Origin of the sequence: Paenibacillus chungangensis, from assembly GCF_042675905.1 — a bacterium.
Taxonomy (GTDB): Bacteria; Bacillota; Bacilli; order Paenibacillales; family Paenibacillaceae; genus Pristimantibacillus; species Pristimantibacillus chungangensis.
In genome coordinates this window covers 1-57,440 of record NZ_JBHTJZ010000070.1, presented here as the reverse complement: position 1 = coordinate 57,440, position 57,440 = coordinate 1, and the positions used below count along the sequence as shown (strand labels likewise).

Below are 57,440 nucleotides of genomic sequence, written 5' to 3'. Positions count from 1 at the left end.
CCGGAGACATGCGTCAAGATGCCGTGCCTCACCATCTCAATGACGTAACGCGACATTCCGTTCTTGATGACATGAGCGCCCATCGACCAAATGACCGGCTTCCCTATCGCTCTCGCTTCCACGATGCGATTAACCAATCCGTCGAAAGCCCGTCCCTCTTCCTCCTTCGTCGGCCAAGTGGGAATCTCATCCGCGTATGGCCGAGCCATATTAGCGATCGTCACCAAATTTCTACGGTTGAATACAGAATTCGTCTTCACCCCCTGGAACGAAAGCCTGGCGTGCGTCTTCATGAACGCCCCTCCTTCACTTCGATTTCCAGCCAGGAGCTTATAGCGCCGTGCGGCTCTAATTGCAATGCCTGACCGTTCGCCGCCGCTTCCGCCAGCGTAAGCTTCGGGAGCACGTTGAACATTTCCAGTCCGATATTGTATTCACATCTGAAGAAAGGCGCATCCCGGTCGGCGGCAAAGTTCTGCCAATACCATACGTAAGGCCATACTTCGTTATCCCAGCGCACTTCAAGCCCCAATCCGCTATCTTCCCCTTGATGAACGCTGTATCGCCCCTCCGGCGCTTTAATCGCAAGCAACTCCCGCTTCGTACCGGCAGGCGCCATAGATGACAGGTCAACGAATTCCCCGTCGCTCTCCGCCTTGGGCCATGGCCATCGGCTTCCTGTAACGGGATGGATTATCTCAGCTCCCGGCGGGAATGTAACTTCTGCGCCGGGCTGCAAGAAGGGAGCGCCGTAGGCGAGATGATACCCCCAGTTCGTCTCCATGGCGACAGGCGCTTCATTCGTTACAGTCTCGTCGATCCTGATCGTCGCTTCGCCGCTGCGGAGCACAAGCTCCTTCCGGATCTGCAGCGGAAGCGAGCGCAGCTGATGCGCAAGCGCAATTCGCACCTCCTCCTCATCATTCCGAATAACGCTCATCTCCCATGGCGCAATCGCAGCCTCGCCGCGATGAACGAGCGCGCCTCGATACTCATGCGTATAGCTGACCTCCGGGATCATCTCCTGCCAGCCACCGGGATAAGTCATCTGATAATCGGGATACAGCGCATGCGGGGGGGTGAAGCCAAGCCTCGTCTGCCAGATGAAGTCCGTATCGCTAGGCTTGTGCAGCCATCTTGCCGGCTCGCCTCCTCGGTCAAGCAGCAGCCATATTTGGAGCTTCTCATTCTCCAGCATTACTGTCCGATGTCGCTTATAGGTCATATCGGTGACGATGCGGCAGCCATAATTCCTCTCTCTCAACCGGTTCACCTCTCCCTCATTACAGCTCCAGCCTGTCCAGCCATTCCTCCATTTTTTGGAAATCACCTGCGATCCAATCCGCGCCGGCCGCTTGCAGCCGGACTAGCTTCATGGGATTGACGCCTTCCCGCATCCTCTCATCGCTAGCCAGTCCCAGCGCCAGCGCTCCCCGCTGTCGGGCAAGCCCGATCTCCACCTTGCCGTCGCCGATCACCGCCAGCTGCTGCGCAGACAGTCCGCTAGTATCCATCAGCTCCGCCAGCACCTTCTCCTTGGAGCACTCCGCCTTGCCTACCGGCGCCCCCGCGATCATACGGAAGAAACCCGCAACCCCTAACGCTTCGGCTTCCCTCAGCACATCGGGATGATCGGTGCCGCTAGCAATCAGCATCGTCACGCCCCTTTTTTGAAGCGCTTTCAGGAAGGGCAGCGCCCCTTTCATCAGATAATCCTCTCGTCGCGCCTCTCCCTTCTCCAACAGACCGATCCGTTCCTCCACCTGCACCAGCAGCCGTCGATTGTACTCCGCTTTATAGGACCACTCATCCAATACGTCCGCGTTCCATCCCCTACGCCGCACCGTCTCCGACAACCAGCGCATCTGATAGACTGTCTGAATACCGGCGGAATCATTGATATAATCCTCAATCTCACGATTAAGGGCTGCTTCTTCTTCCGGCTCCAGCTGCGTGTCTCCGCTAATGCACTCCTTCATGAAAGGGGCCATGACGTCCTCCCAACCAGACCGTAGCGTAGACAGCGTTCCGTCAAAGTCGAACAACACAGTCGCTATTTTTTTCATTTTCCCCTCCTTATTATCTTATTCATTAAGTTTAATTCAGTATAGCTGCAATAGTAGTTTTTGTAAAGCTCATATTAGCAGTACCGTAATCATCCAGAAAAGAGTTGACCTCCCTGCATCAGCGTCTTATAATCAAGGCACAACTTGGAGAAGCGTGCTCTCTCGCGGTGTTATTATCTTAATCATTATGTTTATTTTCTGTTATGTGGAGGAGGAATGATCATGATTGATATTCATTGCCACATTTTATGCGGATTGGATGACGGGCCTAGCGATATGAACGAATCATTAGCCATGGCCAGAATTGCGGTAGCAGATGGCATTCATCATATCATTGCTACGCCGCATTTCACATTAGATGAAGCGATTGACCGCAGACGCGTTGAACGCAGCACGAACCAGCTTCAAGACTTGTTGAATGAGCAAGAAATACCGCTTAAGGTATATCCCGGCAATGAAGTACGACTTGAAAGCAAAGATTTCATTCATCATCACTTTACACATGACCCTTACGCGTACTTAGATTCATCCCAGAAATACCTATTGCTTGAACAACCTTGGCGTCATTACGACCGTGACACGCCAGAGATTGTACACTGGTTTGCTGAGAGAGGTACACAAGCGATCTTGCCGCATCCGGAACGACATTCATTTTTCAGAGAACAGCCGGAGCTAATTGTGGAGCTCATCGAAGCAGGAATGTGGACACAGATCACCGTAGATAGTCTCATCGGGAAGAACGGGACAGAGGTACAGCAATTCGCAGAATGGCTAGTGCAGAACAATATGGTCCATACACTCGCAACAGATGCACATAATGTGAACAGAAGTCCGAACTTGTCCGACGGGTACGCAGCTGTGCGCAAGCTGAAAGGAGATCAGAAGGTCGAAGAAATTCAAGCACGTATACACCGTATTTTATTCCCAGAATAAAGGAGTTGAACGAGTTTATGTCTATTGCATTGGGCGGAATTGACATAGGCGGGACCAAATGCGCTGTTGTCATCGGAGAACTCTGTGACGAGACCATTCGAATCATCGGCAAAGTGCAGTACCCCACTCCGTCTACTCCCGAAGAAGCCATGCAATCCTTCGCTTCAAATCTCCAATTACTTATGCAGCAGCATCACATCGCCTCGTTAAGCGCTATAGGAATCAGCTGTGGTAGCCCGCTGGACAGCAAGCGTGGGCTCATCCTCTCTCCGCCTAACCTGCCCCATTGGAATCGAATTGATGTCTTTACTCCCTTGCAACAGACATTCGGAGTTCCTGTTTTTTTACAAAATGATGCCAACGCCTGTGCATTAGCGGAGTGGAAACAAGGCGCGGGGCGCGGTTCTGCTAATATGCTTTTTCTTACCTTCGGTACCGGTATGGGAGCAGGGCTTATACTGAATGGCCGGTTATATACGGGAACGAATGATATGGCTGGCGAAGTCGGACATATCCGGTTAGAACATGACGGTCCTATCGGTTACGGGAAGAACGGTTCCTTTGAGGGCTTCTGCAGCGGCGGAGGAATCGCGAGATTAGCACAATCCATGGCACAGCAACAATTGGAGGCAGGAACACCGCCACTATTCTGTCGGGATATGGATCAATTAGATCGAATTACAGCCAAAAGTGTGGCAGAGGCTGCTCAGCACGGTGACCCGCTCGCACAGGAAATTTATCGCATAGTAGGGACCAAGCTAGGGAGCGGCTTGGCTATACTGATCGACCTCTTAAACCCGGAGGTCATCGTCATCGGAAGCATCTATCCCCGACAGCGTTCTATACTGGAACCCCAAGTCATGGAACAATTAGCGAGGGAGGCGCTTCCGAATTCTCTGGCCGCGTGCCGTGTTGTGCCTGCTGCGTTGGGAGAGAGCGTCGGTGATTATGCAAGTTTATTCGTTGCATGGAACGGGCTGGAACTTCGCGGGGACAGGAAAGGAGAAGGTTAATCGAAATGGTAGAGAAACAGCTTCACTTCATGAAAAGATATATTCACTTCCCTATAGGCGAAGATCAACCCGTCATTCTAATGACGATGCGCAATGATCATATGTTTCGCCAGTTCGAAATCAAGCTGGCCGATGGACCCGCAGATTATTGGATGTCTGTCGATATCAGCTCCCTTCATAATGAACAGCTAACAATATCGATTGACAATGGGAGCGTGGAGCAGCTGAATGCTCTGGAGCAAGGTGATCATATAAAGGATTCAGAGATGCTGTACAAGGAGTCCGGTCGTCCGCAACTGCACTTCAGCGCCCGACGCGGCTGGCTGAACGATCCCAATGGTCTCGTCTATGCGGACGGCCTCTATCATCTCTTCTATCAGCATAACCCTTATGGCAGGGACTGGGGCAATATGCATTGGGGGCATGCGGTTAGCGATGACTTGCTGCATTGGACAGAGCAGGAGATTGCTTTATATCCCGATGAGATGGGCACCATGTTTTCCGGTTCTGCCGTCATAGATTGGCACAACACAAGCGGGCTGCAAGAAGGGAATGAACCGCCAATCATCTTAATCTATACAGCTGCCGGAGATTCTTCCCCATTATCGGAAGGCAAGCCCTATACGCAATGTCTAGCCTATCGCAATGCACAAGGAGAATGGATCAAGCATGAAGGTAACCCGGTCGTCCCACACATCGCCGGCAGTAACCGCGATCCGAAGGTCATATGGCATGAACCAACACGTCGATGGGTGATGGTCCTCTACATGGAGGGCAGCGATTACGCGATCCTCGTCTCACCCGACTTGATACAGTGGCGCATAACCTGCAGGCTGACCATGCCTGGTATGGATGAATGCCCCGATCTGTTCCAACTTCCGGTAGACGGCGATTCCACTCAAGCCAAATGGGTTTTCTGGGCATGCAAGAAAGGCGGCTATCAACTGGGCAGCTTCGATGGAGAAGTATTCATTCCTGAAGGCGAGCTGCTCTTCACTGTACCTGATGGAGCGAACAGTTACGCTGCTCAGACTTGGAGTGACATTCCAGCGTCGGACGGTCGGGTCATTCAGACGACTTGGGCCTACAAGACGTCATGGCCGGACATGCCGTTCACTGGCTATATGACGTTTCCTTGCGAACTTAGCCTTGTAACAGCCGAAGAAGGAATACGAATGGCATTGGCGCCAGTCAGGGAGATTGAGCTAATCAAGCGCGGCCAGTCCAGTTATGGTAGACGTCAGCTGGCAACTGGCGACGATCCTATTGCTCATGCCGCTGAGTTGATGGATGTCCAGCTCCACTGGAAGCCAGAACCAGGAAGCAAGCTTGCGATTGAAGCTAATGGAGCTGCTATAGTATATGACGCGGCAACAGAGCAGCTAAGCTGCGGGCCCATCATTGCTTCATTACGTGTCAAGCCGGACGGAACAGTGAAGCTCCGTACAATCATTGACCGCACTTCTCTGGAGACGTTCGGTAACGAAGGCATACTCTATATGCCCGTAAGCATCGCACCTAATCCCAATCATTCCGGACTGCGTGTCTATGTCAATGAAGGTGCTGGAGAGCTGCTATCGATGGAAGTTCATGAGTTGGAGAGCATTTGGAATCAGCAATAGAATGCCATCTGTACCATTGTCGTCTTGAAATAGACAAATGGCGACGCAGGAGGGTAATTCCCGCATCGCCATTGATCAAAAAAATAGACTACCAGCCGAACAAAGCGTCGATGAACGGCTTCGTATGACCGCCCGGATACATGATATAGAGCAGCGTGTAGACGGCCACTCCTGTAATCGCCGTAATAAACCATATGACAGAAGTGATACGACCCAGCTTGCGATGCTTGGCGAACTTCTTCCTGTAGCCCAGTGTTAGCGTCGTAATGCCGAACACCGCAGCCACGGTAGCCAGTGTAATATGAAAGAATAGAAAGACCAGATAATAAGGCTTCAAGCTGTCGGGACCGCCCCATGTCGTATTGCCGACAAAGATGGTACGCGATGAGTAAATAATAAAGAAGATAATCGCCGTCACCGCCGCATAAAACATCGTCTTCTGATGCTGCTCCAGCTTGCGCTGAACGGCCAGCCGCCAGCCAATGGCGACCAGTATCGCACTAAGCACGATGAAAAATGTGCTTATCGTCGGCATAAGCGTGTATGAATCCACTTCCTCCACTCCCCAATCCTAAGTTAGCAATATCTCTTCCCCATCGCCTTACACAGCACCCGGGTTAGGCAGATCATCTTCTTTATGCTCCCGCTTGAACCACTGCTTGAAGATGTATGCCAATATAATGCCGAACATCACTTCCTGCACCAGCTTCATGACGATGCCACCCATCTGCTGATCCTCTAACACGCCGAACGGATTAAAGAAGTCCGGTCCGCCAAATTCCTGAAGCAGGAAGCTGGTGTCGCCGGGAATACAATAGCCCATCGCTTCTGCCCACACTGCGGGGTCGTTATAAGTCGCATACAACGGGTTCGATGCGAAAATTATAAATGCACAGGCTGGCGTAAGCAATATACCATTAGCGAATACGTAAGCCATCCGCTTCACGTCCGTCAGTCTTGCCCATTCCGTAACCGGAGGAGCGACCTGCCACCACATCATAAATGCGGTAATGAACAATAGAATATAGTAGAGTCGATGGACAAGGAAGTTCGTCATGACATAATCATGCACAAGCGGCACATGATAGAGCGAGAATAGCATATTGAACAGAATAAGCGTCACGATAGGATGCATGAGAAAACGAAGCTTGCCCCAGAAGTCGGCTGAGAACATTCTCTTCCAGATGAACCCCGGTACAGCATACAGTACCATAAGCGGAACAATCAAATAAGAGATAGCCATATTCACCATATGGAAGGTAAACATGAGATGCCCTAATATGTTGACGGGACCGCCATGTGCAATATAGACAAGGAGAGCGGCGCCGATGAAGGACAGCTTCTGTAAGGCGCTAGCTCCCTTCTCGCCGGGATAATGCCTCTCTCTCCACGGACCGACCAGATAGAAATACAAGATGATCAGTCCGATCATCGCAAACAAGAACATGGGCGTCCATACTGCTCGAAAACTAAATAATTCTAAGCCAAACATGCCGGGTGGCTCCTTTCTCATTCATCCATTAGTACAAAAGAAGAGGGACCCGCTTCAAGGGACCCTCCTCTGTTCAATTCAAGCATTCCTGATTACCACCAAGCCCAATATTCCGCCATGATAACGGCCGTGAAGGCAATAATGACACCGAACAAGATGGCTATAATCGCGAAAGCGTGGCCGCGATCCTTCATGTGCATCCAGAAGGCCATCTGAACAAATACTTGTAAAACAGCCGTGCCGATCAGGATAATGTAGATAAAATCTTTGTTAATGCCGCCGCCCATCACCGTAGCGAAGGCAACAAGCGTCAACAGAATGGAGAAGATAAAAGCAACGATATGCTTTTTGGGTCCTTCTACCTTGTGACGTTTCGTCTGTTCAGGTGCTGCAGAATGATTGCTTGCCATCCTGTTAACCCACCTTTCCCATCAAATAAACGACTGTGAAAATGAATACCCAAACGACGTCGATAAAGTGCCAGTATAGGCCTGCTACATAAGCCTTAGGCGCTGTGACAACGGTAAGGCCCTGCTTCTTCAGCTGGATAATAATGAGCGTAATCCAACAAATGCCGAACAAGACGTGGGCACCGTGGAAGCCTACCAGCGTATAGAAGGATGAGCTGAACGCGCTTGTCGTAAAGCCATGCCCTAGATGCATGTAATGCCAGAACTCGTAAATCTCCAATCCGAGAAAGCCAAGACCCAATATCACGGTAACGATCAACCAATTGATCAAGCCTTTGACATTGTGCTGATGCAACGCTTGCGTCGCGAATACGCTCGTCAAGCTGGAGGTCAGCAAGATACCCGTTGCCAAGGCAACAAGACCCAGATCGAACAGTTGCTGCGGCGAAGGGCCGTCAAGCACTTGATGACGCAGCGCTAGAAATGCCGCGAACAGCGTTCCGAACAAGACGGTCTCGCCGCCGAGGAACAGCCAGAAGCCCAATACTTTATTGCGCCCCTCGAGGGTCGCCTTTTCCGGCTCATGAGGCAGCGCGCCTTCTACATGTGTATGTGCACTCATGCTTTGCCCCCCATATCTTTAAGTATTTCTTCTTCTTCAATGTGGAAGCCATGATCAGGGAGGATGGACCGCAACATCATACAGATGAAAGTGATAGCCAATCCTGCTGCTCCTACGATCAAGCCCAGCTTAATGCCGCCGACATAACCCCAATCTTTGGCGTACATGAAGCCAAATCCTGCAATGAACAAGCCTACACTCATAATGAACGGCAGAATGGAAGGATTCGGCATATGAATTGGACCAATTGGTTCAGCAGGTGTCATGCTGCTATGTCCATCTTCCTTCTCTTTCCAATAAGCGTCGTACCCGCGAACAAGCGGAGTTTGCGCGAAGTTATACTCCGGCGGCGGAGAAGATATCGTCCACTCCAGCGTACGTCCGTCTTCCCACGGATCGTTCGGTGCGTTCTTCGGCTTCATACCTGTGATCACTACGTTAAGCAGGAACACAATCGTGCCGACTCCCATCAAGAGAGCGCCAATCGTACTAATCAGATTCATCTCATTCAAGCCCATGCCGTCGAGATATTGCCATATACGACGCGGCATTCCGATCAGACCGAGGAAATGTTGCACGAAGAATGTCAGATGGAATCCGATAAAGAAAGTCCAGAACGTCAACTTGCCCAAGCCTTCGTTCAGCACGCGTCCGAACATCTTAGGCCACCAGAAGTGAAAGCCTGAGAAAAGGCCAAGCACCAATCCGCCTACGATGACATAGTGGAAGTGGGCAACGACAAAGTACGTGTCATGATATTGGAAGTCAGCAGGCGCTGCAGCCAGCATGACGCCGGTTACGCCGCCCATTACAAATGTAGGGATAAAACCTACTGCGAATAAATTCGCAGCCGTAAATGTAATGGAACCGCCCCACATTGTGAACAGCCAATTGAAAATCTTGATGCCTGTGGGCACCGCAATCAGCATCGTCGCAATAGAGAACAACGCATTCGCTACCGGTCCAAGGCCTGTTGTAAACATATGGTGAGCCCACACCATAAAGCCCAGGAAGCCGATCAAAATCGTAGCGAACACCATAGAGCTGTATCCGAACAAGCGCTTGCGCGAGAATGTGCTGACTACTTCGGAAATAATGCCGAATGCCGGCAGGATAAGAATATAAACCTCAGGATGCCCGAAAATCCAGAAAATATGCTCCCACAGAACGGCATTGCCGCCTGCCGACGGGTCGAAGAAATTCGCATCGAATATCCGGTCGAACATCAATGCAGCCAGACCTACCGTCAAGGCAGGGAAGGCGAACAGGATGAGAGCGGATGTAATGAACGCCGTCCAGGTAAACATCGGCATGCGCATGAACGTCATACCAGGGGCACGCATGTTGATAATCGTAACCAGGAAGTTAATGCCGCCTACAAGGGTACCGATACCCGCTATCTGCAAGCCAAGCACGTAATAATCCATGCCATGATGCTCGCTATAGGTCGTGCCAGCGAGTGGGGCATACGCTGTCCAGCCCGCATCTGGCACATGGCCAGTCAGCCAACTGATATTCAGCAGCAAGCCGCCGAACAGGAATGTCCAGAAGCCAAGTGCATTGACGAACGGGAACGCAACGTCACGCGCACCGATCTGAAGCGGTACAACCGCATTCATCAAGGCGAACAGCAGCGGCATCGCCGCAAGGAAAATCATCGTCGTTCCGTGCATCGTAATCAGTTCGTTGAACGTATCCGCACCAACGAAGTCGTTTTGCGGCTTCCAGAGTTGAATCCGGATCAGAATCGCTTCCAAACCGCCGATTAGGAAGAAGAATCCTCCCGCAATCAAATACAATATACCAATTTTCTTATGGTCAACCGTTGTCAGCCAGTCCATTAGGCCTGTATAACGTTTGACCGCATGCGCATTTGCATGAGCCAAGGTAGGTACCTCCTTCAATCACTGATGATGTTAGTTTTATTCGTAATCAAGCGTCATCTGGGAGAGATATTCCGCAATCCCTTCAAGTTCCTTCTCCGTCAAATCATAGGCATCGGACATCATGTTGCCCGGCTTGTGCTTTTCCGGATCTTTGATCCATTTGTAGAGATTGTTGTAAAGAGTATCCTCATGCTTGTACTTCTGGTCACCAGCTTCAACATTGATTAGAATGCCACCTACACTTTCGCGGCTCGCAATACCGGTCAAGTTCGGGTATACGTCCATTCCAGAATCGCCGATTGCATGGCAAGTCAGACACTTGCTCTGGAAAGCCTCAGCGACAGCAGGATCGCTTGGAAGCGCTACAGGCTCTTGGATGGCGGCAGTCCAACGATCGAATGACGACGGATTCACAGCTTTCACCTTAAAGTCCATCAGTCCGTGTGAAGGCCCGCATAGCTCAGCGCACTTCCCTTGATATACCCCTTCTTTTGGCGCAGAGAAGTACATACGGTTTGTGTTGCTGCCCGGATTGGAGTCGATCTTGCCCGCAAGAGCAGGAATCCAGAAGGAATGGATCACGTCTGCTGTCTTTGTCTCAATCATGATCGTCTTGCCAGTCGGAATGACCAGCTCCTGAGCGGTCTTGATGCCATAATCCGGGTATTCGAACTCCCACCAGTATTGGTGCGACGTTACGATAACCTGAACCGCATCGGGATCATTGCTGTAGTCTTTAGACAGATTAAATACGGATTGAACTGTAGGAACAGCAAGAATAACAAGCAGGATGATTGGAATGACGGTCCAAATAATCTCCAGTTTGTGGTTTCCTTCAACCTGTTCCGGAATGGTCTTATCGCCTTTGCGTCTCCGATAACGGATAATTATGTACAGAGACAGTGCAAAAACGACGATAACCACGAACGACATGATGATAATGGAAAGCTTCATCAAGTCGAACTGCTCTTGCGCCACCGGCCCCTGAGGGTTCAATGCCGACAGGTCTTCCCTTCCGCACGCCGATAGCACGAGCACCATAATGGCCATTAGCGGCGCAAGCCGTTTTACAAATTGCCACCGTTTCATCATTCATCAACCCCACTTTTGACGTTTTAGCAGCTGCCTGTGTCCGTGGCAGAGCGGCCCGCTGCATGTTTCACAGATGTTGTTTCAACCCCTGCAACTTAAATCACTTTATTAAATATAAAGTTGAACCCCCTTTTTGTCAATGTTCCACAGAGAGTTCACAAATTGTTCTCAAAGCTGTCAAAAAGCCGATTTTATGCGCTTTTCAAGCTTTTTGCCGCACTAGCTGTCATGCCTGATCAGGTAGGTCAGGCAAGCTCTGTACTCCCTACATTGTGCACCAAAACCATGGACAATTATGTATACTCGGTCAGCGTATATTTCATCTCGTTATACAGAAACTATCCTTATCCATTCTAAATGGAGGTTGATGCACGATGTTAAGACGCTGGACGACCGCATGGCTGGCTGCCGTCCTCTTGCTCTCCGTTCCTGCGGGCTGCAATTACGAGCAATTGGCTCAGCAAAGCGATACCGATTACGGAAGCAGGCAGCCGGGCGATCCAAAAATGATGGGAGCGAAAGCATATGGTCCGAATACAGGTAATCCGGATCAACATCACAACGGCTTCTTCGAATACAGCTCGATGTTGTCGCGTAGAGTGAATGCTTTAAACGGCATTGCTGGCTCGATCGTGATGCTAACGGACAAGAATGCCTACGTGGCCATCCTGTTGGATTGGACCGCTGTCGGTACGACGAATAAGCGAGGGACAGAAGAGCAGAACAATACTGGCACAACAGACGGCGTATACAATGCAGATAATGGCAGTCCCTTCGGCAATCCGCGGCGAGTCGTGTCGCCCTATAACTCTTATTTCACTGTCGAAGACCATAACAATCTGTCCCCTGAACTGAAGCAGACGATCGCTTCGCGCATCAGAGAATATGTGCCTTCCGTACAAGAAGTGCATATATCCGCCAATATGGAGCTAGTCAATTATTTCAATGAATTCGCCAAGGAAGCCTGGGCAGGTCGCTCCCTGCTACCATGGGTACAGCAATTCAATACTGTAGTGCAATTTCACTTCGACGGAGGAGCTGTTCGACCGGAAGCCATCTCCCAGCCTGCCGAGCCTAATCCGAGAAGGCCTGAGCATTTGAATTAGCGATACGTTCACACCGAATTATCGTATTTCTTCTATTATAAAAGAAGGAATTTTGCAAAAGGTTTATCAACACGAGAGAAGAGGTGCCTATTAGCCATTGTAATGGGCACCTTCTTTTTTTCTCGATTTATTTGTTCCCGGAAGTCGATGAGAGCTTGGCTATGCCGGATTGCAGTGTATCGATCGCGTGCTGATACAAGCGCCTGTCGCTCTCATTCCTTGAGAATTTCTCCAGTCTTCGTAATTCAGATTCCAGCTGACGAGTCAAGCTCTGAATGCGATCAGCTGGCTTCGTTCCGCTCTCGCTTGGCAGTATTCGTCCGTCATGCAGGTGGAATATCATGCTGTCATCCGCTTCAAGCTGCGCCACATAGACATCCTCTGGCTTTAATTTATAGCGTTTCAGTTGCCTTTTTAGCCAATCGTTATTTTTCCCGCTGTGCCGCACTGCTTCGTCCAGTATTTGTCCGTCCATAATAAGGGTCTGCGATTCCCGTTCATCGGGCACATTCCACCCTAACATGTCCGGCGTAAGGGGCTGATACTGCTTCTTCAGCATCACATTGATTTCACCGCTGGCTTCCATAACAGCGAACTCCACATCCGCTACCCGATATACATCCTTACCACGCAATTGAGACAGCAACTCATCCATGGACAATCGTTCTTTTTTCATCATGTCTTTCTGCAACTGTCCATCACGAATTAACACCGTACCCTTGCCCTCAATTATATTGCTCGCCTTCTTGCTCTTCACCGTCCACCATTCAATCCCGACAGCCACCCCGACCCATACGATCAGGGAGACAAGTCCCAAGTACCATAGATTATCGATATCCAGCGACACGTATCCTGCAATATTACCTATTGAAATGCCTGTTATATATTCGAACAAGGACAGCTCCGATATTTGACGCTTGCCCAATAGCTTAGTCATTACGAACAGTACAACGATTGCCGTCAATGTACGAAGCACAATTTCAAGCCAGTCCGGCATAGCTTTCCCTCCTCCCCCTTATCGTTTCCAATAAAGAGAAAGTCATTCACTATTGCGTCTCTTGTGAAGAAGTGATATGATTAGATTTATATGTATTTAATCCTCAGATATCCCCAGTGAAATTCGAATGACACCCTCTAGCTTTTTTTCTATGTTTCAACTATTGCGTACTAGCTGATTGATTCCCATTCACACTGGCGCGGTCTTCGGAGCCGCAAGGACGAAAGAGAGGTAGGGCTTTCGTTGTTTTGGAAGTTGTTAGATCTTAGTAGGGGATATTGCCGTTCTCCGTTGTATCTATTACGGCGATGTGATTAAATATATGGCCTCGGCATGAGGCGTCAATAAGGGCTGCCCATGACAACTGAAGTTGCCGTGGTGCAGCCCTGTCCAATTGCTAGCCATACTTACACGGCTTTATGCAATATCGTAGCCTTGCTCCTCGATTGCTTCCTTAATGGCCTTCAACGTTTGCTTGGAGCTGTCGTATTCGACCTTTACTTTTTTGCCCGCCAGATCAACATCTCCATTGACGCCAATGTCAGCCAATGCTTGCTGGATGGATTTAACGCAATGCCCACAGCTCATGCCTTCTACACGCAATACTTCTGTCGTCATATCCTTTCCTCCTCTCGTCAAGTTATGCAATATACCTCTAAGGGGTATTATTTCGCTTTTTCTCATCTTATCATACCCCCTTAGGGTATGTAAAGCGCTTTGTCCCCTCAAATATGTCTACCCATCTCTTTTTTATTATGATACGATCCAGTTAACTTTAATATAGCGCATACATATGGCTGTTATAATGTTACTTGACAATACGAATGGAGAGGAAGAATCACATGACTACAACAACGCCAATTATATTCGCACACCGCGGAGCCAGCGGGTATTGCCCGGAAAATACGATGGCGGCCTTCCGCCGGGCACTGGAGCTTGGAGCCACCGGCATCGAGACGGATGTACAACGAACAGCGGACGGGAAGCTTGTGCTTATTCATGATGAAAGCTTGAAGCGAACTGCGGGGCATGCAGCACTTGTAAAGGATATCACTTACGAAGAGATGAATAAGCTGGATGCGGGCAGCTGGTATGGAAAGGATGCCGAGTTCGCCGGAGAACGCATTCCATTGCTGGAAGACTTGCTGGCGTTGACGAAAAGCACGGATACGATGATTAATCTGGAGTTGAAAAACACCGTCATTCCTTATGAAGGAATGGAGCAGCAGGTCATAGATGCCGTCAGAAAGCATGGCATGAGCGACAGAATTGTGATCTCCAGCTTCAACCATTATTCCTTGGTGCTGTGCAAGGAGCTTGCTCCCGACATTCGAACCGGCGTTCTGTATATGGAAGGCATATATGAACCGTGGAAGTACGCCGCTGCGATCGGTGCGGACGCGCTGCACGCTTACCGCTATGCTGTTCTTCCAGAATGGGTGAATGAGGCGCGCGAGGACGGCGTACATTATCATCCCTTTACCGTGAATGATGAAGCAGAGATGGAGCGTATGCTTGCGTGTGGAGTATCCGGGATCATTACGGATTATCCCGACAAGCTGGTGAATTTGATTCAGGAGAGAGGAGCTCGCTAAGGTGAAAAAAACATGGCTGCTTGGTCTTGGTTTCTTCAGCATCAGTATTACGTGGGCGCTGTATAATGCCTTCGTACCGTTATTCCTGGACAACTTCGTTGCCCATGCCGCGACTATCGGATTCCTGATGACGATTGATAACTACTTCGCCATGTTCCTCCAGCCGATCATCGGCCGACGAAGCGACCGCATGCGCACACGTTTCGGTAAGCGCATGCCCTTCCTGCTTGTGGGCATGCCGCTGGCAGCCTTATTCGGCGCGCTTATCCCTTGGCATACAGGGCTGCTTACACTCATTACCTTTATGATTCTTATGAACTTGTCGATGAGCCTGTACCGTTCTCCCACCGTTGCGCTAATGCCGGACATGACGCGACCGGAGCGACGAACCGAAGCGAACGGCGTTATCAACTTCATGGGCGGCGTAGGCTCGATTCTGGCGTTTGCGGGAGGTTCATACCTGTATAAACAGCACAGCTCTATTCCGTTTCTCGCGTCTTCTATTATTACGATCATCTGCCTGATCATGCTGCTTTACTTTATTAAAGAGCGGCGTGACGCGCTTCCTCTTGTACAGCCAGACGATAGCGATGTCGAGAAGTCATCCTTTAAGGCGGAATGGACAGTGCCGACTATGCTGCTTTTGGGCGCTATTTTTTTCTGGTTTTTTTCCTACCAAGGAGTGGAAGCCTTATTCACGCTGTACGGGACGAAGAAGCTTGGGTTAACGGACGATCAAGCCGCATTCTCGCTTGCATTCTTCTCATTGGCCTTCGTCATCGGCGCGATTCCGAGCGGCCTGCTTGGAAAGCGATTAAGAAAGAAGCGCGTCATCATGGCTGGCGTCATCGGCCTGACGGTTATTTTCGCCTCCATCTCTATTGTCGATTCTCTGCTCGGCTTGCGCATAATGCTGCTCATCGGCGGCGTGTTCTGGGCTTGCATCAACATTAATTCCTATCCGTTCATTGTTGCACTCGGCAAGGACAGCAGCATCGGAACGAGAACAGGCATCTATTATATCGCTTCATCGTTAGCTGCGGTTGCCTCGCCTCCCTTAATGGGAGTCCTGATTGACTTTTTCGATTACGGCATACTCTTCTACGCCGCAGCAGCCGGGATGGCGCTTGCCCTGATCTGCTTGTTATTCGTGAAGGAACAGCAGCCGCTGGCGCATCCTCAGTGAATGCTCTTCTTACTGAAGTTGCCGCCCATCACATCGGATACATGCTCCACTGCGATGAAGGCGTCTGCATCAATGGATTGAACGATACCTTTGAGCTTCGCTAACTCCAGACGAGACACCACGCAATAGATCACTTGCGTCTCGTCGCCACTGTAGCCGCCGCGCGCCTGCAACAGGGTCGTGCCGCGGCCCAGCCGGTCCATGATCGTCTGGGAGATCTCTTCGAACTCTTTGGAGATGATCGTCACAGACTTAGACTCATCGAGGCCCTCCACGACAATATCAATAACCTTGATAACGATATAATAGGTGAACATGGAGTACATAGCCGTGGTCCAATCCGCGAATACGAATCCGGATATCATGTAGATGACTACGTTGAACACCATGATGATCTGACCTACGGCCACTCGAAGCTTCTTGGAGATCAGAATCGATACGATCTCGATGCCGTCGAGCGAACCGCCGTAGCGAATGACCAACCCCACGCCGACGCCCAGGATCAATCCACCGAACAGGACCGCAAGCAGCTTGTCTTCCGGGAATGCTGCCACATGGTGCAGCGCCGCAGTCGTTACCGACATGACGGCGATGCCGTACAGCGTCGAGATGGCGAACGTCTTCCCTAGCTGCTTGTAGCCGAGGATGAGGAAAGGCAAGTTGAGGATGAACAGATACACACTGAGCGGAAGAGGCGTCAAATAAGCCAGCATGATAGCGATGCCCGCTATGCCTCCGTCGATGATTTCGAACGGCACGAGGAACAGCTCCAGCGCGACGCCCATCAATATCGACCCGATAGTAATAAAAATAATCCGTTTCAAAACTTCTAGCTTGGACAGCTTTTTATGCTCTTTCTTCTCATTGACGTTCACATTGACATTTTCGGCCAAACGGGGCCACCTCCGAAACCTCAAAATTCTACTAAGTTATTCTATTATATGTAACCGCTGCCCTGCAAATCGATTCTCTTCAAAAAAAGGGGATTTCGCACGAAGCCCTGTATCCGCTCGCGCCAATCCCCTCTCCTTCTTATGCTGTCGAAGAAGCTGTCGCTTCTCCTCTCTGCAGCCGGTACATTTTATAGTAACGTCCCTTGTGTGCCATAAGTGTCTCGTGATTGCCTCTCTCCACAATTTCACCTTTATGCAAGACCAGTATATGATCCGCATCCCGAATCGTGGACAGCCGGTGAGCGATGACGAGTGTCGTTCTTCCTTCGCTGACGACTCCCAAGGCGCGCTGGATTAATCCTTCCGTCTCGCTGTCGATGCTTGCCGTCGCTTCATCCAATATAAGAATGGCCGGATCGAACGCAAGCGCCCTGGCGAAGGAGATGAGCTGGCGTTGTCCCGCCGACAATGTACTTCCCCGCTCTACGACAGGCTCCTTGTAGCCGCCTGGCAACTTCTCCACGAATGAAGAGGCGCCCACCTTCTGAAGCGTCTCCTTCACCCGATCCATCGTAATGGACTCATTATGGAGACGGACATTAAAGGCGATATCTCCAGCGAACAGGAAAGGATCTTGCAGCACGATTCCCATGGAGGAGCGCAACTCCTGCTCGGACATTACGGAAATATCTCTCCCGTCTACGCTGATCGTTCCGCTGTCCGGCTTGTAGAAACCCAGTAGAAGATTCATGATAGAGCTTTTCCCTGAACCGGTATGACCGACCAATGCAATCGTCTCGCCCCGTTGAACATCGAATGTAATACCCTTTAAGACGGGTTCCCCCTGCTTATAGGAGAAGGTCACGTCGCGGAAGCTGACATCGCCTCTCGGCCGCGTCCGCTTAGGCTCATCCTCTACTTCGACACCCGGCTCATCCAATATGCCGAATACTTTCTCTGCAGATACGTATGCCCGCTGCGCATTCGTGATCTGATCGAAGAACCCGATGATAGGTTGGAACAAGCGCCCTAGATAATCGATGAATGCATACAGTACCCCGAACTGGATGACCCCTTGCAGCGCCTCATTGCCGAAATACCAGAGCACGCCTGCCGTCACCAAAGCGCCGATCATGCCGACAATGTTGCGGGAGGACAAGGAGAATACGCGGAACTGCTTGACCTGATTCCTGTACCTGTCCTCATTCAGCTGCTCGAATTCCTCTTCGGTACGACGCTCCCGCCGGAAAGCCTGTATGATTGGCATGACGTTGATCGTCTCGTTGATCATCGCATTCATATCGCTTAATCGGGCGCGCATGATCGTAATATACCGCTTGGAGTACTTCAGATGCACCCTGATGATCAGGACGAACAACGGTGGAAGCAGCAGACAGAGCAACGCCAGCTTCATGTCCAGAATGAACAGCGCCACGTAGATGCCCACGATCTGAACGAAGCTTACGACGAACGTGGCCATAAAGCTCATGAACAGATCGCGGACCGCCTCCGTATCGTTCGCAATGCGGGAGACGATAGCGCCGATAGGCGTATTGTCGAAGAATCGTAACGGTATGCGCTGAATATGGCGCATCAGATCCATCCTCATATTCTTGATAATCTGCAGAGCGGTTGACTGCAGCATGTAAGCTTGCACATAATGCAGCACTCCGCCTATGAGCAGCAATCCCAAGTATAGGCCAAGAAGACGAAGTACCGGGGCTATTGCGGCACCGGGTTCCGTCAAGTAGTTGTCAATAATTGTCTTGACGATGAGAGGTCCGGACAGCTCGGCCCCCACCGCGCAGCACAGTATTGTCAAGGCGGTTACTAGTCTGTATTTGTATTGCAGCGCATAGCGCACCAACCGCCGCACTGTTCCATTCGATCCGCTATTCTCTTGCACGATGCCGCCTCCTATTCTTCCAGACTGGCCTCCATCTGCTGCCGATCCCACTGCTGCTTGTACCAGCCGCCTCGCTTCATTAGCACCTCGTGTGTTCCTTGTTCCACGATAGCTCCGTCATCCAGCACGATAATATGGTTCGCATGGCTTACCGCAGACAAGCGATGAGTCGTGATGAGCGTAGTCTTCCCCATGCGCTCACTGCGCATATGTCCCAGTATGCGCGTCTCCGTTCGCGCGTCTACCGCGGACAAGGAATCGTCAAGCAGCAATATCTCGGCATTCATCAGCAGCGCTCTGGCGATGGCCAATCGTTGCTTCTGGCCGCCGGACAGCATAACCCCGTTCTCGCCGATAACCGTATCCAGTCCATTAGGCATGGATGCTATATCCGTCGTGAAGGAGGCCATCTCTATCGCATGCTTCACTTCTTCTTCCGAGGCATCCGGCTTGCCCAGCGCTATATTATCGCGTATAGACTTCGACAGCAGCATATGTTCCTGAGGCACATATGTGATCCAGGAACGGAGCGCATCCAGCGACAGCTTCTCAATCGGGACGCCAGACACATATAGCGAGGAAGGCTCTGCTGGATATTGGCGTAGCAGTTGCTTCAGCAATGTGCTCTTGCCGCTGCCTGTCTTCCCCACGACTCCCAATGTCTCGCCCCGTTCCATGCGCAAGCTGACATTCCTCAAGCTGGGTGAGTCTGCACCGGGATATGTGAAGCTGTAGAATTGCAATTCGATAGACATCGGCAGTTCTATCTGAACCGGTTGATCCGGTTCCTTCACATCGGGCTGCTGCTGGAATGCGCCGTCCAGCCGGTCGGCCGAAGCACTGCCGCGCTGCAGCACGTTGATGAACTCGCCGAAGGAGATCATCGGCCAGATCAACATACCGAGATATATGTTGAACGTAATCAACTGTCCCAGCATAATCTCCCCATCCAGCACCATTGAGGATCCGTAACCGATGCTGATTGCATAACTCACGCCGACAATGACGGATATGAGCGGATGGAACATGGCATTGACCAGCGCCACCTGCTTATTCTTGTTCATGACCTCGCTTGTTACATCATCGAAGGCTCTCAGATCCTCCTTCTCCTGCACATAGGAGCGAATAACCCGAATACCGGATATAGACTCCAGCGCATGATCGTTCATTCGGCCGAACGCCGCTTGGGCCGCCATGAATCTGATCCGCATCTGCCGACCAAGCTTGCTGATCGCGAAGGCGAGCAGAGGCAGCGGAATTAATGCCGCGAGCATGAGCTTATAGCTCACGAACAAGATCATCATCGTTATAACGACGGAAGCGCCTACGATAGTATTAACGAGTGTCATAACGCCGTATCCCGCGGTTTGTCCGATTGCCGGCACGTCATTGGTAGCAAGCGCCATTAATTGCCCTGTACTATTGCGTTGGAAGAAGGTAGGTTTCATTCTGGTGAGATGGACCAATAGCCGCCCGCGCAGCAGCTTCTCGATGAGGACGGAATTGCCGAACAGTGTGGTAATCCATATGTAGATGAAAATATAGGATAGGAGCGCCAGCCCGATGAGCAGCAGCGCTGTCTCGGACAAGGCCTGGAACGTCAATTCTCCGTTATCGATCCGGTTGATCGTATTCCCGATAAGTCTGGGCGGCAAGGTTGACAGCAAGCTGACGGTGGCCATCAGGCTGATCGCTATCGTATAACTGAGCCACCTTTCCTTGAAAAACCATCGGAGACGAGTTACAAACGACATGGCTTTCCCTACTTTCCGGATAAGATGATTGTTTAATATTACCGCTATTGCCCTTATCCAGCAACTACATTTTGTTTATGAAGCCGTTGTCTTTCGCTCTGCCGTTTGCATCGTAAAAAGCCCCCGCGATGTGAGGCTTATTGGGCGGGGGCAAGCACGCTTTGCGAAGCTATGTGACCGTTTTGAGCGATAGCTCCTACTTGCTATAGTACTTAAGTAGTGACGACTATTCGTACGATCAGGTTGGTGATGGCATCTGGAGCAGTCTTATAATGTCGTCCTCAATTTTAGCAGGCTCGTCTGCTGGACCGAATCGCTTGACAATGTTGCCTTGCCGGTCTACCAGGAACTTGGTAAAGTTCCACTTGACCGATTTCGATCCCAGCACGCCCCTCGCTTCCTCCGTCAACAGCTGGAATAACGGATGCGCTTCCCTGCCCTTCACATTAACTTTAGAAAACAACGGAAAAGACACGCCGAAGTTAATCTCGCAAGCCTGTGCTATTTCGCTGTCTACGCTTTTCTCCTGATTGGCGAATTGCGAACATGGAAAACCAAGCACAGCAAACCCCTGCTCCCGATACGCGTCGTGCAGCTTCTGCAGTCCTTTAAACTGCGGTGCGAACCCGCATCCTGTCGCTGTATTAACGATCAGCATAACTTTGCCTTTATAGGGGGCCAGCGTACCTGACTCCCCTTGTATGGACTTCACTTCTATCTCGTAGATGGACTTCTGAGACATCCTTCATTACCTCCTCCAAAATAGATATGACCTAATTAAATTGTATACAATTTAATTAGGCGTGTCAAAGAAGACTCAAATCGTAAGATCAGGATAAACCACGTAAAAATCCCGCCGGCGTATGTTCCTGACCGGCGGGACTTCCTTGGAACTGGAATTGATGGTGACTAATGGATCTGCCCAGTATGCGACATGACAGTCCATTGAACAGCTCGCTATCGCGAGGAGATCGCCCCGACTGCGCCGATGACGGCGCCCAGCAGCGCGCCTGCGGCAACTTCTCTTGGCTGGTGGCCCAGCGATTCCTTCAACTTTTCGCTTCGACGCTTGTGATAGACGCCGGGATGATGGCCGGCAAGCTGCTCCACATCTGCATCCAGATCGTTCACCTGGATCGCGATCTCTCCCGCATGTCTGCGAATATTCATCGCATCGTACATGACGACGATTCCCAGCATGGATGCGATGGCGAACTCCGGCGTCCTGACGCCATGCTTCATCGCGGTGTAGACGGCTAGCGCTGTCACTCCGCTGGAATGCGAGCTTGGCATACCGCCGGAGCCGACGAGCTTGCTAGGCTTCCATTCTCCCGACTGCTTGTAATGACACGGTATCTTGAGCAATTGCGCAATGCCGACAGCGGCCAGCGCTGTGCCTAATCCTCGATTGGCCACACCGTCATCCCTCCTGCTAACGTATATGAGCGTTAGCGTTCCCCCATCGGTTATGTTCCATGCGACAGGCGATATACTTGAGCAACGGGCGCCGGTCCTTGCAACTGGGACTCCGGCAATCTGACGGCAATTCCCTTCTCTTCTCTCTTCCATTCCAACGTCACTGGAGTCTCACCCAGCAGCACAACTTCACCCACTTCTTCCTCATAAGGAAGTTCCACCCACTCCGTTAAGACGGCATCTTCAGAAGGATACAGATGGAAGCCGTACACATAAGAGCCTTTGCAAGTAAATGCCCATTCACCGGTATAATACGGGGCGCATATGCGCGTGCCGTAGATCGATTCGCCATATACCTTCAGCCAGGCTCCAAGCTCCTTCATCCTCCGGATGGCCCCTTCCGGCAGTCGTCCGTCTGGCTGAGGACCGACATTCAACGCCAGATTGCCTCCCTTGGCCACCACCTCTACCAGCATATGAACCAATTGACGCAGCGGCTTATATTCGTCCTCATACCGGAAGGAGAAAGAAGTTCCCATCGTTATGCAGCTCTCCCATGGAATGCTCATGGGATGCTTCGGTATCGTCTGCTCCGGCGTCACATAATTCTCGTACGGACCGCCTACCGTCCGGTCTGCCGAGAGCAGCCATGGCTGTCCCGATTGGCGGGCCCGCTCTACGGCCTCACCTAATCGGATATCCTGTCCCAAGCGTCCCGCCCTTACCCAGCCGGCATCCAGCCACAGAATGTCGATACGGCCATACTGCGTCAGTAATTCCTCGAGCTGCGCATGGGTGAATTGCACGAATCGCTCCCATAGCTCCGGATGCTGCTGCGGATCGTAGGATGGTCCCCGCCAGGTCGTCTTGCTTCGTTCCATCCCGGGAGCCCAGTAATGGGGCGTATGCCAGTCCGCCTTGGAGAAGTAGGCCGCGATCGGCAGCCCCTTTTCCCGGAAAGCGTCGAATAGATGTCTGCATATATCCGCCTTCGGATGGTGATGGAACGGCACCTTCTCATCAGTTATACGATAGTCCGTTGTCTTCGTATCCCACATGCAGAAGCCGTCATGATGCTTGGTCGTAAAGATCAGGTACTTGAACCCGTTGTCTGCGGCAAGCTCCGCCCATCGTTCCGGCTGGAAGCGAACGGGATTGAACGTCTCGTTCAAGCCGAAATATTGCCGCTTGAACTGTTCTCCGTCTACCTCCCAATCGATGCCATTACGCGACCATTCCGCATCCTCGTCGCTAAGCGCCCAAGACTCGACGATGCCCAGTTGGGAATAAGGTCCCCAATGCATCATCAGGGCAAGCTTCTGATCCTTGAACCATTCCAGCCGCTCCACTATCTGCTCGTTGTCAGGCTTGATCCACTCTTTCTCGCTGCTGAAGGAATGGACGCCTTCCTGAACGTCTTCTTGTTCTTGTTGCGCCTGCTGCGCTTCCGCCATTAGCTTTCCCTCCATCTGTGGATAACTGCGAACGACTGTCCATCGCCGGTGCGATCACTATGCATGCTATAAGAAGCTATTTCCCGGCATAATGGAATGATAGTGAAGAGATCGTAGGCTCTCTGTCAGCTTCCGTTACTTCCAATATGACGCCCCGCACCTTGACTGTCGGCAGCCGAATGATCGATTTATGTCCGATATTGCGTCCTTCGTACACCGTCTCCGCTCGATGCGACTTGCTCGTAATAATTGTAATCTTGAAGGAACGGATGCACTCGCCCTCTGTCAAATCTTCCTGCACCACTATGTGATCCAGCAGATGCGCCGTATCTGTGCGGTATATCCACTGATTCCCGCTGCGCTCGCATTGCTCCAGGGTGGCGAGGGGGTGACCGAAGCGCTGCTTAATCTCCTCGCCCAGCTCCTTCAGCCGCTCCACGTCGGGAGCCGGCAGTAGCCCTTCGCGGTCTGGCCCGATGTTGAGCAGCAGATTACAGCCGCGTCCCACCGACTGATAGTACAGTCCTACCAGCTCATCCTTGCTCTTGAGCGTGTGCTCGTCGCTATCGCTGTAGAACCAGTTCGAACGCATCTGCACATCGCATTCCGCAGGCAGCCATAATGGACCCTCAAGCTTCTCCTTCTCATCCGTCAGAATAGAGAAGTCCGTCGAATCCACCACATTCCAGCAAGGAACCGGCGCGATACCGTCTTCGTTCCCCACCCAGCGGAAGTCAGGATCGCCCATATTGAAGATAAGGATGTTCGGCTGCATGCGCCTGATCTCCCTTATAATTCTCGGCCAATCATACTGATGTCCTTCCGAGCCGCAGCCGTCGAACCACAGGATATCAATATCGCCATAGCCCGTCAGCAGTTCAGTAATCTGGTTGACGAAGTAATCGTCATAAGCCTTCGCGTCAGCGGCATAGAAGTCCGCTGAGCCGTCGAAGGGGGAATAATACAAGCCAGGCTTTACACCATGTTGGCGGCAAGCGGCCACGAATTCGCCCACGACATCCCCCTTGCCCTCCTTCCATGGCGATGCCGTAACGCTGAAGCTGCTGTATGCCGTCGGCCAGTTAGAGAAGCCGTCGTGATGCTTCGCCGTCAATACTGCGTATTGCATGCCCGCTTCCTTCGCCGTGCGAATCCACTGCTCGCAGTCCAACCCGTCCGGCCGGAACGCTTCGGGCGACATCGGCCGCTCATCGAAGTCCGCATAGCCTTCATAGAACGTTCTAAGACCGAAATGCACGAACAATCCAAATTCCCAGTCCTGAAAAGCCAGTTGTCTGGCCGTCGGTTTCACTACGCTGGTATTCAACATATGGACACCCTCTCCAGTTGCTTAGTTTGAACCCGACAGTCCTTTCTGATAAATTTCCTTGTATTTATCCACTTGAAGACCGTCGAAGCCCTTTACATAATTCGTCCATTCCTTCTCAATATCCTTGCTGCCGGTAATAAACTGCGCCATGTTAGACGTGGCATAATCCCGGATCGTGGTACGAAGCTGTGCCGCGATCTCCGCCTCCTCCAGTGGAATGAATACGCCGGTCGGATACATCTCCTCGGATTGATACGGCTCATACTTGGCAGATTCCCGCTTCAACCGCACCTCGTAGGCGCCTTCAGCCAGCGGGTCCTGCAGCGCTACCCAGGAATCGCGGTATTGATAGGTGCGCAGCGACGGCCCGATCTGCTCCCAGCCGTCGTTATGCGTCGGCTTTACTTCCTCTTGCGGAATGAGGTAATACTTGGCCTGATCCCCGTTCATATCCAGCTCGCCGGATTCCGCCTTGCGCCAATTGACGCCTTCCACGCCACGCTCCTGCTGGACGATCGCTTCTTCGGTGTACAAGTAGTCCGCCAGTCGGACAGCCGCAATCTGTTGCTCCTTCGTCGCTTTATTCGTAATGGCCATCTGCGAATTGCCGACGCCTCCGAAGTAGCTCGCCTGCTGAACGCCGCTTGGCCCCTTCAGCGGTGGAACCGTCACATAATCCCTATGACGCGGATGATCGTCGTCCGGGCTAATCGCATAACTGATCAGCGCCGTTGTAATCGCGCCCATGACATTATCCGGCTCCCGATTGCCCAGCTGGTTAATCGCATCGGCGTTCTGCGTGAACGATGCGGGATCGATCAGTCCCTCCTCGTACAGCTTGTTCAAGTAGAGCAGTCCTTGCTTCCACTCCTCCTTATCCGCAACCAGTTCCACTTCGCCATCAACGACGCGCAGCAGCGTGCCGCTTTCTTTCGCGGAATGATCGTCAATAATGAAGCTGTTCATCAGGAATGCAGCGATATTGCCCGCCCACATATCATCTGAGCCTGTTAATGGAATTTCATCGGCCTTTCCGTTGCCATTAGGGTCGCCTTCCTTGAACGCCTTCAGCACTTCATAGAATTCATCTGTCGTAGTCGGCATGTTCAGTCCCAGCTTGTCAAGCCAAGCCTGATTGATCCATAGCTTTTGGGCAAAATTGCAATGATAGCATTCATTGATCTGCGGAAGTGCATAGATGTTTCCGTCCGGCGCAGTGATGGAGCTCTTCAGATAAGGCAAGTCCTCCATCGCTTGCTTGAAGTTCGGCATATACTGATCGATTAGATCGTTAAGCGGGATGAAGACACCTTGCTTGCCGAATTTCATCTGCTCTTCTTTCGTCAGATTGCCGTGCAGGATCACCTCCGGATAGTCGCCGCTGGCAAGCATAAGCTGCTTCCGGTCGTTCAAGGAATTCTCGGGCACAAGCTCCCAATCGATATGGATGTTTGTTTTCTCTTCCAGCATTTTGGTGAACGTGTTCGTCTCCATATTTTCGATGCTGGCGAGCTGAGGCGCGAACATTTTAATGGTCATTTTCTCATTCACGATGGGATACTCGCCCACTGGAGTGAACAGTTCGTCCTTGGAAGTGTCAGACATATTGTCCGGTCCGCTCTGTACATTCTGGCCGTTTTGCTTGCCTGCACCGTTATTGTTATTGCTTGAACTGCATGCGCCGAGTACTAGAGCCATAATGAGCCATGCGGCCATCACGCTAGTCATGATCCGGTTCTTCTTTTTCATTTCGTCGAATCCTCCCTTTTTTTTCAATACCGACCTTGTATCTGACCATCCTTGAAGCAAATACGGAAACAACTCACCCCCTTCAAAGAATCAATCGGCTATGCCCCTCTCCTACCCCTTCAGACTGCCGATCATAACCCCTTTGACGAAGTGGCGCTGGACGAACGGATAGATCATTAAGACCGGTGCGCTCGCTACGACAATAAGCGAATACTTCAGCAAATCCTTGAGTCCTTGTTGCGCCAGCATCCGATCGGCATTCATCATCATCGTTGGGTCGATCGTGTTCAGAATAAGAATATTGCGAAGCACGATCTGAAGCGGGAACAGCTCCGCACTCTTCAGGAAGATGAGCGCATCGAAATAGGCGTTCCAATGACCGACGGCGTACATGAGCGTCATGACCGCGAGAATGGGCTTGGACAGCGGAAGCACAACGCTGAAAATGAAGCGGAGATCGCTGCATCCATCCAGCGAGGCGGCCTCGGACAGCTCATCGGGTATCGTCGTCTGGAAGAAGGTACGCGCTACGATAACCTGGAAGACAGCGAGCGCCCCCGGCAGAATCATTGCCCAGCGGGTATCTAGCAGATGCAGATTTTTCACCAGCAAGTAATAAGGAATGAGCCCCCCCTCGAACATCATCGTAATGACGAGGATAACCATGATGATGCCGCGTCCGTGGAACGTCCGGCGTGCCAGCGGATAAGCCAGCATGACGGTCATCACCACATTAATGAGCGTGCCGGATACCGTGTAGATGAGTGAGTTCATGTAGCCGACCATAATTTGCGGATTATTGAAGATCGCCGTGTAGCCCGCCAGCGTCACATCGACGGGGAACAGCCACACCTTGCCGGATATGACGGCTTGCGGCGAACTGAAGGACGAGCTGAGAATATAAAGAAGTGGAAATAGTACAACAACTAGTACAATTGCTAGAAAGGCATACACTCCCAATAGAAATAGACGGTCGCTACTGGATTCTCGAATTGCGTTACGTCGGAACATCTTACCATTCTCCTTCCCTTGACGATATGGTTTTTACCACAAGCTGGTATTGGACAATCGTCTGGCAATGTAATTGACCAGAATAAGCAGGATTAAATTAATGACAGAATTGAACAGTCCAATGGCGGTCGAGAAGCTGAAGCTGGAATTGAGCAGACCCACCTTGTACACATAAGTGGAGATGACCTCCGAGGTGCTCAGGTTCAACGGATTTTGCATCAAGTAGATTTTCTCAAAGCCCAGCCTCATCAAGTTGCCCAAATTCAAAATAAGCAAAATGACCGACACTGGAATGAGACTGGGAATATCGATACTCCAAATTTTCTGCAGACGGGACGCACCGTCTACCTTGGCGGACTCGTAGAGTTCCGGATTGACTCCGGCGAGCGCCGCAATATAGATGATCGCTCCGTAGCCGGTGAATTGCCAGACGTCCGACCATACATAAATGCTCTTGAACAGTCCCGGAATGCCCATAAAGTTGGTATTCTCCACGCCCAGCCAAGCGAAAAACTTACTGATGATGCCCACATTGGGCGACAACGTCACGATCAGGATGGAGACCATAATGACCGTAGAAATAAAATACGGCGCATAGGCGACCATTTGGACCGACTTTTTAAACAAGCCGTTGCCGACTTCGTTGAGCGCCAATGCCAGAATGATCGGGGCGGGAAAGCCCACCAGCAATCCGTACAAGCTAATGCCCAGCGTATTTTTAATGTAAAGCCAGAAATTGGGCGATTCGAAAAACTGATTGAAATACTTCATGCCTGCCCAAGGGCTGCCCCAAATGCCCTGGATGACGTTGTACTCTTTAAATGCAAGAACAATGCCCGCCATCGGAATGTACTTGAATATAATGAGATACGTCATCGGAAGGAGAACGACAAGATACAACTGCCAATGTCTTCTCATCTTCATGTAATGGTACTGCAACATCCCTTCCCCTCCATTTCGTCGCTTGTCTATTGCCATTCTATGTGCAGAGCAGCGCCCGAACAAGTAACAATAATCGTGAATGAAACCGTTTTCTTAAATGTGTGGCAGAGCAAACAAAAACAGCCCCGGACGAAGCCCGAAGCCGTTCACGTTGCGGTACAAACCGATTTCTCATGCCCAACTATTTTCAACTAATGCTCTTCCTGGCTTCCTGCTCGCGGAATTCGCTTGGCGTTAGCCCCTTCATCTTCTTGAACACCCTGCTGAACGAGATCGCGCTCGTATAGCCTACCCCTTCGGCTGCTTCCTGAACGGTCATATTCGTCTCCAGCAGCAGTTGCTCCGCTTCCTTCATCCGAATGTCAATGAGGAAATCCACGAACTTCTGACCTGTCTCCTCCTTGAACAACTTGCTCAAATATTTCGGACTGAGACCATACACTTCTCCCAGATGATCGAGCGACAAGAGCGGATTGCTGTATGCTTCCTTCAAGTAATGGCGAATGCTCCGAACCGTGTCCGCATGCTGATTGCCCGCTTGCAGATCGCCGAGCTTATCGGACAGCTGCTGCAGAATGACGCCCGATTGCCCGCCGATCTGAGTGACGGATTGCCCGTTCTCCATGCAATCGCCAAGCTGCGACAGTCCGTCACTTTCCCACAGCTCCTCCGCCGCCGGGCTAATGGAAGCCATCTCCCTGCCCAGGCTATATATCAGATAGCTCATCAGATGGCGGACTTCGTCCTTCGTCAACAGACCTTGCTTCAGCTCATGGAACAACTCATCATGCTTGCTCTTCCAGTCATCCAGCATACGGAACGACTGCACGATGGAACGGATCGCATGCAGATGCGCATATACTTCCACCTGCTCCTGATTGACGATCGATTCCCACGTTATGATCCGGTTTTCACCCAGCGCAATTTTATAGTTCAACGCTTCCTGCGCTTTCCGGAATGAACGGGGGATATCTTCTCTGCGCCGTGCCAGCTCTCCGACGCCAATCGTAATCGTGAACTTCAAGTGATGCATCGTCCACTGCCTGACGTTGTCCATCATCGAGAGGATATCCGTCTCGCCCTCCTGTCCCGCATCGACAATGATTACACCAAGGCAGGAAGGCGTCACCCATTCGCACCACATCTTCTTCCCTTCAGCGAGCGCGATCTCCTCCATAATGTGCCTCAGCGCAAACTTCAGCAAGCTCTGATCGCGCGGCGAGAAGCGCTCGCAGAACACAGCAATCTGATCCACTTCCGCAACAAGCAGCAACTGCGTCTCTGCCGGAGCGGGCAGCAGCATGTCTTCCGCTTCGCGCGCCCATCGCTCCATCGCTTTCGCATCACCTTCCGACACCAACTGCTGGAACAAGTAATTGCGGCGCAGCAGCAAGTCTTCCTTATGCTTCTGTTCGTAATGCTTGAATTCCCCGATGAGATGATCGAACGCCGACTCGATGACGGAGAATTCCTCAATACGTCCCTTCTCCTTCGCATTGAGGCTCTCGGACGGCTGCGTATAGCTGCGGATGCGGCTGACGATCTGTTCCAGCGGTCTGGAGTTGCGGCGGGTGACGAAGATGACCCCCAGCAGCGCCAAGCCGATCATCACAAGGCCGATAATAAACCATACGTTATATAACGAAGAGATCAACTGAACGAATTGTCCTTGCATAAGCCCGCTCTCATAGGCCCATCCCGTATAGCCGGACGTATAGCTGGAGAACGTTCTGGCGTTGATTGAATCGGCGGGAGCACCCTCCTTTAAGGCTACGCCGTTCCCATCCACGATCCTGATGAAGCTCGTCTCCGAATCGTAGAGCCCACTCGCTAGCGATGCGATCCCCTTCACATCGATATTGACGACAATCATGCCCTTCTCCCCGGACAGGAAGGGAACGCCCCGGACCAGGCTGATTACTTGCTTATCCCCAATTATCGGGAACTCCATGAACGCCCGGACGCCCGTCCACTGCCTGGAGGTAATATCCATATGGCGCTTGATGAAGTCGGCATCCGGATACGCATCCATTCCGCTAGTTGTGGAGTTGCTCAAGACGAATCGGTCGTTGAAGCGGACCAGATAGATGGAGTCAATTAACGTATAATAGTTCATCATTCTTTCCAACTGCTTATCCGCATGTATATTAACGTAGATGTCATCGTTCGGCTGCGCATTGAAGAAGGCGTTCAGTGCGGCATTGTTGATCGTCTCCATCATGATCATCTGATCGATCGCTTTCAGCTGTGTATCAACCAGTCTGATCGCCTGCTCCGACAGCATCTTGTTCGCCGCTATCGCTTCCTTCCGCTGCTGCTCGCTTAGCATCTGGAAGAAGACGAAGAACAAGAACGAGATGATGATAATGATGATCGGCATATAGGACAGTAACAAACGATAAAACCAGGTTTTCCTGAACATAGGTCGCCTGCCCTCCATTTCCATTGTTGCTGCATACACCTTTAATCAGCAAGCGCTTTCAACCTATTCGGCCCCGGATCCATAATTCCTGCTTTTGCACAAAAAAATGCGGGCTCCCTCCATAAGAGGGAGCCCGCTAATTATCGTTTATAAAATGACGCCATCCTTGAAAATGGCGATTTCCTTGAAGCCGTTGCGCTCGTTCAGCGTATGGACTTCACCGGAAGCAATGGCGATCAACTGCTCCCACAGCTCGTCGCTTAATTCGCCCATACTCTTCCCTTCCAATAATTGTCCCGCATTGAAATCAATCCAGTTCCGCTTGCGCTCGGCAAGCTCGCTGTTCGTAGCAAGCTTCACAGTAGGCACCGGCCCGCCGAACGGCGTTCCCCTTCCCGTCGTGAACAGCACCATATGTGCTCCGCCGGCGGATAGCGCCGTTACCGATACGAGATCGTTGCCTGGCGATTCCAGCAGCTGCAATCCGCTGTGACGCACTCGCTCGCCATAGGGCACGACGCCGGAGACGATAGCACGCCCCCCCTTCTGGGTGCAGCCAAGCGACTTCTCTTCCAGCGTCGTAATGCCGCCGGACTTATTGCCCGGCGAAGGGTTCTCGTAGATTTCCTGATTATGGCGGATAAAATATTGCTTGAAATCGTTAATCAGATTGACAATCTGATGGAACACCGCCTCGTCGGCCGCACGATTCATCAGTATCGTCTCCGCTCCGAACATCTCTGGCACTTCTGTTAATATGGCTGTGCCTCCCGCCCCAATCAGCCGATCCGACACCGCGCCGACAAGCGGGTTGGCCGTTATGCCGGAGAAGCCGTCCGAGCCGCCGCACTTCAATCCCAGCTTCAACCGTGATATCGGGACCGGCTGGCGAACGAACGTCTCGGCATAGCCGACCAGCTCTTCAATTCTCTCCAGCGCCTCTTCGATCTCATCGGCCGCTTCCTGGGACTTCATGAACTGAATACGTCTCTCATCATAATCGCCGATCGCAGAGCGGAATGATTCCACTTGGTTGTTCTCACAGCCGAGTCCCATGACCAGCACCCCTGCCGCATTGGGATGATGGGCAAGCGAAGCCAGCAGCTTCTGCGTATAGGTCAGATCGTCGCCAAGCTGGGAGCAACCGAACGGATGGGCATAGTGGTAGACGCCGTCCACCCTTCCCTGGAATGCCGCCGTGGCTTGCCTTGCAATGATTTCACATGTTTTGTTAATGCAGCCGACCGTATTGATAATCCAGATCTCATTGCGGATGCCGACTTCGCCGTTCTCGCGGACGAACCCCATGAATGTGCGATCCGCATCAGGGGAGCTTGACAATGCCTTCGTTCGATCAGCATCGACTTGCTCGCCGTCAGGCTCATATGCATAATCCAGCAGCCCCTTCAGTCCCGTACGCAAATTATGCGTATGCACCCAACTCCCTGGCTCAATCCGTTCCTTCGCTTTGCCAATGGAATAACCGAACTTCCGCACATCCATATCCCGCTCCACAAGCTTGGCCGCAATTTTGTGCCCTCTTGGCACATCATCCCCCAGCTCCAGCACGGTTGCGCCATCCTCCAGCAACAAGTGCTCGCCCGCTGCGAAGGAACGCAGTGTCACAACGACATGGTCATCGGGATGAAGCCTTAACCAATCAGACATGTTGCAGTCCCTCCCATGCTTCCATATGCTTGCATAAGTCTGCCGCTAGCCGGTTGCCAGGGGCGATTGCATTCAGATCGCATCCCCACAGCTCTTCGCAAGACAATAGCTGCGCTATCGTCTCCTGCAGCGGCTGCGCCTGCTGTGCCGCATCCGACCAAATTCCGGCGATCAGCCTCAGCAGCTCCTCATCGTCCCTTACGCTATAACGCGAGCCGTTCAGCGCTTCCCCGACGAAGCCTTCGTCACCTTCGCTTACCTTGTAGTAGCGCAGCAATCCAGCCATGCCAGCCACCAGACCGGCAGGCAGATCAGCATGACGCAGCGCGTGCTGCAGCGAAGGCAACAGCCGGATCTTGAACTTGCTTAGGCTGTTCATCGCGATATCCGACAGACGATGGCGAATGAACGGATTCAGGAATCGCCCGTACACATCCTGCGCATATTCGCGAAGCTCCGTCTCATCCATCTCAGGCAGAGCCGGAATAATCTCTTGTTCCACCGCCAACCTCACCAGCGGTCCTACTTCGGGATGCTCCATCGCCTCACGGACGGTCTCCAGCCCTAGTACGATGCCAAGCGGTGTCATAAGGGTATGAGAGCCGTTCAATATTCGCACCTTCCGCAGCTGGAACGGCTTCAGATCATTGACCCAATGTACATTCAGTCCGGCCTTGCGCAGCGGTAGCAGTCGCTCTAGCTCAAGCTCCCCTTCGATTGCCCAGAAGTGATAAGGCTCGGCGGTCGTCAGCAGGGGATCGCGATACCCCCACTCCCCGAACCACCGCTCCGCCAATTCCTCCTCTGGATAACCCGTCACGATTCGATCGACTAGCGAGTTCAGGAAACGGTTATGCTCCACTATCCATTGCTTGAACGGCTCCGGCAGCATCCAGTCTTCGCAATACTGCAGCACGCATTGCCGCAGCGTATCGCCATTCCTCTCCAGCAGCTCGCAAGGCAAGCAGACCACTCCGGCATCCGGCGAGCCGCTGAAGTGCAGGTATCTGCGATACAGCAGCATGGTCAGCTTGCCGGGATAGGAGTGTATCGGCTGCCCTTCCGTATACGGCTCCGGCCGATACGCCAGCCCCGCCTCTGTCGTGTTCGACACGACTAGCTGAAGCTCCGGCCGATCCGCAAGCGCCAGGAATCTGTCCCATTCGGAATAGGGATCGAACGCTTCGCTGATTGCGGAGATGACTTCCCTTCTTTCGATGGGACTGCCATTCTCCAGCCCGCGCAGGACAACAGTGTACAAGCCGCCTTGCGCGGCCAACGCATCAATCTTCGGCTTGCCGCCCGGTCTGGGCTGCGTCACGGCAATACTCCCATCATACAGTCCTTGCTTGCGGCACTGCTGAATCATCCAGTCGAAGAAGCCACGCAGGAAGTTACCTTCTCCGATCTGCAGTATCGTAACGGGTCCCACCTCGCCTTGCTCCCCTGTATGCCCTAATTTTCGGTTAATTGTCCTTGCATCCATCCGTCCTATACCCCCTCATCAATATTGGCATCTATTGCTATTATAGAAAACAAAATAAGCGATAGAAATAACCGATATTCGCATATTTGTACCTTATTATGATAATTGATACACTAGATTCAGTATAATTACATCTTGCTTAAGGAGGCGGGAGAAAAGATGGAGCTATACCATAAAAAATTTCAATACGATGCCGAATTTCCATTCGATTATTCATTCCGTGATACGAAAAGCGCACAAAACGAGCTGCCTGATCATATTCACGACTGGTATGAAATTGTCTATATTTATTCCGGCGGCGGCACCTTCTTCATTGATCAAGGCATCTATGAAGCAAGAGCGGGCGATGTGCTGCTCATTCCGGGCAATACGATCCACCGCTCCTTCCCTGTCGATGCTGATCCCAAGACGTCGACAGCTCTATTCTTCAGCCCTTCGCTGCTCCATCATCAACCGCTTGGCGACTCATTCTCCTATCTGCGGCTATTCGAGCTTGCCAGAAGGCACAGGTCCTACCTCTTAACGCTGGACACGCAACAGCAAGGGCGCATCGTAGAGCTGATCCAGCATATCCACCTCGAAATGTCTCACCGTACAGTCGGCTATCGGCAAGCTGCACTCCTGCATCTCCAGCATATTTTGTTGCTGCTGAGCCGCTGCCGCATGTACGACCAATCGGAACGCGGTGCAAGCGAAAGCAATCGCGTCTCCGTCCCTAGTTGGATGAACGGCATTCTGCGTTACATTGAAGACCATCTGGACGACCAGCTTGGGCTTGCGCAGCTGGCGGAACGCTCTTCTGTCACGCCATCCCACTTCTCCCGTGTGTTCAAAGGACTGACGGGGATGAACGTGACGGACTATGTGACGACGAAGCGAATCATTCGGGCCAAGGAGCTGCTGCTTGAGAGCGATCGCAATGACGATAACATTGCTGCTATCGCCGCAAGCTGCGGCTTCGACAGCCTGCCTCACTTTCACCGTCGCTTCAAGGCACTGACGGGCACCACCCCCGCCAAGTACCGTCGAGGGATGTAAGTATGTTGCAACGCCTCCACACAGCCACAACATACTGCAAGAGCCTCTCTATCCCATGCATATCGAAGGGGGTGTTTTGCCATTCTAAGACAGAAGGAGGCGAGCCATTATGACATCTTCCAAAAATCGACGCGAAAATGCGTGGAATCAGCGCAAGCAAAATCAGCGCCCGCCGCATGGCAAAGTGAAATCGTTGAAGGAATTAAGCGAGGAGTAGCACGGATTGTTATTAAGCAGGATAAAAACACCCCGCACGATTGCGAGTGCGGGGCATACCGTTCGTTTATATTGCTGCATCTGATCTTCTTATTTTTTCAGTCATTTAAACGACTTTCATTATAATCTCTTCATGCTTGTCATCGAAGGAAATGCGCAGCTCCTTATTGTCCAGATACCACAAGTTATCCTCTTCCATATAAAACGTTATTCCTTCCACACGCTGACTGAGACCGGGACGAAGGGGATCATCCTTCATAACGCCCAACGACAAGCCGGGATGCACGCTGCCGCAGCCGCCAAGTCTGACGAATATCCGCAGGTGGTCGCCGTCGCGAAGCTCCATTCCGTCCTTGTACCACTTCGCTGCCGCCTGTTCCACTGTCAATTTCATCGCTGTCAGCTCCTTTATTTCCATTATAACCGTTGCGCGCTTCCCCGACTATCCTTAATCAATGGCAGGACTTCGGCGTAGCAGTGCTGCCGCCCCATATAATGCCGCGACAATGACAGCAATCGTCACACCGACAGCAAGACCCCATTCCACAGACGCTAACCCCGCCCCAGATGCCAGAGCATAGGCGTAACCGCTAATCGCGCCGGGACTCCATTCCATATATTTGGGCAGCAGACCGGTCAGCATACTTAACAGCAAGGACACTCCCAAGGCTGCGAATGCAGCTCCGGCAGCGCTACGCAATACTGTGCTGAACAGAATCGTTAGCGTCATGACGAAGCTTAGCCATAGTCCGAACATTGCAAAGCTGGATAAGAACGATACGATCGGCACGACCTCAATAAGCAGCCATGTATAATACCATGCGGCCACATAACCCGCCAGCAATGAACCCCATGCAAGGAGTTGCATGGCCACCCACTTGGCGCTGATATAAGCGCTGAAGGAGATCGGCTTGACGAGCACAAGCGATGCCGCTCCGCTATTGCGCTCTCCGGATACAGTGCCCATAAATACGAGAACCAACACAAGCAGTCCCATCACGCCGAACTGAGAGAGCGTATCCGCCAGTACTTGACCGCCTTCCGGCATCGGAATTTCGATTACCGTTCCTTCCGGCATATTACCCGCTTTCTCCAGAATAAACGGCAGATAGTAAGTCGAGACCGGCTGCATGATGCCAAGCAGAATGAAGAGCAGCGGCACCCAGATCAGCTTGAAGCTGCGCTGAAGCTCCAACACTTCCTTCCCAAGCAGTACGAACCATCGTGACACCCCGCTCATTCCGCCACCACCTTCATGAACAGATCTTCCAGACTGGAATGGCCAATTTCCATCCGGTTCACCTTCACTCGTTCTTCGGCAAGTTCGTGCAGCAGCCATTCCCTCGCACTGTTAATATCGTCGACAATGACCTTAACAACCCCTCTTCGAGTCACTTCCACTTGCTTGAACAACGCATGTCCGTTCGCTAAGTCGCTCCCGGCGCTCACTTTACCCGCAAAATCTGACAGCCAGGACAGTGAACGCTCATCCTCCTCCAGTCTCAGCTCAATCACGGAATGCCGATGCCGGTTCCTCACGTCGTTAAGCGAGCCTTGAAGCGCAATCTCTCCGCTTCGAATGATGACAACATCATCACAAAGTTCCTCTGCGTCATGAAGCACATGCGTCGAGAACAGCACCGTCGTCTCCCGCTTCAGCTCCTCCAGCAGCTTCAGTACCTCCCGGCGGCCGATGGGGTCCAGCGCCGATACCGGCTCATCCATAATTAGCAGCTTAGGGCGATTCACCAGCGCTTGTGCAAGCCCAAGACGCTGCTTCATCCCACCGGAATAACCGCGAATGCGACGCTTGGCGACATCGCCTATGCCGACCCGCTCCATAAGCGCAAGAGCTCTCTTCTTCGCTTCCGATGCTCCCATTCCGCTCAGCTTTCCAATGTATGATACATACTCCAGCCCGGTCATCCAGCCGTAGAAGGTGGGGGATTGCGGCAGATAGCCCAGCAAGCTTTTTCGTTCCAGCTCCGTATCGGCTCCATGGAAATGGATTTGGCCTGCCGTCTGCTTCAGCAAGCCAGCCAGCATGCGGATCGTTGTCGTCTTACCTGCGCCGTTAGGGCCGAGCAACGCTACGCAACGACCTTCATGAACGTCGAAGCTGATTCCCTTCACCGCTCGCGCAGAGCCGAACGATTTGCTTAGTTCCTTCACCTGCAACAGTTCCATTACCCGTCCCTCCTCTTGCCGAACAGCAGGAATGCGATCGGGCCAATAAGATTAACGAGAATAATGATCAGTATCCACATGATTTTCGGTCCTCTCGTCTCCTCCGCTCTCACACATTGAATCAATGCAATAATCATCAAAATCAACTGAATGACAATAATCGGCGCAATAATCGCCAACAGCTTGGACAGCTCCAAATTTTCCGTCATTTCAATTCCTCCCTCTTAAATGCCATTAGCCCGGAATGCCTTACTCTTCACCTTCATCCAGAATTCCTCATATTCCCAATCATTATTGTCTTCGTTTCAGCCTAATCTAGCGTTTCCCATTCTCCCCATCGCTGTCCTTTTCGCTCTGTCTGCCGCCATTGCTTGAACCGTTTCTTTTTCCTCGCTTCAACAGCCCCCTTCTGACGATCAGCCAATAGCAGATCAGCGGCAGGGGACATTGAATGAGTCCCCAGATCCCCCAGAACCAGGGCATGCTGTTACGCTTGCGCGCATCCAGAAACAGCCAAGTGGATTGTATAATCAGCAGAAGCGCGATTGCCGCCCAGAAGAGAGGGGATTGCTTCAGCTGCTCTTCCATTCGCTGCTCCCCTTCCGTCTGCGATGCATAATCCCCAAGAACAAAATACCACCCCAGCCTGCGGCAATCTGCAGCGTAACAAACCATATGACATCTTGCTTCGACAGCCAACCCACACCACCCAGCAGCAGCAGCGCTGTCAACCAGAACAGTAATAGCTCCTTCCACTGCTTTCGGCGCAAGGAAGATTTATGCTCGCCAATGAACGACTCCAGCTCCATAATCGAGGGAGCTTCTGCTTCCGCTTCGAACGACTTGTCGAACCTCTGAAGCTCTCCCTTCACATGCCGCTGAAACCACAGTTGGTCATCTCTCTCCTCAGCGCCTTTCGCACCCTTATCGTTACTCATCGTCCGCAAGCTCCTTTCTTAACTGCTTCAATCCGGTGTGAAGCCTTGACTTAACCGTCCCCGTCGGCACTTCCAGCATATCGGCAATTTCCTCTTGCGAATAACCGTAATAATATTTGAGCAGCACCGGCATCCGAATCCGTTCCTCCAGCTGCCCCAGCGCCTGCAGCGCTTCCGGCCAGTCGCCCATGCGCTGCATCGACTCGTACCTCAGCTTGCGAAGCGCTTGCTGCTCCTCTTGCATCCACCTTCGCTCCCGCTCGATCCGCCTGGATCGGTCAATGACCAATCGAGATGCAATTGCAATTAGCCAGGTCGAGAATTTCGACTGCGCCTGGAAGCTGCCAATCCGTTCGATCGCCTTCAATAGCGTCTCCTGGGTCAAATCTTGTGCCCGCTCCTTATCCATCGTCAGCTTGAGCGCATAATGATAGAGAAAGGAATAATTACGCTGCACTAACTCTGCGAGCGATCGTTGCTGGCCGCGCTTGGCTTCTCGCACCAGAACGGCTTCTTCTTGCGCAAGCTTACATTCATCCTGAATGGGTGGCCCTCCTCCTTGCTAATGCTTCATCTGACAATCTGACAATATGACGCTCAACCTCGTCATTTCGTTCATCGGCTATAAAATTTTTCTGTTTCCACTGATTTTTCATTGCTATATCTTATTCAAGCGTAAACAACTAATCGCCGTCCGTTGACGACATTAGCTTACAGTCGGCTCTGCAACCATGGTCACATCGTTTACCGCTCTCCATATGCTCATTTTCTTAATTCCAACCGAGGTATCATGCCCTACAGTCTGTACAAAAAAAACTCTGGCAACTCGCTCGCGTAACTTGCGATTGTTGCCAGAGCCCAATGGTTATTTTATTCCTGCTCGTTGCCTGCTATACCAGCGCCAAACCGGCTCCACATCTTTCTGGTTCAAGCAAGCGACACTATACCCAAGCGAGCTGCCAAGCGCGTGCACGGACAAGGAAATGACGCCCTTGCGCCTTTGCCCCCTCGTTCGTTTCACTTTCATCACAACGATGCGCGGGCGCCGGATAAAAAAAGTGGTACGGTTAATGAATCGTCGACGCAACGTCAGCTGACCATCCTTCAGCAGCATGCCGGCTGCGCGATGACAGCATACTCTCCACCATGCGACCAGCGGCAAGAGCAACAACGACCAGACGGCGGGCCAGCCAAAATAAATGATACTCCCCGTACATGCTGCAACTGCGAGCAGCAGCGGAAATCGCATATAATAGATGAGCGATCCGCGCGGAGCAATTGTCATACCGTCCAACTCGGGAAGCGTCATTTCCGGTAAAAATTGCTTCAGAAGCTCTGCCACTTCCTTCTTCTTCATAAAAGGGTGTAGCATGAGCCGCTCCTCGTTGTTGGAGGAGACGATCTGCAGCTTGACCTCCGTGTAGCCGAACGGCTGGCGTACAAGCCCCTCGTCAAGGATAATCGCCTGCACCTTCTTCGGCTCAAATTGATACGTCTTCTTCTCCAGCAATCCGTAGGAAATCGATAGTCTTTCACCTGTTTTCTTCACCGTAAATCCGCTGTACTTGATGATGTAGAGCGCGAGCGACAGCAACCATGCGAAACCGATAATCATGATGGTAACCATTACTATCAACAGCGTACTCGGCATTAGCGATACGGTATCCTCCAGCGCATTCTCGAAGAAATGTTCGGGCAGCAGCAGCTCCAGAAAATCATCCGCGAATGAAAACAAGCCCCCGACAAACGCCGCTACCAGTCCAATATTAAAAGATGTCGCCGCCGCCCCCAGCAGCTGTCCCGCATCCAAGCGCAGCATCGCTTCCCTCGCAACAGGAAGATCACAATCAGCCGATTGACGGGAATGATCCGCAGGTAAGGCTCTGTCGAAAGCTGCGGCATCAGATGCTAAGGGCACGGCGCCCTCAGCTTGCTGCTCCTGAGTATTGGCGATAACAGCATGTCCGGCGTTATTCCTATCCTGAATGGGCTGACCTTCATGCGCGGCATCCACTTGTCCCCTCAGCAATTGCTGAATGCTTGCGGCATCTTGCTTGGACAACACATGGAGGATGCCATCCGAAGTTTTGCTGCCGCCTGGCGTTTCGATTTTCAGTTGGGCTACGCCGAGTAGTCGGTGGAATAGAGGCTGTTCGACGTTGACGGAATGAATGCGGCTGTAATAGATCGTCTTCTCGTCGCGGAACAGCATCCCGCTGCGAATAATGATGCGATCGCTCTCCAGCCAATAGCCGAACCTTCGCCAGTTCAAATAGCTAAGTACTAGAATAAGCGCAACAACTCCGGACACGCCCGCAATCCAATACCACCTCAGCAGCTCGGACCAGTCCGGTCCCCGCAGCAGTGCGATGACGATGACGGGCAGGAATCCGCGTAATACGCTCAATAACCCATGCAGCACATAAATGGGATGAAGCATTCTCCGCTGCTCATTCATCCTCGTCATCCACCTTCGCAAGCACGCCGATGCGTCGTTTCAACGCTTCCGCATCCTCTCGCTTCAAGCCGCTAATCTCATGAGTCGTCGCAGCCGTCACAACCTTTACGCTTGCCAGCCTGTATTTCCGCATTAACGGCCCGCTTCCGAGCTCTACGTGCTGAATCCGGACCATCGGCACAAGCACATTGCTGATGAATAGGATACCGGATTCGATTTCCAGCTCTTCTTCGAACAGTTCATATCTGAATCTCGCATACTTCACCTTCGGGACAATCCATGTGAATACGATTAGAGATACAGCCAGCAGCGGCAAGCATATCCATACCGGCATTAGCGTCCAATCTAACAGCAAAGCTGCGATCAGATAGCCGATAATAAGTAGAAAAAAGATGCCGTTGGAAATTAGTTCCGCGATCCGATACACCTTCATATAATCGTGGTGAAGCCTCTTCGTTAGTTCGCGATTCATCGCCTTTTTCTCCTCCCGTTCTATCCCCCCCTCTTATTACATCAATTATCCTATTCGTCGTCAACCTTCAGCGATTACTGCCCGTTCACGAGCCATCCTGCACGATTCGGTCGACGAGTTCTGCGGCACCTCGAATATGCCAGATGCGATCGTCAATGACCGCAAAACGTCTGGGATGTGCAATTCGTACGATCATCACAACCCCAGGCCGCTGCAGCGTCACTTCAAAATCGTATGCTTCATTGCGATAATGATAGGGGAAGCTCTCCTCCGCATTGACGATATCCAGCGCCACTACCTCCACCGGATGACGTAGCGGGGAGTGCGGCAACGGCACACCCTGTTCGTCCAGCGCTAAATTGTTCCGCAAATAAAGCGATGCGGAGGAGCGCGCTTCACTCTCATTGATGCGCAACACTCCTTCGGCAAGAGCCGTCCGGTCCAGCTGCTGCGCTGCGGCATGAGCCGCCCGGTTGACTGCCCGCTTGCTCTGGTACATCGTCTTCATCGCCAGTTCTTCCTCGACCTGCATCAATTGCGCAGTAAGCCATATCGTCATCATGCCCATCATTATAATCAGCTTGTACATCTTCCGCCCCTCCCGGCTCCGCCTGCCCCTTCCTTTCAAGGAACATATTCGCTCATCTTCATCCCGAATGCGCTCATTCGGGCATCAGCCGGTATCGGCGTCAAGCCGATCAGGGAATCGATCAGGAACATATTCTCGTAAGGATAACTAATTCGAAGAGATATACCGATTCCTCTCGGTACTGGCGCAGCAGCAATCGTCGGATCGACGCCGCTCGTCGTATTGTATTCGTAGCGCAGCTCCGTCCTTTGCAGTCCAAGCCCCTCAAGACGATCCATCGATTGCTGCTGCATCTCTCCGCTAATATAGCCATATGTGCCGCTTGCTCCCACCTCCAGCAAATAATCTACTTCCTGCTGTAGAACGGCTCCCCGAATAATCGCGACATGTCTGTAGATCGGTGAGAACATGATCCAGCACAGCATGCCTGCGAATAGAATGAATACCAATATTTGTCTCATGGATTAGTTCCCCTAATATACTCACCCATCGCATCTCCCGACTTGTGAAGCTGCCGCTTCATGCCTTCGTCGCCTTCCACAACAGCCGTGAACACGATGACAACCGTAATAATCAGCAGCAATGAGATCAATAATGAACGCATGCTAGCGGCATCTCCCTTCCCATTCCATTCGCTCTAGGGCAATAACTGGCTAATTCGCGTATTAGCGGAGTTGCCCTGCGACTGCACCTGCGCTCTGGTACCTGTCGAGTCCTCTGCAATAATCGTATTGAACAAGAGAATTACGACGACCAGCAACATGACTGTCATCAGAATATTGCGCATGCCTTCACCTCCTCTCGCCGAGAAGCTCCGATTCATCCTTATTCAAGAGATTGAAACAGCTTCTGCGACTCCATAATCCACGGATAAATAAATACTTGAAACGTATACAAGATAGGAACACCGGCTATGACGAAGAGCACATAGGATGTCGATTCCTTGCGGCTTTCCTTGGCCAGCTCCAGCTTATCCTTGTAATCGCCGATCCGCACCCGCAGCAACTGGTAGTATTGGCTGCTCTCGTGCTGCCTCAGCGCGTCCAACGTCTCCACGAAGCTCATGCCGTCATCCGTGCCGAGCCTGTGCTTGAATCGCTGCAGCGCCTCCGCGGGATCGTGATACCATTCCGCCAGCAGCCGTTCCATGTCTTCCTTCATTAGCTTCGTGAAGGGCAGGCAACGCACCAGCTTCGTATGCAGATGAAGGGAGGAATCCGAGAAGTAGAGCAGTTGATTGCTCACCGCATAGATCTCCTTCGTCATCTGCAAGGCTCGCAGCTTGCGGATGCTGCGGAGCCAAGGGATATCGGCAGCGAGCAGCACGGAAGCCAGCAATGGCAGGCCTATCATAAGCTGCGCTTGAAGCGACAGCGAGAGCCCCTGCCACAGCAAGCCAATAGCTGCCAAGCCGAGACATGCCAGCATCCCGATACGGCGCCCCAGCATGTACCAGCCGGCATCCGCCGTGAAGCCGCAGCCTGCGAGCAGCACCTCCCGCTCCTGGAAGGACGAGCTGCTTCTGTCTAGACGCAATCTTTCCAGCCATGCAATCGGCGGTGGATGGGCACGCCATTGCAAGAAGGCGATCCGCTTCCACCTTGCTTGGCGGACAGGAATGAGTCGAAGCAGTGTATACAAGCCGATTGTTGCGAACAAGAATTGTCCCGCCACAGCGGCGAATTCGGTCAATTGCTCTATCCAAGCATGCATATTAGCAACTCCTCTCCTCTCTACAACTTCTTACGCGAAAGCCACAAGCCCATTAGGAAGGAGCCGAAGATGAGCAGCAGCGCATTAAGCAGCATATCGCGCCCTCCGGGATCCATCAGATAATAGTAGTAGGCGTTCTCACGATTGAAGCGAATATTGATGCAGATGAACAGCGCCAGGAATAGCAGCGGAGTAAAATTGGCGATTCTGATCTCTAGCAGCCTGTGCCGCTCCTGCTCTCCCGCCCGTCGGGACTTGCGCATATCGTGAATGAGCTCTCTGAGGCTGTCTGATACGGGAACGCCCTCCACAAGTGCGATGCGCAATATATTAACGAAGTAGTCGGCCCACACGTGGCCGAGCGATGCAGCCATCAACTTCAAGCTGGCCTCATCATCGCCCCGCACAGACAGATTGCGATACAACTGCTCGAACACGGCCCCCATCGGTCCCAGCAGTCGTCTCTCTTCCACTGTACGCTGAAGCGCAATGCGAACTTGTCGCTCTCCTGTTACCAGATAACATTGGTAGAACAGCTCCACCGCTGGCAGGAAGTCCATCTGGGCGCCCATGCGGCGGTGGATAAGCAGCGCGCGCAGACTAACGTATGGCAACAGGCCGATCAGCAAGCCGAAGAGTAGTGTCCCCTTCACAGTCTGGAAGAACAGCCCGCCTCCCGCTACACCTGCCAGTAGCAGCAGAATGGATAGCCAGATGAACATGTCTGCGCCGAGCTTCAGGCGAAGCATCTCCAGCAGCTCCTCCATATGTCGCCGCAGCCGAATATACAGATTGAACCTGTCCTGCAGCAGCGCGCGCCAGCTGTATGGCGATATGTATGTCAAGCGGCTTCTGAGCTGCCGCTTATCCGTCCATAGATGGAACAGATGGTAGAACATGAAGTAAAGCAGCAAATAGAGCAGTGAGGCTCCCGCCACAATCGTCGTCTGGCTCATCGTTCACCTCCACATTCCGAAAGTCGCATGCCCGCTTGCGCACTGGGCTCCTCCGGGAAGGTCCAGCAATCTCGAGTCTCGTCATACAAGGCGAGATTGCGGACTGACACCGCTCCTTCACGCCATTCCAGCTCCCCGATCCGCTGAATGACACGACGGCCGTTATGGAAGCGCATCTCGATTCCGATCTCCGTCACGAATTCCGTGATCCGCTTCACCAATCGCTCCGGGTTCATGCCGCGCCCGTCCAGCATACACATATCTGTAATCGCCTCCGGCACGTCCTCCAATCGATTGGCATGCACGGTAGACATGCTGCCCGTATGACCGCGCGTGCACGCTCTCACGTATATATTGGCGTCATCGTCCCGTATCTCCGCATGAATGATTCGCTGCGGAGATTGTCTGAGCGCCAGCTTGAACGCCTGTTCGGGTCCGTGGCCGCCTCCCTCCTCTTCAATCTCATATTCGATGATGTTCCGGTCCGGGAAGTCACGGCCCAGCATCATCTCGAATCTGCCTTCGATCGTCACGATCCTCTCCTCCGCCGGCAGCTCCGCAATTAGCGCCTTCATCAGATTCGTCTTGCCGGAATTCGTTGCACCGATGATGATCAAGTTGAATCTCGCTCGCAGCACCGCCAGCAGCAGCGATGACATACGTTCGTCGAGCGTGCGGTAAGCTGGCTTGCAGAGCGCCTGAAGGCTGAAGGTGCGGACGGTATAGAAGCGAATCGTAAGCGTAGGCTTGGATGTGAACCCGAAGCCTGTCATCGTGACGCGCGATCCGTCGCGCAGCATCACTTCCGCCCATCGCTTGCGCGAATTGATCCGGTCATTGTTGTACAGCACCAGATTCTGTTGAATCCGTTCCACGTCACGCATGCTGTCGAATGCATAGGCGGACAATACCGTCCTGCCGTGACGTACCTCGTAGATCCGCTCTCCGACGACTTGAATCTCCTCCAGCCCTTCCCGCTCCGCCAGTACCAGCTCCAGCACATTCAGTCCGACCACCTCCGCGAACAACGCTTCCGCAAGAGTGGCGAACGGATGCCGCCAGCCGCCATTCCCGTGAATCCGCAGCCTGATCAACCGGTCTTCGATAACCGCGAGCACCTGCTGCCTCTCTTGCGGGAAGCCCAGCACCGCCCGGTTCAGAAGCTCGCTGTACTTGCGTCGTTCCTCATCTGTCAAGCCGCGCGGCGCGCTCAAGTACGCCCTTATGTCATCCGCCAGCTTCTCGAAGTCGTCACCGCCAGAGGCGTAATCTGTATCCCCAGACTTCCGTGCGAAGGCATCCTCTTGAACCGGAGCCGAATTCATCCGCGCGGCGAATTCCGAAGGAGAGAACCGGCTAACTCCGCCCTTCATAAGAGCTCATCCCCCTTCTTAGGACCGGAAGCCCGCGATACCATGGCTGTCGCAGAATGTCCGCTTCGTGCTGCTCCAGGGCATAACGTTCGATAAGCGTCCTCGCTACCCCCGTCATCGCCTTCTTCCCAATGGTGTCAGTCGCAAGCCATCTGTCATAGGAGCCCTCGTCCAGACTGGCGTAGAGGGATTCAGCCAACTGGAAGCGAGCCAGTGGCGCAATGCCAAGCTCTTGGCTGATATGGCGAATCCCGTATGCGCTCTTCCTCCGGTGTGGCTGTACGACTACGCATTCATAATGGTCTCGCGGTACATGGAACATTGGCGATACTTGCCCGATCCATCTTCTCCCGTCCTCCTGAAAGTGTGACAACGCAGGTGTCGTTACCAGGATGCGGGAGGTCGCGCTTCGCATGGCGCATACAGTAGCGGCATTATCCCAATAAGCGCCGACATCGAGCACGACAAAGGAGAAGGCTTGCTCAGCAGCCTGCAACAGCTGCTCGATCTCCTCCACCGTGAAAAATTCTGCTTGCTCACGGTTCAGGCTTCCGAAGAGAATGTGCAAGTTCGGCCTCTGCCTCAGCGCGCAGCTCGCGCCCATCAACATGCCGGGCGTCAGTGCGGCGGATCGCAGCTCCGGCTGAAGCTGATCCAATGTCGCGTGCGGCTCGTCGATTCCCAGATAACGGTGCAGCTTAGCGCTCTTCAGATGGAGGCACAAGTAACCGACTGTTCCCGAGCATCTCTCCGCCACTCGATAAGCCGTGGCAAATGCAGCGACGGTCGTCCCGATATTGGGAGTTGTTCCGATAAAAGCCGTGACGGCTGATCCATTTCTACCACGTGTGCTCATTGCTCGCCATCGCTCCTCTCGTCGATAGCATGGAAGCGATTGAACGATTCAGGACTGTAAGCGACCACCAGCTTGGTCGCACCTCCCGTGCACAGTTCGTCTATCGTTAACCACTGCTGCTCGGTCAGATTCAGATTCAAGTACTCAATCATCGCGTTCGCCTCCCTTCTCGCCGCATACATGCCGTCCATATTACCCTCCGCCATTGACAGCAGATGGGACTTCTCCGGGCTGTCCACTTCCATATTGCCTGAGCTCTTCACCGAAGCGACGACGACCGTCTCCCGGAACACTCTGCCCGATACCCCTTCCTCGCCGGATGCATATATAGCGACCCGATCCCCGGCCCGAATTCCATTGGATATCGATCGGATATATTCTCTTGGAATCTGGAATGTAGATTCGCTAAGCCGGGGCTGCAAATTGTGATAATTAAGCTTCCAGTCCAGCATAGGTTCGCCTAGACCAAGCGGCATCACTGTCTCCATGCCAAGCGCTTCCACGGCCTCCGTCACCATCTCCGGGGTATACGCGCTATAAGGCAGCTGCACAGTCCCCAGATCCTCTTCCTTAATCACTTCTCCCGCAGCAATGAACCGGCCCGGCACGATCACCGTTACAGTATCTTGCCTCTGCATTTGCAGCCTTTGCAGCTGATATAACCCGTACACAAGCGTTGCCGACAATACGGCTGCCGTCAGGCTGATCCACATATTCCGCTTATTGCCCATTCTCTCCACCCTCATTTCTCTCAGAATATAAAAAAAGAACGCAAACGGCTGCCTATAGCAGACCTGTTTGCGTTCTTCGCATCACATGCCAAAAATGATATATGTTGTAGTTGGACTTATCATAACAAATGTCAATGAATGATGTCCATCCCTTTTCCTGCAAAAAATGATAATTCACTTCCCTTTGCGATATTGAAGCGGCGTCTGACCCGTTTTCTTCCTGAATAGCTCGTGAAAAAACTTCGTATCTTGATAGCCGACAAGCCGGGCAACCTCCGCCACCGAATACCGGCTCCCCTCCAGCAGCTCGCGACTTCGCTCAATCCGCCGATTCTGTACATATTCGATAAAGCTTTGGCCCGTCTCCCCTTTAAACAACCGCTGTAGATGACTGACGCTGACAGGGATCAGGGATGCGGCATCCCTCAATGTAATGCGTTCCGCATAGCGATCCTCCACATACTGCAGCACCTTGGAGACGTCCGCGCTTACATGCCCGGGACCTTCTTCTCCCTCCGATAGCTCAAGACGGTACAGCACTAGCAGCAATTGCGTCAAATAAGCCAGCATCATCCCCTCTACACCCGCTTGGCCAAGCGCATACTCCCGGTAGGAAGCCGTCATTAGCCTGCGAACATCTCCCGCACAATCCCTATACCGTCGATATGCCGAATTCGTCAATCCCAATGCGTCTGACAGATTGAGAGGAAGCGGATACAAGCGCAGATAGTCCTCTAACGTATCCTTCCCGATCAGAAAGTTGTAGACGACAAGGTCGTCTTTCGCTTCCTTGGAATTCGGCCGGTATACGTGGCTGGCGCCAACCGGCAGCACGAAGATGTCTCCCTGTCTAACGTCCAGCCGGGCATCCCCGATATAATGATGCCCGTTCCCCTCCGCGACATAGTTGATCTCCACGAAATCATGTCTGTGCAGCGGAAGCTCGAACCATTCATGCTCCCTGGTTACGACAAGCTGAAGCTCGCCCCGCCAAAATATTCGCCCTTCCAACAATCGGGGATAACCTTCCATTCCCATCCGCCCCCAACCTACGATGATGCGATTCACCTATAAATATATCATATCCCCCCCTTCTTCGGCTCATCTCTACCCACTATACTGAGACCAAAAGGAGGATGAGCTTATATGTTCAACGTCATTAATCCGCTTGTGAACGGACTGGCTAATCCGCTCGCTATAGATACTTCCGCCCCTCGCTTCACTTGGCAGCTGACGAGCGAACGAAGAGGGGAGACTCCCGGCGCTTGCCGAGTGAAGGTCGCAGATTCTCTACGCTCGCTGCAAGAAGGAAAGCTGCTGTGGGACAGCGGCAGAAGAGATGGCGGCCAGCTTCACATGCGCTATGAAGGCCCGCCGCTTGCGAGCAACAGCAGATACTATTGGCAAGCCTGTGTCTGGAACGAAGAGGAGCAATATGCGGAGATGGCGCCAGACTGGTGGGAGAGCGGCTTGGCAGAGAAGGATTGGCAGGCCCAGTGGATATGGCGAGAGAGCGAAGTAGCCTGCAACGACTTCGCCTACTTCCGTCGTGTCTTCCGAATGGAGCGTCCCGTGACGCGCGCCAAGCTGTATATCTCCGCCCATCATGTCTTCCAGCTTCATGTGAACGGCGAACGCATCGGCGGATACGGCTCTCCGGCGCCCACAAGCATCCCGCACAGCAAGTATTATCTGGCTTACGATGTGAGCGAATCGCTGCGCACCGGCGACAATTGCATCGGCGTCATCGCCCACTACTTGGGAGGCAGCGGGCAGAACTATGTGAACGGCAAGCCGGGCTTGCTGCTGGAACTGCATATCCGCTGCGAGGACGGGTATGAAGAGGTTGTTCGTTCGGATGTCGAATGGCTAACGCTTCGCAGCAGCAGCATGCCCCACACTGCCGGAACGCCTTATCAGCAGAACCGGAGATTGTCGGCTATTGAGCATTACGACGCATCGCGGCTGGAAGAGAACTGGCTGCTCCCAGAGTTCCCCGAGAGCCTGTGCGCACCTGCCATTCTGGCTGATGAAAGTCTGCAGCATTGGAAGCTGCGCTGGCAGCAGCTGCCGGAAGGACGGGAGCATGAACGGATTGTCCCCACGCCGACAGGAGAAGCCCTTCATTCCGCGGATGAAGGGCTTATACAAGTATTCGATACGGGCAAAATCATCTCTGGCTGGCCCGAGATCGCGCTGCCCGGCATAGCCGGAACGACGGTCACGCTACGCTACGCGGAACAACTGGACGACAATGGCCGGGTGCAGCATCGGGTCTGCAACGAGACTTCCTCCCATTACTTCGACCGCTACAAGATGCATGGACGGGGCGGTACGGAAGTATGGGCGCCCGATCTTAGCTACAAGGCTTTCCGGTATATTGAAGTAACAGGCTATCCCCGCTCGCTGCAGGATGGGGAGCTGACCGTATGCTCCGTTCACACCGGTATTGCGGCGACGGGCAGCTTCGCAAGCTCGTCCGCCCATCTGAACAAGCTCTATGAGGCTTGTATCCAGACACAGCGCAACAATATCGTCGGACAAGTCGTCGATTGCCCTCACCGGGAACAAGCGCAATACTTGACGGATACAGACTTGCAGGCGGAGACATTGCTGTACAACTTCGACGCCTATCACATGCTGGACAAGACGCTGCGCGACTTCGCCGACGGTCAGTTAGAGGACGGCTCCTTCCCATTCGTCTATCCGTCCAATTACGAGCATCCCGACTTCTATCTGCAAATACCGGAGTGGGATCTGCACTTCGCCACCCTGCTGTGGAAGCTTTATCAATTCAGCGGCGATCGCGATCTATTGGAGCGCTATTACGAGCCGATGAAGAAGATGCTTGACGCCTACATGACCACCCGTTCTCATGAGACTGGCCTTATCCCCGTCAGCGCAGGATGGCATATAAGCGACTGGCCTTATCCCACTGTGGAGCACGAAGGCGATTATTTGACCGTACAGCAGTTGAAAGCCTGGCAAGCGCTTATCATTACAGCAGATACAGCCCGCATACTGGGGCTTGAAGCGGAGAGCGCAGCTTATACCGAACAGGCGAAGCAATTGCGGGACAGCATACTGGCGAACTTGTACAACGCCGACACGAAGCGGTTGCGCGACAGCTCAGGCTCCGCACAAGCTCATCAAGGTGTCAATGCGCTCGCTCTACACGCTGGCATCCTCCCGTCCGAGGACGAAGCTGATGTGCTCGCTTACATAGCTGGCCGCCCGTGGGAAAGCAAAACTGTTCTGTCCCTGCCGCTGCTGCGTGTTCTATTCGATAATGGAATGCGGGAGTATGCTTACCGCCTCATGACCAAGCCGGAATACCCCGGCTGGGGGTATATGATTGCACAGGGCGCAACGACGATGTGGGAGGGCTGGGACGATATCGAGTCCCATTGCCACGCCTGGAATAGCTATCCCTCCCGCATGCTGCAGGAGTATGTATGCGGGATAAGAAGCAGCTCCACGGGATTCTCATCTGCCGTCTTAGAGCCATATTTCGCAGAAGCGCTTTCGTTCGCCGAGGCGAAGACAAGCACACCAAGAGGCGATATTACGATCAGATGGGATCGTCATGAAGACAATACCTTCACGATCCTGTTGTCATTGCCTTGTTCGATGAATGGCACTCTGCTGCTCGGCGATCTTCCCGGCGCAGGCATGCCGAAGTGGATCGCCGAAGGGAGTGTTCCTCTATCGGTCGATGGCTCCAATTCCTTTTTGCCGTCTGGCATCCTATCCTGCAGCCTGAATAAGGGTGAACTGAGCCTTGTACTGCAGTCGGGCAATTACCGCTTCACGCTGCGCTATTAAGAGAGACCCGGTATGCCCTTGTTGAAAGCGCATTACAAATAAGCGTCAAGAAAACAGCCGCGGAGCGACACATTTCTTGACGCTTATTGCCTTTATATTGCTCTAGAAATCAATTAAGCCGACACTAATTAACAAAGCATCGTCTACTTTACGCATCGTCTCGTCATCAAGATGGGTAATCTTGTCCGTCAGACGCTGCTTATCAATAGTGCGAATCTGTTCCAATAGCACAACGGAATCACGGTCGAAGCCGTGCGCCTCCGCCTCCATCTCCACATGGGTAGGCAGCTTCGCCTTCTGAATTTGCGCTGTAATGGCAGCCACAATGACAGTCGGACTGAATCGGTTGCCTATATCGTTCTGTATGACAAGTACAGGCCTGACACCGCCCTGCTCAGAGCCAACAACCGGTGACAGATCGGCAAAAAACACATCCCCGCGTTTTACGATCAAGCTCTACACCCCGCTTACGAGACGGCCTAATGTATGGTCCGCTTCTTCCTCCGCTTGAAAAGCTTCCGAGGCCATGTTCAGGTTGATTTTTGCCATCTCCATGTACCCGCGCTGCATCGATTCACGAATTTGACGCTTTTTGCGTTCCACCAAATACAGCTTCATGGCTTGTCGAATAAATTCGCTGCGGTTGGAATTTTCCTTGGCCACAATACCGTCGACCTCTTCCAACAGCTGATCGGGCAAGCTAATCATGATCCTTTTCGTGTTATGCATATTGGCCACCGAACTCGCACCTCCAAAACTTTTCCAACACCGTAGTACTCATTATGACGTAAATATGCCTTCTCTATACTTCCTCATATCTATGTCAGACGTATATCAATTATGCTATCATCCCATGAAGACTGTCGGCACACACAGTTATCCTACTCCATTGATTCGTGATGAAGAGAGAATTTCCTTTATTATTCTACAAATTTTCAGCTAGAAAAATATCCCTCATGCGCATATGCATTCACACCAGCGCATTCCGCACGGAAACCTGACTGCCGCCTTCGATATACACGCGCGGCACACGCGCCGCTATCATGCAGATCACTTCATAATTAATCGTTCCGAGCTGATCCGCCAACTCTTCGACTGTAATCATCTCATCACCTTGCCGTCCGATAATGACGACCTCTTCCTCCGTCTTCACAGGATTGTCTGCGCGATTCACGGCATCCAGCGCAATCATGCATTGATCCATGCAGATCGTTCCCAGCACAGGAAGCCGCTTGCCTCGCAGCAGCACATTCGCCTTCCCCGTAAGCATCCGACTGAAGCCGTCAGCATAACCAATGGGCAAAGTACCAATCCACTCCTCGCCGACTGTGACGTAGCGGGTGCCGTAGCTGATGCCCCAGCCGGAAGGCGTCTGCTTCACATGTACCAGCTGCGACTTCAAGGACAATACCGGCTGAAGAGATACGCGTTGCCGATTGACTTCCACAGATGGATAGAGCCCGTACATGCTGATGCCCAGTCGTACCATACCTCCAGCCCACTCCGGCGTATCGATGCCGGCGGCGCTGTTCGCCGCATGCATAATCTGGAGTGGCCAGCCGCGCTGCTTCACCGCTTCCGCCACATCGCGGAACCGTTCATATTGCTGTTGTGTGTAGCTTTTATCCCCTTCATCGGCCTTGGCATAATGCGTGAACATGCCCTCCACACGAAGGTTAGGAGTCCCTATCGATCGCTCGATGAATGCCATTGCCTCCTTGAAGCCGACCACGCCAAGCCGGCCCATCCCGGAATCCAGCTTAATGTGCGCTTTCAGCTTCTTCCCCTCGTGCGGCAGCATCTCTGCGGCTTGTCGGATATCCTCACGGAATAAGCTTATCGTAATATCGTGCTCTCTAGCTGCATTCAGCCCTTCCGCCGGGACGAATCCAAGCACGAGAATAGGCGACTGAATGCCGGCTTCGCGCAGTTTCAGCGCCTCGTCGAGGAAGGCGACGCCGAGATAGTCTACGCCGAAGCGCTCAGCCGCCCCCGCAATTTCAACTAGTCCATGTCCATAGGCATTGGCCTTCACGGAGGCCATTAACTTGCAGCCATTTGGCAATGTCTGACGAACGGCTTGCAGATTATGTCTCAAAGCATCTAGCGAGATCTCTGCCCATGTCGGGCGATAAAACGATTCCAACACCTTCACCTTCTTCTTATATGTTAAACCGTTGGCAGTCCGAGCAGCAATTCGTTATCTTATTCATGTTATACGCTGCTGCCAGGACTGTCAATGAAGAGGCGCTCACAATCGTTCGGTTAGTATTGGCAGATCAGGAAAGTGCTACTTCCCCACTTCTGCCTGAACGGATTCCGCAATTTTCTCCATCTCGCTCTGAGGCAGATTAGCGCTGGTTATTCGGAATTGGCTGCCGTGATAAGTCCACGTTAGCGTCTGCAGTCCGTCGCCGCCTGTCAGCTCACCCAGTGTAAAGCCCAGGTCAACAATCATGCCTTGCATGAACGAAGCGGATTGCTCCTGAGCTTGGGTCTGAATGAGGGTATAACTGTATATACCATCGTATCGCGTCATCTGGCCTGGCTGTTCATTGAATACAATATCCGTCTCATCCAGCACCACAACGCCCTGCGGCGTATAGGAAGGACCCATCACCACGAATTTCTCCACCTTATTCTCAGCGGCTGTATCAGCATTCTCTTCTTCATTATTGGCGTCCGTATCCGCATCTTCATCCTGATCCGCCTCTTCCGCATTCGATTCGGAATCGCTGTCGACAGGACTGTCTTCGCTATTCGTCGTACCGACGCCTTCATCGCCAGGCGCCTTGATGCCGTCCTGATCTTTTTCGTCCGGCACTGTCGTAGTCGGCTCATCGGATTGTTCCGCCGCACTCTCGCTTCTCAGATTCTCATCCGTGTTGAAGAAGCCTTCGTCGAATCGTTGATCGAATTTGAACGTATCGAACTTCACATCCACTTGCACTCTTGCATTCGTATCGCTCACTTCTACTTGCAGCGGGCTTAAATCCGACTTATTCAGCCATATTTTTTGTCTTGCCAGCGACCCGCTATTGTAATTGGCCATCACATCGAATACATAGGCGTCGTCATTCGCAGCGAATTGGCGTGAGCTGTCCGTAATGATGCTTTGCGCCAACGTTTGATACAAGTAGACTTGCCCTTGATTTTGCGGCCATTCGCTTTGGAAGCGGAATACTTTATTCAACTTGGGAGTCAGTACGAATACGCCGTCATCGTTTTTGAGCACAATCTGGGTAATATCCTTCTCCTTGTTCGTTAGCTTGATGCGATAATAGTGCGGTTGTTGGAACGATACATCCACTTCGTACGCTTGCGGCTGCTGCCCATTGTGGAGCGTCATCGTTCCGCTTCCCTGATAGCTCTCCATGCTGTTAACAGATTTGTCCAGATCCTTCACCACGGACTCGGCGTCCTTCGTACCGCAAGCAGACAGTATTAGTGCTACTACTAAAATCATTGCCGCGGTCCATGTCATGCGACGCATGTCATCATCCCCTCTACTTCAATTGTTATTCACTGGCTGATACATATGTATGTGAGAACTTGGACAAATATGCGGACAGGAATGACAAGCTTGCTGCGAAAATTCCGAGTGGAGACATGCAGTCTATGCAGCCATTATCTCCAGCTCAACAGTTTGCAAATTATACAATAAATTAATGGAAAATGTTACAAAAGAACTATTGCGAAATTATAATAAAAGGATATACTTTTGGTAAAATACTATGTACATCTATTGAGGTGGAGAGACATTGAAAAAAAAGACATTTACTGCTGTCATTAGTATGACGATTCTCGCGAGTATGGGAACGGGAGCATATGCGGCAACTAAGCTGCAGGAAATAAAAGCATATCTCAATCCCGACATTAAAGTTCAGGTTGACGGTACCTATGCTGACCTGCGTGATGTGAACGGCAATGCAGTTGCGCCTATCCTGTATCAAGGCGCCAACTACTTTCCAATTCGCGCAATATCCAATTCGCTCGATGTGGCAGTTGATTATGATGAAGTTACAAAAACAATTATACTAGGCGAGAAAGTGGACGGCGTGTCTATTGCAGAAGGCTTCAGAGATATGTATCACACAAAGGATACAGCACAAACAACCTATAAAGGCAAAGACTATAAAGAAGCTTGGTTCGATAATGCATCAGGCAATCGTTCGAGCAGCTTCATGCTTTACCCGAATAAAGAATATCAAACGTTATACCTGCAAATCGCTGCTGTTGGCGGCGATATTACAGATTTGACCATTAAGGACTCTGATCACAATATTATTTTGAAGAGCGTTGAGCGTATTAAACCTGAAGACGGCTTAGTGACTGTTCAAGTCGGAATTGGTGGCGTTAATTCCCTTTACATTAATGGCAGCGTAAAAAGTGGCACCTCCGTGTTCGTTCCATTGACCACTTCCTACTATAAATAAGTTTTACCTATATACGGAGGCTCAACTAGTAGAGGACCTCTCCTGTAAAGGAGAGGTCCTCTTGTTCTGCATGTTCCCATTGCTATTCGCCTCGCTGTCATATATGCACAAAAAGGAGCCATACATTTGTAACTAAATCAGGATCATGATAATCTACTGAAGCATACATGAACGGAATGGACGGCAAGAATTCAGGAAGGAGAGACTGCTATGAACGACGCTTGGCAGAGCATGCTAGTGCTTAATCGAATAAACGACTTCACCTCTACCGATCCGTTGTACGCATTCGCACTGGATGAACTTTTGTGCCGAAGTGCAGGGAAAGGCGGCCCCGCCGTCTGCCATATATGGCGGCATCCAGGAGCATTCATTATGGGGCTTCGCGACAGTCGCATGCCCCATGTGCAGGAGGCTAGGCAATGGCTGGAATCTAGCGGCTGGGCGACCGCTGTGCGTAATTCCGGAGGTGCGGCTGTACCACTGGATGCCGGTGTCGTCAATCTCTCTCTGATTGCACCTAAGACCCACGTACTGGATTACCATTTCCATAACGATTTCGAGGGCATGTTCGCCCTAATCCGAGAAGCGCTCAAGGGAACTGGCCGACAAGTGGACAAAGGGGAGATCACCGGAGCCTATTGCCCTGGCGATTTCGATCTTAGTATTGACGGCTTCAAATTTTGCGGCATTGCGCAGCGCCGGCAGACGCATGCGACCATCGTACAGGCATTCGTCGTAACGGAAGGCTCAGGTAGTGCCCGCGCCGCCTTCGTGCGCCAATTCTACGATATCGCGTCTGGAGGAGACGATACGCTCGGACACCCGCTCGTCTCGGCGGACAGCACTGCCAGTCTGGAGGAGCTCGCGGGGCTCGTACCGCACGGTTCGCATGCATTCGCTCAAGCTGTGCAGCAAGCGCTCGGCGTTGCCCCGCCAACTCCTCATGCTGCCGATGCCGTTCAGCCCTCTGAGCTACAACTGCCTGAGCCCGCGGAAGTGGAGGCCATGGTCGCCACGCTCCGTTCACGTTATACGATTGGACAATAGCGCGATTCTAATAGATGGTGCACCGCCAATCGTTCAACCCGCTCTGATTTCGCACGAATAGTCAGTTTGGGTCGGGAGTATTGGCTGGGCCCCGCCCTCCGTCGCAGCTCCCCCCGACCAAAGACCAGTCCACGCAACCGACCTTCGTCTGTTCCTGGATCACCCTGCAGCTTGTTACAATGGGTTTATCAAAGAGCTGGACGAAAGGACGACTAAACGATGAGAAAACTATTTCGATCAAAAACAGACAGCAAAATTACTGGACTGTGCGGAGGCATCGCGGAATACTTCAACATAGACGCTACAATTATACGGCTGATCGTCGCCATCTCCGCCCTATTCAGCTTCGGAACCACTGTACTCGTCTATTTTATCGCAACGCTGTTCATCCCGAAAGCCGCTTATCCGGAACAACCTCCTTATATGGGACATCATCCTTACTAAGAGGAAATCGGGTAGGAGGCTACCCATTATTTGAGTAGCCGACCTCCCACACCACCGTACGTACCGTTCGGTATACGGCGGTTCCTAAGTTTACGTCAATACAGTCTTAT

Annotated in this window: 59 protein-coding genes (1 of these 59 running past the window's edge); 12 read left to right on the top strand and 47 right to left on the bottom strand. The window is 52.2% G+C overall.

Features of this window, described 5'->3' with window-relative positions:
* The 3 genes in view from ACFQ2I_RS22135 to ACFQ2I_RS22125 are tightly spaced (at most 19 nt apart) and all read right to left on the bottom strand, a layout consistent with a single transcriptional unit that may run on beyond the window.
* Nucleotides 1-293 carry the beginning of a hypothetical protein gene (locus ACFQ2I_RS22135; protein WP_377568175.1) on the bottom strand. 1,675 nt of this gene lie to the left of the window's left edge, so the window shows 293 of its 1,968 coding nt (coding positions 1-293); the start codon lies at nt 291-293; its stop codon lies off the left edge, out of view.
* Entirely contained in the window at nt 290-1,264 is a 975-nt protein-coding gene (locus tag ACFQ2I_RS22130) for a DUF4432 family protein (protein WP_377568173.1), read from the bottom strand. The genes ACFQ2I_RS22135 and ACFQ2I_RS22130 overlap by 4 nt, the downstream gene beginning before the upstream one ends.
* Nucleotides 1,265-1,283: 19 nt before the next feature.
* Nucleotides 1,284-2,066, bottom strand: a complete 783-nt coding sequence (locus ACFQ2I_RS22125) for an HAD family hydrolase (RefSeq protein WP_377568171.1) — start codon at nt 2,064-2,066, stop codon at nt 1,284-1,286.
* Between the two features lie 222 nt (nt 2,067-2,288).
* On the opposite strand from ACFQ2I_RS22125, the gene ACFQ2I_RS22120 reads away from it, so the two are divergent.
* The 3 genes from ACFQ2I_RS22120 to ACFQ2I_RS22110 are packed head-to-tail and all read left to right on the top strand — an operon-like array spanning nt 2,289 to nt 5,634.
* Complete coding sequence (locus tag ACFQ2I_RS22120; protein WP_377568169.1) at nt 2,289-2,999, top strand: tyrosine-protein phosphatase; 711 nt, start codon at nt 2,289-2,291, stop codon at nt 2,997-2,999.
* 17 nt (nt 3,000-3,016) lie between these two features.
* Complete coding sequence (locus tag ACFQ2I_RS22115) at nt 3,017-4,012, top strand: ROK family protein (protein ID WP_377568167.1); 996 nt, start codon at nt 3,017-3,019, stop codon at nt 4,010-4,012.
* Nucleotides 4,013-4,017: 5 nt separating this feature from the next.
* Nucleotides 4,018-5,634, top strand: coding sequence for a GH32 C-terminal domain-containing protein (locus tag ACFQ2I_RS22110; RefSeq protein WP_377568165.1), 1,617 nt, complete (start codon nt 4,018-4,020; stop codon nt 5,632-5,634).
* Between the two features lie 88 nt (nt 5,635-5,722).
* Here ACFQ2I_RS22110 and ACFQ2I_RS22105 read toward each other — a convergent pair whose 3' ends face one another.
* The 6 genes from ACFQ2I_RS22105 to coxB form a co-directional block, all read right to left on the bottom strand.
* On the bottom strand, nt 5,723-6,187 hold the full coding sequence (locus ACFQ2I_RS22105; protein WP_377568163.1) for a DUF420 domain-containing protein: 465 nt from the start codon (nt 6,185-6,187) through the stop codon (nt 5,723-5,725).
* Between the two features lie 48 nt (nt 6,188-6,235).
* Nucleotides 6,236-7,126, bottom strand: coding sequence for a cytochrome c oxidase assembly factor CtaG (ctaG, locus tag ACFQ2I_RS22100; RefSeq protein WP_377568161.1), 891 nt, complete (start codon nt 7,124-7,126; stop codon nt 6,236-6,238).
* A 92-nt stretch (nt 7,127-7,218) separates the two neighbouring features.
* A complete protein-coding gene (locus ACFQ2I_RS22095) occupies nt 7,219-7,536 on the bottom strand; it encodes a cytochrome C oxidase subunit IV family protein (protein WP_377568159.1) in 318 nt (105 codons plus the stop codon).
* A gap of 4 nt (nt 7,537-7,540) precedes the next feature.
* Nucleotides 7,541-8,158, bottom strand: a complete 618-nt coding sequence (locus tag ACFQ2I_RS22090; protein WP_377568157.1) for a cytochrome (ubi)quinol oxidase subunit III — start codon at nt 8,156-8,158, stop codon at nt 7,541-7,543.
* Nucleotides 8,155-9,999 carry a cytochrome c oxidase subunit I gene (ctaD, locus tag ACFQ2I_RS22085; protein ID WP_377568211.1) on the bottom strand — a complete coding sequence of 615 codons (1,845 nt, stop codon included), beginning with the start codon at nt 9,997-9,999 and terminating at the stop codon, nt 8,155-8,157. The genes ACFQ2I_RS22090 and ctaD overlap by 4 nt, the downstream gene beginning before the upstream one ends.
* An 81-nt stretch (nt 10,000-10,080) precedes the next feature.
* A complete protein-coding gene (coxB, locus tag ACFQ2I_RS22080) occupies nt 10,081-11,136 on the bottom strand; it encodes a cytochrome c oxidase subunit II (RefSeq protein WP_377568155.1) in 1,056 nt (351 codons plus the stop codon).
* Nucleotides 11,137-11,510: 374 nt separating this feature from the next.
* Here coxB and ACFQ2I_RS22075 point away from each other — a divergent pair, with 374 nt between their 5' ends.
* The gene (locus tag ACFQ2I_RS22075; protein WP_377568153.1) at nt 11,511-12,242 is read left to right on the top strand and encodes a hypothetical protein; all 732 of its coding nucleotides are present in this window, start codon (nt 11,511-11,513) and stop codon (nt 12,240-12,242) included.
* A gap of 127 nt (nt 12,243-12,369) precedes the next feature.
* On the opposite strand, the gene ACFQ2I_RS22070 is transcribed toward ACFQ2I_RS22075, so the two are convergent.
* Nucleotides 12,370-13,239 (bottom strand): DUF421 domain-containing protein, encoded by an 870-nt coding sequence (locus ACFQ2I_RS22070; protein WP_377568151.1) that lies wholly within the window; start codon nt 13,237-13,239, stop codon nt 12,370-12,372.
* 417 nt (nt 13,240-13,656) lie between these two features.
* A complete protein-coding gene (locus tag ACFQ2I_RS22065) occupies nt 13,657-13,857 on the bottom strand; it encodes a cation transporter (protein WP_377568149.1) in 201 nt (66 codons plus the stop codon).
* A gap of 224 nt (nt 13,858-14,081) precedes the next feature.
* Between ACFQ2I_RS22065 and ACFQ2I_RS22060 the strand changes: the two genes are divergently transcribed.
* The gene (locus tag ACFQ2I_RS22060; RefSeq protein WP_377568147.1) at nt 14,082-14,834 is read left to right on the top strand and encodes a glycerophosphodiester phosphodiesterase; all 753 of its coding nucleotides are present in this window, start codon (nt 14,082-14,084) and stop codon (nt 14,832-14,834) included.
* Between the two features lies 1 nt (nt 14,835).
* Nucleotides 14,836-16,020: an SLC45 family MFS transporter gene (locus tag ACFQ2I_RS22055; protein WP_377568145.1), complete on the top strand. Its 1,185-nt coding sequence runs from the start codon at nt 14,836-14,838 to the stop codon at nt 16,018-16,020.
* Here ACFQ2I_RS22055 and ACFQ2I_RS22050 read toward each other — a convergent pair.
* The 13 genes from ACFQ2I_RS22050 to ACFQ2I_RS21990 all read right to left on the bottom strand — a co-directional run bounded on the left by ACFQ2I_RS22050 (nt 16,014) and on the right by ACFQ2I_RS21990 (nt 34,051).
* Complete coding sequence (locus ACFQ2I_RS22050) at nt 16,014-16,913, bottom strand: YitT family protein (RefSeq protein WP_377568143.1); 900 nt, start codon at nt 16,911-16,913, stop codon at nt 16,014-16,016. The genes ACFQ2I_RS22055 and ACFQ2I_RS22050 overlap by 7 nt on opposite strands.
* Nucleotides 16,914-17,052: 139 nt before the next feature.
* On the bottom strand, nt 17,053-18,819 hold the full coding sequence (locus ACFQ2I_RS22045) for an ABC transporter ATP-binding protein (protein WP_377568141.1): 1,767 nt from the start codon (nt 18,817-18,819) through the stop codon (nt 17,053-17,055).
* 11 nt (nt 18,820-18,830) lie between these two features.
* Complete coding sequence (locus ACFQ2I_RS22040; protein ID WP_377568138.1) at nt 18,831-20,573, bottom strand: ABC transporter ATP-binding protein; 1,743 nt, start codon at nt 20,571-20,573, stop codon at nt 18,831-18,833.
* A 238-nt stretch (nt 20,574-20,811) separates the two neighbouring features.
* Complete coding sequence (locus tag ACFQ2I_RS22035; protein WP_377568136.1) at nt 20,812-21,315, bottom strand: glutathione peroxidase; 504 nt, start codon at nt 21,313-21,315, stop codon at nt 20,812-20,814.
* A gap of 215 nt (nt 21,316-21,530) precedes the next feature.
* Nucleotides 21,531-21,989 (bottom strand): divergent PAP2 family protein, encoded by a 459-nt coding sequence (locus ACFQ2I_RS22030; protein WP_377568134.1) that lies wholly within the window; start codon nt 21,987-21,989, stop codon nt 21,531-21,533.
* A gap of 50 nt (nt 21,990-22,039) precedes the next feature.
* On the bottom strand, nt 22,040-23,443 hold the full coding sequence (locus ACFQ2I_RS22025; protein ID WP_377568132.1) for an alpha-L-fucosidase: 1,404 nt from the start codon (nt 23,441-23,443) through the stop codon (nt 22,040-22,042).
* Nucleotides 23,444-23,519: 76 nt separating this feature from the next.
* On the bottom strand, nt 23,520-24,773 hold the full coding sequence (locus ACFQ2I_RS22020; RefSeq protein ID WP_377568130.1) for an alpha-L-fucosidase: 1,254 nt from the start codon (nt 24,771-24,773) through the stop codon (nt 23,520-23,522).
* A 21-nt stretch (nt 24,774-24,794) separates the two neighbouring features.
* Complete coding sequence (locus ACFQ2I_RS22015) at nt 24,795-26,522, bottom strand: ABC transporter substrate-binding protein (RefSeq protein WP_377568128.1); 1,728 nt, start codon at nt 26,520-26,522, stop codon at nt 24,795-24,797.
* A gap of 111 nt (nt 26,523-26,633) precedes the next feature.
* A complete protein-coding gene (locus ACFQ2I_RS22010; RefSeq protein ID WP_377568126.1) occupies nt 26,634-27,533 on the bottom strand; it encodes a carbohydrate ABC transporter permease in 900 nt (299 codons plus the stop codon).
* A 33-nt stretch (nt 27,534-27,566) separates the two neighbouring features.
* The gene (locus ACFQ2I_RS22005) at nt 27,567-28,475 is read right to left on the bottom strand and encodes an ABC transporter permease (protein WP_377568124.1); all 909 of its coding nucleotides are present in this window, start codon (nt 28,473-28,475) and stop codon (nt 27,567-27,569) included.
* Nucleotides 28,476-28,662: 187 nt separating this feature from the next.
* Nucleotides 28,663-30,897: a helix-turn-helix domain-containing protein gene (locus tag ACFQ2I_RS22000; RefSeq protein ID WP_377568122.1), complete on the bottom strand. Its 2,235-nt coding sequence runs from the start codon at nt 30,895-30,897 to the stop codon at nt 28,663-28,665.
* A 147-nt stretch (nt 30,898-31,044) separates the two neighbouring features.
* Nucleotides 31,045-32,565 (bottom strand): UxaA family hydrolase, encoded by a 1,521-nt coding sequence (locus tag ACFQ2I_RS21995; RefSeq protein WP_377568120.1) that lies wholly within the window; start codon nt 32,563-32,565, stop codon nt 31,045-31,047.
* A complete protein-coding gene (locus tag ACFQ2I_RS21990; RefSeq protein WP_377568118.1) occupies nt 32,558-34,051 on the bottom strand; it encodes a tagaturonate reductase in 1,494 nt (497 codons plus the stop codon). The genes ACFQ2I_RS21995 and ACFQ2I_RS21990 overlap by 8 nt, the downstream gene beginning before the upstream one ends.
* Before the next feature lie 159 nt (nt 34,052-34,210).
* Between ACFQ2I_RS21990 and ACFQ2I_RS21985 the strand changes: the two genes are divergently transcribed.
* Nucleotides 34,211-35,089, top strand: a complete 879-nt coding sequence (locus tag ACFQ2I_RS21985; protein ID WP_377568116.1) for a helix-turn-helix domain-containing protein — start codon at nt 34,211-34,213, stop codon at nt 35,087-35,089.
* A gap of 109 nt (nt 35,090-35,198) precedes the next feature.
* On the top strand, nt 35,199-35,306 hold the full coding sequence (locus tag ACFQ2I_RS21980) for a DUF6254 family protein (RefSeq protein WP_262680479.1): 108 nt from the start codon (nt 35,199-35,201) through the stop codon (nt 35,304-35,306).
* 105 nt (nt 35,307-35,411) lie between these two features.
* Here ACFQ2I_RS21980 and ACFQ2I_RS21975 read toward each other — a convergent pair whose 3' ends face one another.
* From ACFQ2I_RS21975 to ACFQ2I_RS21885, 19 genes are all read right to left on the bottom strand, one after another.
* Nucleotides 35,412-35,699 carry a HesB/YadR/YfhF family protein gene (locus ACFQ2I_RS21975; protein ID WP_377568114.1) on the bottom strand — a complete coding sequence of 96 codons (288 nt, stop codon included), beginning with the start codon at nt 35,697-35,699 and terminating at the stop codon, nt 35,412-35,414.
* Between the two features lie 54 nt (nt 35,700-35,753).
* Nucleotides 35,754-36,545 (bottom strand): ABC transporter permease subunit, encoded by a 792-nt coding sequence (locus tag ACFQ2I_RS21970; RefSeq protein ID WP_377568112.1) that lies wholly within the window; start codon nt 36,543-36,545, stop codon nt 35,754-35,756.
* A complete protein-coding gene (locus tag ACFQ2I_RS21965) occupies nt 36,542-37,492 on the bottom strand; it encodes an ABC transporter ATP-binding protein (RefSeq protein ID WP_377568110.1) in 951 nt (316 codons plus the stop codon). The genes ACFQ2I_RS21970 and ACFQ2I_RS21965 overlap by 4 nt, the downstream gene beginning before the upstream one ends.
* Nucleotides 37,492-37,701, bottom strand: coding sequence for a PLDc N-terminal domain-containing protein (locus ACFQ2I_RS21960; RefSeq protein WP_377568108.1), 210 nt, complete (start codon nt 37,699-37,701; stop codon nt 37,492-37,494). Before ACFQ2I_RS21960 ends, ACFQ2I_RS21965 begins: the two co-directional genes overlap by 1 nt.
* Nucleotides 37,702-37,807: 106 nt before the next feature.
* Nucleotides 37,808-38,080 (bottom strand): transcriptional regulator, encoded by a 273-nt coding sequence (locus tag ACFQ2I_RS21955; protein ID WP_377568106.1) that lies wholly within the window; start codon nt 38,078-38,080, stop codon nt 37,808-37,810.
* Nucleotides 38,065-38,430, bottom strand: a complete 366-nt coding sequence (locus ACFQ2I_RS21950) for a DUF5345 family protein (protein WP_377568104.1) — start codon at nt 38,428-38,430, stop codon at nt 38,065-38,067. Before ACFQ2I_RS21950 ends, ACFQ2I_RS21955 begins: the two co-directional genes overlap by 16 nt.
* Nucleotides 38,423-38,932 carry an RNA polymerase sigma factor SigY gene (gene sigY / locus ACFQ2I_RS21945; RefSeq protein ID WP_377568102.1) on the bottom strand — a complete coding sequence of 170 codons (510 nt, stop codon included), beginning with the start codon at nt 38,930-38,932 and terminating at the stop codon, nt 38,423-38,425. The genes ACFQ2I_RS21950 and sigY overlap by 8 nt, the downstream gene beginning before the upstream one ends.
* A 363-nt stretch (nt 38,933-39,295) precedes the next feature.
* Nucleotides 39,296-40,888, bottom strand: coding sequence for a PH domain-containing protein (locus ACFQ2I_RS21940; RefSeq protein ID WP_377568100.1), 1,593 nt, complete (start codon nt 40,886-40,888; stop codon nt 39,296-39,298).
* Nucleotides 40,881-41,360, bottom strand: coding sequence for a PH domain-containing protein (locus ACFQ2I_RS21935; protein WP_377568098.1), 480 nt, complete (start codon nt 41,358-41,360; stop codon nt 40,881-40,883). Before ACFQ2I_RS21935 ends, ACFQ2I_RS21940 begins: the two co-directional genes overlap by 8 nt.
* 85 nt (nt 41,361-41,445) lie before the next feature.
* Complete coding sequence (locus ACFQ2I_RS21930) at nt 41,446-41,949, bottom strand: hypothetical protein (protein ID WP_377568096.1); 504 nt, start codon at nt 41,947-41,949, stop codon at nt 41,446-41,448.
* Nucleotides 41,950-41,984: 35 nt separating this feature from the next.
* Nucleotides 41,985-42,410, bottom strand: a complete 426-nt coding sequence (locus ACFQ2I_RS21925) for a hypothetical protein (protein WP_377568094.1) — start codon at nt 42,408-42,410, stop codon at nt 41,985-41,987.
* A complete protein-coding gene (locus ACFQ2I_RS21920) occupies nt 42,407-42,553 on the bottom strand; it encodes a hypothetical protein (RefSeq protein WP_377568092.1) in 147 nt (48 codons plus the stop codon). The genes ACFQ2I_RS21925 and ACFQ2I_RS21920 overlap by 4 nt, the downstream gene beginning before the upstream one ends.
* 33 nt (nt 42,554-42,586) lie before the next feature.
* On the bottom strand, nt 42,587-42,736 hold the full coding sequence (locus ACFQ2I_RS21915) for a hypothetical protein (protein WP_377568090.1): 150 nt from the start codon (nt 42,734-42,736) through the stop codon (nt 42,587-42,589).
* A gap of 38 nt (nt 42,737-42,774) precedes the next feature.
* Nucleotides 42,775-43,662, bottom strand: coding sequence for a hypothetical protein (locus tag ACFQ2I_RS21910; RefSeq protein ID WP_377568088.1), 888 nt, complete (start codon nt 43,660-43,662; stop codon nt 42,775-42,777).
* Between the two features lie 20 nt (nt 43,663-43,682).
* The gene (locus tag ACFQ2I_RS21905; RefSeq protein ID WP_377568086.1) at nt 43,683-44,618 is read right to left on the bottom strand and encodes a type II secretion system F family protein; all 936 of its coding nucleotides are present in this window, start codon (nt 44,616-44,618) and stop codon (nt 43,683-43,685) included.
* The gene (locus ACFQ2I_RS21900; protein ID WP_377568084.1) at nt 44,615-45,991 is read right to left on the bottom strand and encodes an ATPase, T2SS/T4P/T4SS family; all 1,377 of its coding nucleotides are present in this window, start codon (nt 45,989-45,991) and stop codon (nt 44,615-44,617) included. The genes ACFQ2I_RS21905 and ACFQ2I_RS21900 overlap by 4 nt, the downstream gene beginning before the upstream one ends.
* Nucleotides 45,975-46,847 carry a hypothetical protein gene (locus ACFQ2I_RS21895; RefSeq protein ID WP_377568082.1) on the bottom strand — a complete coding sequence of 291 codons (873 nt, stop codon included), beginning with the start codon at nt 46,845-46,847 and terminating at the stop codon, nt 45,975-45,977. The genes ACFQ2I_RS21900 and ACFQ2I_RS21895 overlap by 17 nt, the downstream gene beginning before the upstream one ends.
* Nucleotides 46,844-47,578 (bottom strand): flagellar biosynthesis protein FlgA, encoded by a 735-nt coding sequence (locus tag ACFQ2I_RS21890; RefSeq protein WP_377568080.1) that lies wholly within the window; start codon nt 47,576-47,578, stop codon nt 46,844-46,846. Before ACFQ2I_RS21890 ends, ACFQ2I_RS21895 begins: the two co-directional genes overlap by 4 nt.
* A 174-nt stretch (nt 47,579-47,752) precedes the next feature.
* Nucleotides 47,753-48,646 (bottom strand): helix-turn-helix domain-containing protein, encoded by an 894-nt coding sequence (locus ACFQ2I_RS21885; protein ID WP_377568078.1) that lies wholly within the window; start codon nt 48,644-48,646, stop codon nt 47,753-47,755.
* Between the two features lie 78 nt (nt 48,647-48,724).
* On the opposite strand from ACFQ2I_RS21885, the gene ACFQ2I_RS21880 reads away from it, so the two are divergent.
* Nucleotides 48,725-51,403 (top strand): family 78 glycoside hydrolase catalytic domain, encoded by a 2,679-nt coding sequence (locus ACFQ2I_RS21880; protein ID WP_377568076.1) that lies wholly within the window; start codon nt 48,725-48,727, stop codon nt 51,401-51,403.
* 102 nt (nt 51,404-51,505) lie between these two features.
* Here ACFQ2I_RS21880 and ACFQ2I_RS21875 read toward each other — a convergent pair whose 3' ends face one another.
* From ACFQ2I_RS21875 to ACFQ2I_RS21860, 4 genes are all read right to left on the bottom strand, one after another.
* Complete coding sequence (locus ACFQ2I_RS21875) at nt 51,506-51,856, bottom strand: type II toxin-antitoxin system PemK/MazF family toxin (protein WP_377568074.1); 351 nt, start codon at nt 51,854-51,856, stop codon at nt 51,506-51,508.
* A 3-nt stretch (nt 51,857-51,859) separates the two neighbouring features.
* Nucleotides 51,860-52,141 (bottom strand): CopG family ribbon-helix-helix protein, encoded by a 282-nt coding sequence (locus ACFQ2I_RS21870; RefSeq protein ID WP_377568072.1) that lies wholly within the window; start codon nt 52,139-52,141, stop codon nt 51,860-51,862.
* A 232-nt stretch (nt 52,142-52,373) separates the two neighbouring features.
* Nucleotides 52,374-53,549, bottom strand: coding sequence for an alanine racemase (alr, locus tag ACFQ2I_RS21865; protein WP_377568209.1), 1,176 nt, complete (start codon nt 53,547-53,549; stop codon nt 52,374-52,376).
* A 144-nt stretch (nt 53,550-53,693) separates the two neighbouring features.
* On the bottom strand, nt 53,694-54,896 hold the full coding sequence (locus ACFQ2I_RS21860) for a DUF4367 domain-containing protein (protein WP_377568070.1): 1,203 nt from the start codon (nt 54,894-54,896) through the stop codon (nt 53,694-53,696).
* Between the two features lie 268 nt (nt 54,897-55,164).
* Between ACFQ2I_RS21860 and ACFQ2I_RS21855 the strand changes: the two genes are divergently transcribed.
* From ACFQ2I_RS21855 to ACFQ2I_RS21845, 3 genes are all read left to right on the top strand, one after another.
* Complete coding sequence (locus ACFQ2I_RS21855) at nt 55,165-55,839, top strand: hypothetical protein (RefSeq protein ID WP_377568068.1); 675 nt, start codon at nt 55,165-55,167, stop codon at nt 55,837-55,839.
* Nucleotides 55,840-56,049: 210 nt separating this feature from the next.
* Nucleotides 56,050-56,886, top strand: coding sequence for a lipoate--protein ligase family protein (locus ACFQ2I_RS21850; protein ID WP_377568066.1), 837 nt, complete (start codon nt 56,050-56,052; stop codon nt 56,884-56,886).
* Nucleotides 56,887-57,105: 219 nt separating this feature from the next.
* Complete coding sequence (locus ACFQ2I_RS21845; protein ID WP_377568064.1) at nt 57,106-57,330, top strand: PspC domain-containing protein; 225 nt, start codon at nt 57,106-57,108, stop codon at nt 57,328-57,330.
* The last annotated feature ends 110 nt before the right edge of the window (nt 57,331-57,440 follow it).

Bases quoted from the DNA above. Each gene is read 5' to 3' on its own strand.
- ACFQ2I_RS22005 (WP_377568124.1), bottom strand. From the start codon at position 28,475: ATGTTGCAGTACCATTACATGAAGATGAGAAGACATTGGCAGTTGTAT.
- ACFQ2I_RS22040 (WP_377568138.1), bottom strand. From the start codon at position 20,573: ATGTCGTTTGTAACTCGTCTCCGATGGTTTTTCAAGGAAAGGTGGCTC.
- ACFQ2I_RS21845 (WP_377568064.1), top strand. From the start codon at position 57,106: ATGAGAAAACTATTTCGATCAAAAACAGACAGCAAAATTACTGGACTG.
- ACFQ2I_RS21880 (WP_377568076.1), top strand. From the start codon at position 48,725: ATGTTCAACGTCATTAATCCGCTTGTGAACGGACTGGCTAATCCGCTC.
- coxB (WP_377568155.1), bottom strand. From the start codon at position 11,136: ATGATGAAACGGTGGCAATTTGTAAAACGGCTTGCGCCGCTAATGGCC.
- ACFQ2I_RS22010 (WP_377568126.1), bottom strand. From the start codon at position 27,533: ATGTTCCGACGTAACGCAATTCGAGAATCCAGTAGCGACCGTCTATTT.
- ACFQ2I_RS22075 (WP_377568153.1), top strand. From the start codon at position 11,511: ATGTTAAGACGCTGGACGACCGCATGGCTGGCTGCCGTCCTCTTGCTC.
- ACFQ2I_RS21905 (WP_377568086.1), bottom strand. From the start codon at position 44,618: ATGAGCCAGACGACGATTGTGGCGGGAGCCTCACTGCTCTATTTGCTG.
- ACFQ2I_RS21910 (WP_377568088.1), bottom strand. From the start codon at position 43,662: ATGCATGCTTGGATAGAGCAATTGACCGAATTCGCCGCTGTGGCGGGA.
- ACFQ2I_RS22110 (WP_377568165.1), top strand. From the start codon at position 4,018: ATGGTAGAGAAACAGCTTCACTTCATGAAAAGATATATTCACTTCCCT.
- ACFQ2I_RS22020 (WP_377568130.1), bottom strand. From the start codon at position 24,773: ATGTTGAATACCAGCGTAGTGAAACCGACGGCCAGACAACTGGCTTTT.
- ACFQ2I_RS21990 (WP_377568118.1), bottom strand. From the start codon at position 34,051: ATGGATGCAAGGACAATTAACCGAAAATTAGGGCATACAGGGGAGCAA.
- ACFQ2I_RS21925 (WP_377568094.1), bottom strand. From the start codon at position 42,410: ATGAGACAAATATTGGTATTCATTCTATTCGCAGGCATGCTGTGCTGG.
- ACFQ2I_RS22120 (WP_377568169.1), top strand. From the start codon at position 2,289: ATGATTGATATTCATTGCCACATTTTATGCGGATTGGATGACGGGCCT.
- ACFQ2I_RS21985 (WP_377568116.1), top strand. From the start codon at position 34,211: ATGGAGCTATACCATAAAAAATTTCAATACGATGCCGAATTTCCATTC.
- ACFQ2I_RS21895 (WP_377568082.1), bottom strand. From the start codon at position 46,847: ATGAGCACACGTGGTAGAAATGGATCAGCCGTCACGGCTTTTATCGGA.
- ACFQ2I_RS21980 (WP_262680479.1), top strand. From the start codon at position 35,199: ATGACATCTTCCAAAAATCGACGCGAAAATGCGTGGAATCAGCGCAAG.
- ACFQ2I_RS22095 (WP_377568159.1), bottom strand. From the start codon at position 7,536: ATGGCAAGCAATCATTCTGCAGCACCTGAACAGACGAAACGTCACAAG.
- ACFQ2I_RS21850 (WP_377568066.1), top strand. From the start codon at position 56,050: ATGAACGACGCTTGGCAGAGCATGCTAGTGCTTAATCGAATAAACGAC.
- ACFQ2I_RS21970 (WP_377568112.1), bottom strand. From the start codon at position 36,545: ATGAGCGGGGTGTCACGATGGTTCGTACTGCTTGGGAAGGAAGTGTTG.
- ACFQ2I_RS22125 (WP_377568171.1), bottom strand. From the start codon at position 2,066: ATGAAAAAAATAGCGACTGTGTTGTTCGACTTTGACGGAACGCTGTCT.
- ACFQ2I_RS22060 (WP_377568147.1), top strand. From the start codon at position 14,082: ATGACTACAACAACGCCAATTATATTCGCACACCGCGGAGCCAGCGGG.
- ACFQ2I_RS21955 (WP_377568106.1), bottom strand. From the start codon at position 38,080: ATGGAAGAGCAGCTGAAGCAATCCCCTCTCTTCTGGGCGGCAATCGCG.
- ACFQ2I_RS21915 (WP_377568090.1), bottom strand. From the start codon at position 42,736: ATGCGCAATATTCTGATGACAGTCATGTTGCTGGTCGTCGTAATTCTC.
- ACFQ2I_RS21975 (WP_377568114.1), bottom strand. From the start codon at position 35,699: ATGAAATTGACAGTGGAACAGGCGGCAGCGAAGTGGTACAAGGACGGA.
- ACFQ2I_RS22025 (WP_377568132.1), bottom strand. From the start codon at position 23,443: ATGGCGGAAGCGCAGCAGGCGCAACAAGAACAAGAAGACGTTCAGGAA.
- ACFQ2I_RS22015 (WP_377568128.1), bottom strand. From the start codon at position 26,522: ATGAAAAAGAAGAACCGGATCATGACTAGCGTGATGGCCGCATGGCTC.
- ACFQ2I_RS21860 (WP_377568070.1), bottom strand. From the start codon at position 54,896: ATGCGTCGCATGACATGGACCGCGGCAATGATTTTAGTAGTAGCACTA.
- ACFQ2I_RS22115 (WP_377568167.1), top strand. From the start codon at position 3,017: ATGTCTATTGCATTGGGCGGAATTGACATAGGCGGGACCAAATGCGCT.
- ACFQ2I_RS21960 (WP_377568108.1), bottom strand. From the start codon at position 37,701: ATGACGGAAAATTTGGAGCTGTCCAAGCTGTTGGCGATTATTGCGCCG.
- ACFQ2I_RS22065 (WP_377568149.1), bottom strand. From the start codon at position 13,857: ATGACGACAGAAGTATTGCGTGTAGAAGGCATGAGCTGTGGGCATTGC.
- ACFQ2I_RS22070 (WP_377568151.1), bottom strand. From the start codon at position 13,239: ATGCCGGACTGGCTTGAAATTGTGCTTCGTACATTGACGGCAATCGTT.
- ACFQ2I_RS22000 (WP_377568122.1), bottom strand. From the start codon at position 30,897: ATGTTCAGGAAAACCTGGTTTTATCGTTTGTTACTGTCCTATATGCCG.
- ctaG (WP_377568161.1), bottom strand. From the start codon at position 7,126: ATGTTTGGCTTAGAATTATTTAGTTTTCGAGCAGTATGGACGCCCATG.
- ACFQ2I_RS21935 (WP_377568098.1), bottom strand. From the start codon at position 41,360: ATGAATCGCGAACTAACGAAGAGGCTTCACCACGATTATATGAAGGTG.
- ACFQ2I_RS21920 (WP_377568092.1), bottom strand. From the start codon at position 42,553: ATGCGTTCATTATTGATCTCATTGCTGCTGATTATTACGGTTGTCATC.
- ACFQ2I_RS21965 (WP_377568110.1), bottom strand. From the start codon at position 37,492: ATGGAACTGTTGCAGGTGAAGGAACTAAGCAAATCGTTCGGCTCTGCG.
- ACFQ2I_RS21950 (WP_377568104.1), bottom strand. From the start codon at position 38,430: ATGAGTAACGATAAGGGTGCGAAAGGCGCTGAGGAGAGAGATGACCAA.
- ACFQ2I_RS21995 (WP_377568120.1), bottom strand. From the start codon at position 32,565: ATGTCTGATTGGTTAAGGCTTCATCCCGATGACCATGTCGTTGTGACA.
- ACFQ2I_RS21890 (WP_377568080.1), bottom strand. From the start codon at position 47,578: ATGGGCAATAAGCGGAATATGTGGATCAGCCTGACGGCAGCCGTATTG.
- ACFQ2I_RS22090 (WP_377568157.1), bottom strand. From the start codon at position 8,158: ATGAGTGCACATACACATGTAGAAGGCGCGCTGCCTCATGAGCCGGAA.
- ACFQ2I_RS21900 (WP_377568084.1), bottom strand. From the start codon at position 45,991: ATGAAGGGCGGAGTTAGCCGGTTCTCTCCTTCGGAATTCGCCGCGCGG.
- ACFQ2I_RS21930 (WP_377568096.1), bottom strand. From the start codon at position 41,949: ATGTACAAGCTGATTATAATGATGGGCATGATGACGATATGGCTTACT.
- ctaD (WP_377568211.1), bottom strand. From the start codon at position 9,999: ATGGACTGGCTGACAACGGTTGACCATAAGAAAATTGGTATATTGTAT.
- ACFQ2I_RS21940 (WP_377568100.1), bottom strand. From the start codon at position 40,888: ATGAATGAGCAGCGGAGAATGCTTCATCCCATTTATGTGCTGCATGGG.
- ACFQ2I_RS22035 (WP_377568136.1), bottom strand. From the start codon at position 21,315: ATGTCTCAGAAGTCCATCTACGAGATAGAAGTGAAGTCCATACAAGGG.